Origin of the sequence: Draconibacterium sp. IB214405 (assembly GCF_033963885.1) — a bacterium.
GTDB lineage: Bacteria > Bacteroidota > Bacteroidia > Bacteroidales > Prolixibacteraceae > Draconibacterium.
This window is the reverse complement of the sequence record NZ_JAXBMA010000004.1, coordinates 403,700-461,370: the sequence shown is the minus strand read 5'-3', so window position 1 is coordinate 461,370 and position 57,671 is coordinate 403,700. Positions and strand designations below refer to the sequence as shown.

The 57,671-nt window shown below is 41.9% G+C and carries 50 protein-coding genes (1 of these 50 cut by a window edge); 12 read left to right on the top strand and 38 right to left on the bottom strand.

All coding sequences use genetic code 11. The annotated features are described in order from the left end of the window. Nucleotides 1–418: the start of a dicarboxylate/amino acid:cation symporter gene (locus tag SLH46_RS14460; RefSeq protein WP_320281918.1), read on the bottom strand. Its footprint begins 809 nt before the window's first position; 418 of the gene's 1,227 nt are visible here — the first part of the coding sequence; the start codon lies at nt 416–418; its stop codon lies off the left edge, out of view. A gap of 377 nt (nt 419–795) precedes the next feature. Here SLH46_RS14460 and aqpZ point away from each other — a divergent pair, with 377 nt between their 5' ends. After that, nucleotides 796–1,485 (top strand): aquaporin Z, encoded by a 690-nt coding sequence (aqpZ, locus tag SLH46_RS14455; protein WP_320281917.1) that lies wholly within the window; start codon nt 796–798, stop codon nt 1,483–1,485. Between the two features lie 81 nt (nt 1,486–1,566). Here the strand turns inward: aqpZ and ilvA are convergent, their stop codons facing one another. From ilvA to SLH46_RS14430, 5 genes are all read right to left on the bottom strand, one after another. Next, entirely contained in the window at nt 1,567–2,826 is a 1,260-nt protein-coding gene (ilvA, locus tag SLH46_RS14450; RefSeq protein ID WP_320281916.1) for a threonine ammonia-lyase, read from the bottom strand. A gap of 70 nt (nt 2,827–2,896) precedes the next feature. Further along, nucleotides 2,897–3,247: a diacylglycerol kinase family protein gene (locus SLH46_RS14445; RefSeq protein WP_320281915.1), complete on the bottom strand. Its 351-nt coding sequence runs from the start codon at nt 3,245–3,247 to the stop codon at nt 2,897–2,899. 56 nt (nt 3,248–3,303) lie between these two features. After that, complete coding sequence (gene creD / locus SLH46_RS14440; protein WP_320281914.1) at nt 3,304–4,644, bottom strand: cell envelope integrity protein CreD; 1,341 nt, start codon at nt 4,642–4,644, stop codon at nt 3,304–3,306. A gap of 53 nt (nt 4,645–4,697) precedes the next feature. Next, the gene (locus SLH46_RS14435; protein WP_297093168.1) at nt 4,698–5,009 is read right to left on the bottom strand and encodes a winged helix-turn-helix domain-containing protein; all 312 of its coding nucleotides are present in this window, start codon (nt 5,007–5,009) and stop codon (nt 4,698–4,700) included. A 2-nt stretch (nt 5,010–5,011) separates the two neighbouring features. Next, on the bottom strand, nt 5,012–5,629 hold the full coding sequence (locus tag SLH46_RS14430) for a hypothetical protein (RefSeq protein WP_320281913.1): 618 nt from the start codon (nt 5,627–5,629) through the stop codon (nt 5,012–5,014). Nucleotides 5,630–5,819: 190 nt separating this feature from the next. On the opposite strand from SLH46_RS14430, the gene SLH46_RS14425 reads away from it, so the two are divergent. Beyond that, nucleotides 5,820–6,764, top strand: coding sequence for a CPBP family intramembrane glutamic endopeptidase (locus SLH46_RS14425; protein WP_320281912.1), 945 nt, complete (start codon nt 5,820–5,822; stop codon nt 6,762–6,764). A gap of 61 nt (nt 6,765–6,825) precedes the next feature. Here SLH46_RS14425 and leuB read toward each other — a convergent pair whose 3' ends face one another. The 11 genes from leuB to guaB form a co-directional block, all read right to left on the bottom strand. Then, entirely contained in the window at nt 6,826–7,890 is a 1,065-nt protein-coding gene (gene leuB, locus SLH46_RS14420) for a 3-isopropylmalate dehydrogenase (protein WP_320281911.1), read from the bottom strand. A gap of 48 nt (nt 7,891–7,938) precedes the next feature. Further along, nucleotides 7,939–9,522: an alpha-isopropylmalate synthase regulatory domain-containing protein gene (locus SLH46_RS14415; RefSeq protein ID WP_320281910.1), complete on the bottom strand. Its 1,584-nt coding sequence runs from the start codon at nt 9,520–9,522 to the stop codon at nt 7,939–7,941. Between the two features lie 57 nt (nt 9,523–9,579). Further along, nucleotides 9,580–10,167, bottom strand: a complete 588-nt coding sequence (gene leuD, locus SLH46_RS14410; protein WP_320281909.1) for a 3-isopropylmalate dehydratase small subunit — start codon at nt 10,165–10,167, stop codon at nt 9,580–9,582. An 84-nt stretch (nt 10,168–10,251) separates the two neighbouring features. Beyond that, nucleotides 10,252–11,652 carry a 3-isopropylmalate dehydratase large subunit gene (leuC, locus tag SLH46_RS14405; RefSeq protein WP_320281908.1) on the bottom strand — a complete coding sequence of 467 codons (1,401 nt, stop codon included), beginning with the start codon at nt 11,650–11,652 and terminating at the stop codon, nt 10,252–10,254. Between the two features lie 135 nt (nt 11,653–11,787). Continuing rightward, entirely contained in the window at nt 11,788–13,293 is a 1,506-nt protein-coding gene (locus SLH46_RS14400; RefSeq protein WP_320281907.1) for a 2-isopropylmalate synthase, read from the bottom strand. Nucleotides 13,294–13,807: 514 nt separating this feature from the next. Further along, nucleotides 13,808–15,277, bottom strand: coding sequence for an OstA-like protein (locus tag SLH46_RS14395; RefSeq protein WP_320281906.1), 1,470 nt, complete (start codon nt 15,275–15,277; stop codon nt 13,808–13,810). A gap of 113 nt (nt 15,278–15,390) precedes the next feature. Continuing rightward, nucleotides 15,391–16,353 carry an AAA family ATPase gene (locus SLH46_RS14390; RefSeq protein WP_320281905.1) on the bottom strand — a complete coding sequence of 321 codons (963 nt, stop codon included), beginning with the start codon at nt 16,351–16,353 and terminating at the stop codon, nt 15,391–15,393. Nucleotides 16,354–16,369: 16 nt separating this feature from the next. Continuing rightward, the gene (locus SLH46_RS14385; protein WP_320281904.1) at nt 16,370–17,713 is read right to left on the bottom strand and encodes a peptidylprolyl isomerase; all 1,344 of its coding nucleotides are present in this window, start codon (nt 17,711–17,713) and stop codon (nt 16,370–16,372) included. Between the two features lie 10 nt (nt 17,714–17,723). Next, nucleotides 17,724–18,587, bottom strand: coding sequence for a hypothetical protein (locus SLH46_RS14380; protein ID WP_320281903.1), 864 nt, complete (start codon nt 18,585–18,587; stop codon nt 17,724–17,726). Further along, nucleotides 18,580–20,478 (bottom strand): foldase protein PrsA, encoded by a 1,899-nt coding sequence (locus tag SLH46_RS14375; RefSeq protein WP_320281902.1) that lies wholly within the window; start codon nt 20,476–20,478, stop codon nt 18,580–18,582. Before SLH46_RS14375 ends, SLH46_RS14380 begins: the two co-directional genes overlap by 8 nt. Nucleotides 20,479–20,561: 83 nt before the next feature. Beyond that, entirely contained in the window at nt 20,562–22,037 is a 1,476-nt protein-coding gene (gene guaB / locus SLH46_RS14370; protein WP_320281901.1) for an IMP dehydrogenase, read from the bottom strand. Nucleotides 22,038–22,173: 136 nt separating this feature from the next. Between guaB and SLH46_RS14365 the strand changes: the two genes are divergently transcribed. The 5 genes from SLH46_RS14365 to SLH46_RS14345 all read left to right on the top strand — a co-directional run bounded on the left by SLH46_RS14365 (nt 22,174) and on the right by SLH46_RS14345 (nt 27,523). Next, complete coding sequence (locus SLH46_RS14365) at nt 22,174–24,075, top strand: RecQ family ATP-dependent DNA helicase (RefSeq protein ID WP_320281900.1); 1,902 nt, start codon at nt 22,174–22,176, stop codon at nt 24,073–24,075. A 232-nt stretch (nt 24,076–24,307) separates the two neighbouring features. Next, a complete protein-coding gene (locus SLH46_RS14360; RefSeq protein ID WP_320281899.1) occupies nt 24,308–24,913 on the top strand; it encodes a DUF5063 domain-containing protein in 606 nt (201 codons plus the stop codon). Beyond that, nucleotides 24,914–25,486 carry a 3'-5' exonuclease gene (locus tag SLH46_RS14355; RefSeq protein ID WP_320281898.1) on the top strand — a complete coding sequence of 191 codons (573 nt, stop codon included), beginning with the start codon at nt 24,914–24,916 and terminating at the stop codon, nt 25,484–25,486. It begins immediately after the preceding gene. Nucleotides 25,487–25,488: 2 nt separating this feature from the next. Next, entirely contained in the window at nt 25,489–26,679 is a 1,191-nt protein-coding gene (locus SLH46_RS14350) for a class I SAM-dependent rRNA methyltransferase (RefSeq protein ID WP_320281897.1), read from the top strand. Between the two features lie 136 nt (nt 26,680–26,815). Beyond that, nucleotides 26,816–27,523: a phosphoadenylyl-sulfate reductase gene (locus tag SLH46_RS14345; protein WP_320281896.1), complete on the top strand. Its 708-nt coding sequence runs from the start codon at nt 26,816–26,818 to the stop codon at nt 27,521–27,523. An 84-nt stretch (nt 27,524–27,607) separates the two neighbouring features. Here the strand turns inward: SLH46_RS14345 and SLH46_RS14340 are convergent, their stop codons facing one another. Continuing rightward, nucleotides 27,608–28,387, bottom strand: coding sequence for a response regulator transcription factor (locus SLH46_RS14340; RefSeq protein WP_320281895.1), 780 nt, complete (start codon nt 28,385–28,387; stop codon nt 27,608–27,610). Between the two features lie 133 nt (nt 28,388–28,520). Here SLH46_RS14340 and SLH46_RS14335 point away from each other — a divergent pair, with 133 nt between their 5' ends. Then, the gene (locus SLH46_RS14335) at nt 28,521–30,032 is read left to right on the top strand and encodes a nitrilase-related carbon-nitrogen hydrolase (RefSeq protein WP_320281894.1); all 1,512 of its coding nucleotides are present in this window, start codon (nt 28,521–28,523) and stop codon (nt 30,030–30,032) included. An 86-nt stretch (nt 30,033–30,118) separates the two neighbouring features. Here the strand turns inward: SLH46_RS14335 and SLH46_RS14330 are convergent, their stop codons facing one another. Together SLH46_RS14330 and SLH46_RS14325 are read right to left on the bottom strand one after the other, a co-directional pair. Continuing rightward, the gene (locus tag SLH46_RS14330; protein WP_320281893.1) at nt 30,119–30,679 is read right to left on the bottom strand and encodes an FMN-binding protein; all 561 of its coding nucleotides are present in this window, start codon (nt 30,677–30,679) and stop codon (nt 30,119–30,121) included. Between the two features lie 11 nt (nt 30,680–30,690). Continuing rightward, the gene (locus SLH46_RS14325) at nt 30,691–31,893 is read right to left on the bottom strand and encodes a hypothetical protein (protein WP_320281892.1); all 1,203 of its coding nucleotides are present in this window, start codon (nt 31,891–31,893) and stop codon (nt 30,691–30,693) included. A gap of 399 nt (nt 31,894–32,292) precedes the next feature. Between SLH46_RS14325 and SLH46_RS14320 the strand changes: the two genes are divergently transcribed. Continuing rightward, a complete protein-coding gene (locus SLH46_RS14320) occupies nt 32,293–34,377 on the top strand; it encodes a xanthine dehydrogenase family protein molybdopterin-binding subunit (RefSeq protein ID WP_320281891.1) in 2,085 nt (694 codons plus the stop codon). A 309-nt stretch (nt 34,378–34,686) separates the two neighbouring features. On the opposite strand, the gene SLH46_RS14315 is transcribed toward SLH46_RS14320, so the two are convergent. Next, nucleotides 34,687–35,919, bottom strand: a complete 1,233-nt coding sequence (locus tag SLH46_RS14315; protein WP_320281890.1) for an MliC family protein — start codon at nt 35,917–35,919, stop codon at nt 34,687–34,689. Between the two features lie 255 nt (nt 35,920–36,174). Here SLH46_RS14315 and SLH46_RS14310 point away from each other — a divergent pair, with 255 nt between their 5' ends. Beyond that, entirely contained in the window at nt 36,175–37,080 is a 906-nt protein-coding gene (locus SLH46_RS14310) for a phospholipase A (RefSeq protein ID WP_320281889.1), read from the top strand. 253 nt (nt 37,081–37,333) lie between these two features. Here the strand turns inward: SLH46_RS14310 and SLH46_RS14305 are convergent, their stop codons facing one another. The 16 genes from SLH46_RS14305 to mnmH form a co-directional block, all read right to left on the bottom strand. Beyond that, a complete protein-coding gene (locus SLH46_RS14305) occupies nt 37,334–37,945 on the bottom strand; it encodes a trimeric intracellular cation channel family protein (protein ID WP_320281888.1) in 612 nt (203 codons plus the stop codon). 23 nt (nt 37,946–37,968) lie between these two features. Beyond that, entirely contained in the window at nt 37,969–38,535 is a 567-nt protein-coding gene (locus SLH46_RS14300; protein ID WP_320281887.1) for a pentapeptide repeat-containing protein, read from the bottom strand. A gap of 288 nt (nt 38,536–38,823) precedes the next feature. Next, nucleotides 38,824–39,885: a glycoside hydrolase family 53 protein gene (locus tag SLH46_RS14295; protein ID WP_320281886.1), complete on the bottom strand. Its 1,062-nt coding sequence runs from the start codon at nt 39,883–39,885 to the stop codon at nt 38,824–38,826. Nucleotides 39,886–39,956: 71 nt separating this feature from the next. Further along, the gene (locus SLH46_RS14290; protein WP_320281885.1) at nt 39,957–40,403 is read right to left on the bottom strand and encodes a hypothetical protein; all 447 of its coding nucleotides are present in this window, start codon (nt 40,401–40,403) and stop codon (nt 39,957–39,959) included. Between the two features lie 84 nt (nt 40,404–40,487). Continuing rightward, nucleotides 40,488–41,621 carry a sensor histidine kinase gene (locus SLH46_RS14285; protein WP_320281884.1) on the bottom strand — a complete coding sequence of 378 codons (1,134 nt, stop codon included), beginning with the start codon at nt 41,619–41,621 and terminating at the stop codon, nt 40,488–40,490. Nucleotides 41,622–41,829: 208 nt separating this feature from the next. After that, entirely contained in the window at nt 41,830–42,402 is a 573-nt protein-coding gene (locus SLH46_RS14280; protein ID WP_320281883.1) for an acetate uptake transporter, read from the bottom strand. Between the two features lie 273 nt (nt 42,403–42,675). Next, complete coding sequence (locus SLH46_RS14275; RefSeq protein WP_320281882.1) at nt 42,676–43,146, bottom strand: T9SS type A sorting domain-containing protein; 471 nt, start codon at nt 43,144–43,146, stop codon at nt 42,676–42,678. A gap of 21 nt (nt 43,147–43,167) precedes the next feature. After that, a complete protein-coding gene (locus SLH46_RS14270; RefSeq protein WP_320281881.1) occupies nt 43,168–45,582 on the bottom strand; it encodes a hypothetical protein in 2,415 nt (804 codons plus the stop codon). Between the two features lie 181 nt (nt 45,583–45,763). Beyond that, a complete protein-coding gene (locus tag SLH46_RS14265; RefSeq protein ID WP_320281880.1) occupies nt 45,764–47,446 on the bottom strand; it encodes a 7TM diverse intracellular signaling domain-containing protein in 1,683 nt (560 codons plus the stop codon). 238 nt (nt 47,447–47,684) lie between these two features. After that, nucleotides 47,685–49,097: an NAD(P)(+) transhydrogenase (Re/Si-specific) subunit beta gene (locus SLH46_RS14260; RefSeq protein WP_320281879.1), complete on the bottom strand. Its 1,413-nt coding sequence runs from the start codon at nt 49,095–49,097 to the stop codon at nt 47,685–47,687. An 11-nt stretch (nt 49,098–49,108) separates the two neighbouring features. Then, the gene (locus tag SLH46_RS14255) at nt 49,109–49,414 is read right to left on the bottom strand and encodes an NAD(P) transhydrogenase subunit alpha (protein WP_319481643.1); all 306 of its coding nucleotides are present in this window, start codon (nt 49,412–49,414) and stop codon (nt 49,109–49,111) included. An 11-nt stretch (nt 49,415–49,425) separates the two neighbouring features. Next, nucleotides 49,426–50,556, bottom strand: a complete 1,131-nt coding sequence (locus SLH46_RS14250; protein ID WP_320281878.1) for a Re/Si-specific NAD(P)(+) transhydrogenase subunit alpha — start codon at nt 50,554–50,556, stop codon at nt 49,426–49,428. 173 nt (nt 50,557–50,729) lie between these two features. After that, a complete protein-coding gene (locus SLH46_RS14245) occupies nt 50,730–51,374 on the bottom strand; it encodes a DUF4395 domain-containing protein (RefSeq protein ID WP_320281877.1) in 645 nt (214 codons plus the stop codon). A 160-nt stretch (nt 51,375–51,534) separates the two neighbouring features. Further along, entirely contained in the window at nt 51,535–51,780 is a 246-nt protein-coding gene (locus SLH46_RS14240) for a VF530 family protein (protein WP_320281876.1), read from the bottom strand. Nucleotide 51,781: 1 nt separating this feature from the next. Next, nucleotides 51,782–52,828: a selenide, water dikinase SelD gene (gene selD / locus SLH46_RS14235; RefSeq protein ID WP_320281875.1), complete on the bottom strand. Its 1,047-nt coding sequence runs from the start codon at nt 52,826–52,828 to the stop codon at nt 51,782–51,784. Then, the gene (gene mnmH / locus SLH46_RS14230; RefSeq protein WP_320281874.1) at nt 52,785–53,843 is read right to left on the bottom strand and encodes a tRNA 2-selenouridine(34) synthase MnmH; all 1,059 of its coding nucleotides are present in this window, start codon (nt 53,841–53,843) and stop codon (nt 52,785–52,787) included. The genes selD and mnmH overlap by 44 nt, the downstream gene beginning before the upstream one ends. A gap of 143 nt (nt 53,844–53,986) precedes the next feature. Here mnmH and SLH46_RS14225 point away from each other — a divergent pair, with 143 nt between their 5' ends. Continuing rightward, nucleotides 53,987–55,210, top strand: coding sequence for a transaldolase family protein (locus SLH46_RS14225; RefSeq protein WP_320281873.1), 1,224 nt, complete (start codon nt 53,987–53,989; stop codon nt 55,208–55,210). On the opposite strand, the gene SLH46_RS14220 is transcribed toward SLH46_RS14225, so the two are convergent. After that, complete coding sequence (locus SLH46_RS14220) at nt 55,211–56,257, bottom strand: M20 family metallo-hydrolase (protein WP_320281872.1); 1,047 nt, start codon at nt 56,255–56,257, stop codon at nt 55,211–55,213. A gap of 164 nt (nt 56,258–56,421) precedes the next feature. Here SLH46_RS14220 and SLH46_RS14215 point away from each other — a divergent pair, with 164 nt between their 5' ends. Then, the gene (locus SLH46_RS14215) at nt 56,422–57,669 is read left to right on the top strand and encodes an Lcl C-terminal domain-containing protein (protein ID WP_320281871.1); all 1,248 of its coding nucleotides are present in this window, start codon (nt 56,422–56,424) and stop codon (nt 57,667–57,669) included. Nucleotides 57,670–57,671: the final 2 nt, after the last annotated feature.

Below are 57,671 nucleotides of genomic sequence, written 5' to 3'. Positions count from 1 at the left end.
TCGCCATGGCACTAAAAATATTGGGAGGAACAATTCGCATCAGAATTTCATTGATCGAACCAACATTGTCAGTTAAACCCTCAACCGATTGGGTTAATCCCATTTCGATGCCAACACCGGGACGGATGATGTTTACAAGTAATAATCCTGTAAGAATTGCCAATGTACTGGTTGATAGGTAATAAAGCATTGTTTTGCCACCTAGGCGTCCAAGACTTTTTCCGCCTCCCATACTGGTAACCCCTGAAATTATTGAACTTAAAATCAATGGTACAATAACCATTTTCAGTGCGGTTAAAAAGATATCGCCCATCCAGGCTGTGTATTTTATTCCCGAAGGAACATAATAACCAAAAAGAACAGCCAGTGCCAGAGCAATTAGAATTTGCCAGTGTAATTTAATCTTCAGAATCTTCATACCTTCTTTGCCAGTTTTTAGGATCAGGCCAAACCATCGTTGATTTGGCAATTTATTTTAGTGACAGTTTATTTCTTTTGTCGGTTTTATTTAGGAGTCGCTAATTTATCCTTTTTCAATGATGTTGCAAATTAATCTTGTCACTTCCTGCAATTGAAAGAAAAAAATATATAAAATTTTGAGTTTTGCAGCAATTTGATCAAATAAGGAACTGATATAAAAATCAGATTATTATTCTACCATTCGTAATTGCCTTCCTGTTTAAACATTTGTTTTTTTCTTTCAATAGCCATAACTTACAGTGAATAAAACAAATAGATCGAGTATGTATTTGTTGTTCGTAAATCTAAATGTAATTCCAAATAAAAATTAAACGTATGAAAAAATTAGTTGCTGAATTTTTCGGAACCATGTGGTTGGTTCTCGGAGGTTGTGGAAGCGCTGTGCTTGCAGCTGCTTTTCCTGAGTTGGGAATTGGTTTTGCGGGTGTGGCACTGGCATTTGGTTTAACCGTTTTAACCATGGTGTATGCAATCGGGCATATCTCCGGATGTCATTTAAATCCTGCTGTTTCAGTAGGTTTGTGGATTGGCGGCCGTTTCGATGCCAAAGAGCTTATACCTTACATTGTGGCTCAGGTACTTGGTGCTCTTGCCGGTGCCGGCGTAATTTACATTATAGCAACAGGTAAGGCAGGTACTGAAATCGGAACCTTTGCATCAAACGGTTACGGGGAATATTCTCCGGGAGGATACGGAATGGTTGCAGCCCTGGTTTGCGAAGTGGTGCTTACATTTTTCTTTTTGATCGTCATTTTGGGAGCAACACATTCAAAAGCACCAAAATATCTGGCAGGTGTTGCCATTGGTTTGTGTTTAACTTTAATTCACCTCATAAGTATTCCGGTTACCAACACTTCGGTAAATCCGGCACGTAGTACCAGCCAGGCACTTTTTACCGGTAACGGCGAGTTGATCGGACAATTGTGGCTGTTCTGGGTAGCCCCGATAATCGGTGCGATTTTGGCAGGTATCGTTTACAAATACCTTGCTCCAGAAGAAGAATAATCTCGTAGATATATAAGAAAGGAGCCATCCGTCAACTGACGGATGGCTCCTTTTTATACTGGTGATTAGTATTTGACTGAATCAGATTAGAAACTGAAAGAGATCCGGATTTTCATTCAGGTACTCGTATATAAAACCATTTTCATCCATACGTTTTACCAGACCATTAAAATCTTCTTTTTTCTGTACCTCAATTCCGATAACAGCCGGGCCTTTTTCCCTGTTTGTTTTTTTCGAGTATTCAAAATGAGTAACATCGTCGGTGGGGCCAAGTACTACATCAACAAAAGTACGCAGGGCACCTGCACGCTGTGGAAAGCGCACTATAAAATAATGTTTCAATCCTTCGTAAAGTAAGGAGCGTTCTTTTATCTCTTCGGTGCGGGTGATGTCGTTGTTACTTCCACTGACAATACACACCACATTTTTCCCTTTAATTTCCTCGCGGTAAAAATCGAGAGCAGCAATCGACAAAGCTCCGGCCGGTTCAATAACAATAGCATCGCGGTTGTACAGTTCCAGAATTTTAGTACAAATTTTTCCTTCCGGAACCGATTGGTATTCGTCAACCACCGTTTTGCATATTTCGAAAGTAATATCACCAACACGCTGAACAGCGGCGCCGTCAACAAACTTATCTATTTTTTCCAGCTTAATTACCTGGTCGGCTTCCAACGATTTTTGCATCGATGGTGCTCCGGCTGGTTCTACACCAATAATTTTTGTGTTCGGGCTGATTTGTTTAACACATGCCCCAACTCCGGCCGCCAAACCACCACCGCCGATAGGGATAAACAAGTAGTCGATGGTTTCTGTGGAATCCTGCAAAATCTCCAACCCAACTGTTGCTTGTCCTTCAATAATTTGCGGATCGTCGAAAGGATGTATAAATGACATACCCGTTTTCTGACAATCTTCCAAAGCCGCACGGTGGGCATCGTCGTAGGTATCACCGGTAATAATCACCTCAACATGTGTTTTCCCAAACATTTTAACCTGCTTGATTTTTTGCTTCGGCGTTGTTGTGGGCATATAAATTTTGCCTTCAATTCCTAACAAACGGCACGAGTAGGCAACACCTTGCGCATGGTTTCCGGCACTGGCGCAAACCACTCCTTTTTCGCGTTCGGCATCCGAAAGTTGTGCTATTTTATTGTAAGCTCCACGTATTTTGTAGGAACGTACGATCTGCAGATCTTCGCGTTTTAAAAATACATTGGCATTGAATTCTTCCGAAAGATTCAGGTTTTTCTGAAGCGGTGTGTGAAGCACTATTTCACACAGGTTGTGCTTTGCTGTGGTTATATCTTTTAATTGGGGAAAATATTTCGAGTCGCTCATTGTGCAGTTTTTTTGCAAAGATATATTGGACGCCGCTAAAAGCAAGCTTGCAAAATAGATTTTATGACTTTTAACAGAAGATAAATGCACCAATGATTGCAGTCCTAACAGAAACGATTAAAACTGCCGCTGCAGAAATATCTTTTATGATTTTGATCTGTGTATTTTTCTCCGGAGAAACAAAATTACATATGCGCTCAATTGCTGAATTGAAAACCTCGGCAGCTAATACAATTCCTACACAAATAAAAATCAGTAACCATTTGGTTCTGGTAATTTCGACGAGCGCTGCCAACGCAATCACGATAGTACTCGTTAAAATGTGAATTCGAAAATTTATTTCATTTTTCCACAAATGCCTAATGCCGTTAAATGCATGTTTAAAACTGAGCAATCTCTTTTCTATAAAAACATTTTTCATGGCTCATAATTTTATAAATATCCTCCCGGCATGTACCGGAAGGATATTGTAGATTCTTACTCTTTATACCAGTTTACTTTACGGGTAGAATACATTAGTGCTGCCAGAAGAACAAATAATCCGATGCTTCCTGCCAGCAATGCAAACGATTCAAGTTGTAACAGGATAAAAATAAAGAGGTAACAGCCTGCTAATCCTAAGCAGGTACCCAGTTGATTTTTGAATTCCGACATAAAACTACGTGTGTAAAAGAATACGAGTATAATTACTGCTAGAGCTGCAACCAGGTACGCCAGGTTAAAACCGAGATGTTCGGAAATGGATAACAGCAGTAAATAGAAAATGCTGATTGCCGATCCAACCATAATGTACTGAAACGGGTGAATGCGTTGCTTCGATAACACCTCGAACATAAAGAATACCACAAAAGTGATGATAATAATAAGTATGGCGTATTTGGCACTTCGTATATTCTTTTGGTAATGGTCGGCAAGACTTACCATTTCAACACCGAATTTTGAGTTTTCAATATCGTTTTGGTTAAGCGAGTTGTTGGTGCTTACCCATTGTTGCGGATAGTTGCGGTTAAAATGCAACACGCTCCAGTCGGCCTGAAATCCTTTGTCGTCCACATTGCGATCTGCGGGCAGGTAGTTACCTGTAAAACCGGGATCGTTCCAGGTCGATTCCAGATGAACAGTGGTTTGTTCGCCCAGTGGCGTGAACATCAGGTTTTGACTGCCTTTTAGTTGTAGCTTAATCGAAAATGCCCCGTTCAGGTCGTTTGCATATAGCTCTTTCAACGGAATGGAAACGCCACTGTGTCCGATCGGGGATGAGACTTTTCCTGGAGAAAATGTGTGGGGTTTATCGTTCCAATTCAATTCCAAACCTTTATTGATTCCTCTTAGGTCGCTAATCGAAAGTTGTAGTTGTGCATCGTCCCAGATGATATCTGCAGGTTCGATGTTTAGTTTTCCGAGGTCGATGTCCGCAAAATTCCCGGCAATGGTTAATTCTGCTTCGTAAACATCAACATTGTAAATGCTGCGTTTTAATTCTTTAGGTTGCAGTGTTCCGTTAACCGACAATTCTTTAGGCAGAAAAGTAGCGTAACGTGTCACTTCGTTGTAATTTTCTTCCTCCTCGTTGTAAATTTTCTTTTTAAACGGTACAAATAGGACTGGGCCACTGATGAGTTGTTCGTTCGACCATTTGCTCATCACTTCGTTTACAACCTGCACCGAGCTGATCTGGCGTTCGCCAATCAGGTCGAGTATCATTACTTTAGGTATCAGCAGAATAATAATTAGCATCCCGATCACTAAAAGTTTAAATGATAGAGTTCTGTGGAAACTGATTCCCAGGCGGTCTAAAATGGTTTCTTGTTTTTCCATGATTTAATTGTTTTAAAAGTACTTTGAAATACAAAGTAAGTAGATAAAAAAATTTATTTATTCAGTATATTCTGATTGTTTATTAAATCTTCCAATGCTTTTAAATGCTGCTCAAAAGCCTTGCTGCCACTTGTGGTAACAGCGTAAGTAGTGTTGGGTTTTTTGCCTACAAAGGTTTTATTCACCGAGATGAATTTTTCCTTTTCCAAGGCTTTAATGTGGCTGGCCAGGTTGCCATCGGTTAATTCTAACAAATCTTTTAATTCGTTAAAACTCAGACGCGAATTCACCATTAAGGCCGCCATAACCCCCAGTCTCACTTTGTTTTCAAAGGCCTTATTCAGATTTTGAATCGGATTCTTCACGCTTATGAATTTTTGTTTTCACGATTTAAAAACATGAACCCGTATATAATGTGAACGATTCCAAAACCGATAGCCCAAAAGTAGAGTCCGTAACCCGGAAATATTGCCGCAAACAGTCCTAAAACAATTTCAACCAATCCGAGGCTTAAAATTTCGGGGCGGGTATATTTTGCTGCATTTACCAAAGCGAGTCCGTAAAAAATGAGGAAACATGGACTTATTACACCGTAATAACCACGCAAAGCAAGAACTGTGGTTAGTATTCCGCCGGTTGCCAATGGGATAAGCAAGTTGATCAGTAGCAGTTTTGAGCCCGGTCCCCAAATGGGTTTTTGCTCCTTTTTAGCCTGCTTAACCGTTAAAACATAAATGGTGAAAAGCGACAGAACCAATACGGTAATCCCGATAACAAAAATGGAGGTGAGTACTTCGTTCAAGTTTTCCTGTGGTATGGTGTAGGGAAACTGATGTACGATTCGGTTGGCAAAAAATGCACCAATAAGCGCGTAGATGCCCACCAAAATTCCGGATAATCCGCTCAGTGAAAGGAAACGGCTTGAGCGCTCCATGATGTTGCGGATGTCTTTTAATTCGTTTAACAGCTTTTCTGAGTCATTCATTTTAAAAGTACTTTGAAATACAAAGTAAATAAATGTTTTCTTTAAATGAAAGTGTTTAATGAAATATTTATAGTGTGGGTCATTTTTTTCATACACTATTTAAACCAAAAATGTATTTAAAATTATGTTTGCCGGTTACGGCATATATTTTAATTTCGTTTTTTCTAAATCCTTCGATTAAACAAAACAAATGAAACATTTAACACGGGCCTTCGACGGCCAAAATCAGTGGTGGAAATTTTTGGTGGTTATCGCTATTGCATTGGTGGTTGGGCAAATTGTTGGTGCCATTCCGCTTATTGTTGTAATGGCAGTATCTATTGCTAAAAATGGGGGACAGGTGCCTGCACCGGATAATGCAATGGACCTATCTTCTTACGGAATTGATCCGAACCTAGGGCTGGCACTTATGATTCTGCCATTTATTTTAACCTTGGTTTTAGGAATTGTATTGATCAAATCGTTTCATGAGCGAACAGCAAAAGATCTTGTAAACGGAGGACAAGCTTTCAGATGGAAGCGGTTTTGGCTGGGAGTTGGCGTTTGGGGATTGATAATGTTGGTATTATTTTTCGCACAGTTGTTGATTAGTCCCGACGAACTCGAGTTTCGTTTTCAGCCGGAATTGTTTATCCCCCTGGTTTTTGTTGCAGTACTTTTAATTCCCATTCAATCGGGTACCGAAGAATTTATCTTTAGAGGTTACCTGGCACAGGGAGTTGCAGGATGGACCAAACGTGTGTGGGCGGCTATTCTTATTCCTTCGGTTTTGTTTGCGCTGATGCATGCCGCCAACCCGGAAGTAAAGGAACATGGATTTTGGATGATGATGCCATCGTATTTTGTTTTTGGTTTGGCCTTCGCAATAACAGCCGTGCTTGATGACGGTATTGAACTGGCAATTGGCATTCACGCTATTAATAATACTTTGGGGGCAATATTGGTCACCAGTAAAGAATCAGCGCTTCAAACTCCCTCATTATTTTTTCAGCAAGAAACTGATCCTGTGAGTGAATCCATTGTTTTGGTTCTTTCCTCGGTAATCATGCTGATAATATTTAAACTGATTTTGAAATGGGATTTTTCGATTATCTGGAAGAAGATAGAACCGCCTGCAACGATTGATGAGGTGTAATAAATAAAAAAACCTTCAGGAGTTTTCCTGAAGGTTTTTTTATGTCGTAATGTATAACTGCTTAGTTCTTTGCAATCCACTCAGCGACCCAGTCGCCAACTGCCGATGTACTTTGTGCTGGTCCTTCGGCAATGTCTTCGGTTACAAATCCTTCAGCCATTGATGCAGCAACTGCTTCGCGAATCAATTTACCTTCTACTTTCAGGTCGAAAGCATATTCGAACATCATTGCAGCCGAAAGGATTGTAGCAATCGGGTTAGCAATGTTTTTACCTGCTGCCTGCGGGTACGAACCATGAATTGGCTCAAATACCGAAGTATGTATACCAACTGATGCAGAAGGTAACAATCCAAGCGATCCGGTGATTACACTGGCTTCGTCGGTAAGGATATCGCCAAACATATTTTCGGTAACCATAACATCGAAGTTCTTTGGCCACTGAATAATTTGCATCGCAGCATTATCAACAAACATATATTCTGTTTTGATGTCAGGATAATTCGGAGCCATTTCCTGCGCTACTTCACGCCACAAACGAGAGCTTTCCAATACGTTGGCTTTGTCAACCACAGTAAGCTTCTTGTTGCGTTTGGCAGCAAATTCGTATCCCAGTTTTAAAATACGCTCAACTTCTTCACGTGTGTAAATACACGTATCATATGCAGTATTTCCATCGTCTTTGCGGCCTTTGTCGCCAAAGTACATTCCTCCGGTTAACTCACGGATACAAACAAAATCAGCACCTTCAACCAACTCGCGGCGAAGTGGCGATTTGTGCAACAGTGATTCAAAAGTTTCTACCGGGCGAATGTTGGCATACAATCCCAGTTTTTTACGCATGGCCAGCAAACCCTGCTCAGGACGAACCGGAGCTTTTGGATTGTTGTCGAATTTTGGGTCGCCAATAGCGCCAAAAAGTACGGCATCCGATTTCATACACAGTTCGTGTGTCTCTTCCGGATACGGATCTCCAACAGTGTCGATGGCAATAGCACCTGTCAGTGCTTCGGTGTATTCTAATTCGTGATTAAATTTAGTTGCAACAGCTTTCACTGCTTTCATAGCCTGATCAACAATCTCAGGTCCGATCCCGTCACCGGGCAATAATGCAATGTTCAGTTTCATTTTTTTATTAATTATCGGACATATACAAGTGTACGTCCGAGGTCGTTTTTATTTTTCGTTTTTTAATTCTTCCAGTTTTGCGGCATCAAACTCATTTTCCAGCACATTCAACATCCTTGTAGTGGCCAAAATTGCGGCTGCATTTTGGTCGGGATGTAAACCTTTGGTTTTAAATTCGTGATCGTTGTTGCGCCAGGTAATAACCGTTTCAACCAGGGCATTGGTGTTTCCGCCCGGAGGAATGGTTACCACATAGTCGACTAATATCGGGAATGTTTTGTCGAGGCGTTTATAAATTTTTCCTAATGACTTTACAAAAGCATCGTATTGTCCGTCACCGTCGCTGTATTCTTCGTAAACTTTTCCATCAATTTCCAACGAAACATTGGCCATCGGACGCAATCCCATAGTGTAACTGATGGAGTAATTTACCACTTTTACCCGTTGCTCAAAAAGTTCGTTTTCCAACACATCGGCAACAATATATGGAAGTTCGTCACTGGTGATGGTCTCTTTCTGGTCGGCCAGTTCGATAACCTTGTCTGTCACCTTTTTCAGTGACTCTTTGTCTAACTCAATACCAAGGTCTTCAAGGTTCTTTTTGATATTGGCTTTGCCCGAAGTTTTCCCCAGAGCGTACTGGCGTGTACGGCCAAAACGTTCAGGAAGTAAGTCGTTAAAATAAAGGTTGTTTTTGCTGTCGCCATCAGCATGAATTCCACTACACTGTGTAAATACAAATTCGCCGATCAACGGTTTGTTGGTTGGAATACGAATTCCTGAAAATGACTCTACCAGTTTCGAAACCTTGTTTAACTGGGCTTCGTTCACCCGGGTTTTCATTTGCAGGTGATCTTTAATCGTGGCAATTACACTCGAGAGTGGTGCATTCCCGGCACGTTCTCCCAAACCATTAACGGTTGTGTGTACACAACGGATTCCGGCTTTCATCGCATGAAAAACGTTGGCAATGGCCAAATCGTAGTCGTTGTGTGCATGAAAATCGAATTCAACATCTGGAAAGCTTTCGATCATTTCGTGACAGAAATCGTAAGTCTCGTCCGGATCAAGGATTCCCAGCGTATCGGGAAGCATAAAACGCTCCACCTTTTCGTCTTTCAGGCTCGATATCATAAAGTGCACGTAGTCTTTCGAACTGCGCATGCCGTTCGACCAGTCTTCAAGGTAAATGTTCACCCTGATCCCCATTTCGTCGGCATAGTTCAGCACCTGCTTAATGTCGGTCACGTGTTGTTCCGGCGTTTTTCGTAACTGCTCGGTAACGTGTTTGTACGATCCTTTGCACAAGAGGTTAATTACTTTTCCTCCGGCTTTGGCAATCCATTCCAGCGAAATTTTTCCATCAACAAATCCAAGGACCTCAACTTTATCGAGGTGCCCTTTTTGTGCCGCCCAATTCATCACCTTCTGAGTACCTTTGAATTCTCCTTCAGATACCCGTGCAGAGGCTATTTCAATGCGGTCTACCATCACATCCTCAAGCAACACCTTGGCCACACTTAGTTTTTCCCCGTCGCTGAACGACACCCCGGAGGTTTGTTCGCCATCGCGCAGGGTAGTATCCATAATGGTCAGGAGTTTTCCTGAAATTTCTACTGCTTTGCCTGTCATTTTTGTCTGTCTGTTTATGTAGAGAGGGTCCCACTTCCGGTGAAACCCTCCATATAATTACGCCTGTTCAAATTCTGCTATTTGCTCCTTCATTTCAACCAGGTAGTCGATATCATCCAATCCGTTTTGCAAACAATGTTTTTTGTACGGATTAATCTCGAAATCAGAAGATTCTCCAGTAGCAGTTATGGTGAATTTCTGATTGGAAAGATCGACTTCGAAAGTTGAATCTGCATCTTTTTCAATCTGAGCAAAGATTTGCTCAAGGAACTCTGGTGAAACAACAACCGGTAGGAGGCCGTTGTTCAACGCATTTCCTTTAAAAATGTCGGCGAAAAAGCTTGAAACAACTACACGGAAACCATAATCGTAGATGGCCCATGCAGCGTGTTCGCGGCTCGATCCACTACCAAAGTTTTTGCCGCCAACCAGGATTTTACCGGAATAGGTGCTGTTGTTCAACGGGAAATCAGCTTTTGGACTTCCATCGTTTTCATAGCGCCAGTCGCGGAAAAGGTTGTCGCCAAATCCTTTACGTTCTACAGCTTTCAGGAAACGAGCTGGAATAATCTGGTCGGTATCTACATTTTCGATTGGCAGTGGTACTGCCGAAGTATTTATTATTGAAAATTTATCGTATGCCATTTTTTACAATTTTTGCAGAGTGCTAAGAGCAGAGTGCTTAGCGATTTTTCTCGCTTCGCTCTGTGCGCTTTGCGCTGTGCGGTTCTACATCATTTCTCTAGGATCTGTAATAACTCCTGAAACTGCGGCAGCGGCTGCTGTAAGCGGGCTGGCAAGCAAGGTGCGAGCACCCGGTCCCTGGCGACCTTCAAAGTTTCTGTTCGAAGTTGAAACAGAATATTTACCAGTTGGAATTTTGTCGTCGTTCATTGCTAAACATGCCGAACATCCCGGTTGACGCAATTGGAAACCTGCTTCCTCTAAAATTGGAACAAGTCCTTCAGCTTCAATCTGGTTTTGTACCTGTTTTGATCCCGGTACCAACCAGGCAGTTACGTTGTCGGCTTTTTTCTTTCCTTTTACAAAAGAGGCAAATTCGCGGAAATCTTCAATACGGCCGTTGGTACAGCTTCCAAGAAATACAAAATCAACCGGCTTGCCTTTCATGGCATCGCCTTCGTTGTATCCCATGTATTGCAACGATTTCTGGTAAGTTGTTTTGTCCGTTCCTTCCATTCCTTCTGAAGTTGGAATAGTCTGCGAAACGCCAATTCCCATTCCCGGGTTTGTTCCGTAAGTGATCATCGGTTCAATGTCGGCAGCATCAAATGTGTATTCAGTATCGAAAACAGCATCTTCGTCAGATTTTAACTCCGCCCATTTTTCCATGGTTTTGTCCCACTCTTCACCTTTTGGAGCGAACTGACGACCTTTTACATAGTTGAAAGTTGTTTCGTCCGGAGCGATCATACCACCACGGGCACCACTTTCAATACTCAGGTTACAAAGTGTCATGCGTCCTTCCATCGACAGGCTGGTGATTGCCGAACCTGCATACTCGATAAAGTGACCCGTACCACCACTGGTTGAAATTTTAGAGATGATGTACAATGCGATATCTTTTGCAGTTACACCTTTATCTAAAGTTCCGTTAACGGTGATGCGCATTTTCTTTGGTTTAGGCTGCATAATACACTGGCTGGCCAAAACCATTTCCACCTCGCTGGTACCAATACCAAAAGCAATGGCTCCAAAAGCTCCGTGCGTAGACGTGTGGCTGTCGCCACAAACGATGGTCATTCCCGGCTGGGTTAAACCCATTTCAGGGCCGATAATGTGCACCACGCCGTGTCCTTCAGTTCCCAATCCGTGATAAACGATACCGTTCTCATCGCAGTTCTTTTTCAGCATGTCAACCTGGTTGCGCGAAAGCTCGTCTTTAATCGACATGTGCTGGTTGATTGTTGGAACGTTATGGTCGGGAGTAGCAGTGGTCTGATCCGGACGATATACTTTTAATCCGCGGTTTTTCAATCCTAAGAAGGCAACCGGACTCGTTACTTCGTGAATAAAGTGACGGTCGATATATAATACATTTGGGCCGCCTTCAACTTGCTTCACCACGTGTGCATCCCAAATTTTATCAAATAATGTTTTTGCTGTCATGATTTCTTTCCATTTAGTATATGGATTCAACTTTTATTCTCTTTAACACTCATCCCCCTGCTCCTTCGTCGCCTTCCCCCTTCGAAGGGGGATAGAGGGGGATGAACTGTCTTTATCATTTGTTCTTAGTCTAATTTATTCTCCTACAGGCAATTTATTTATTGCATCAAGGAAAGCTTCAACTGCCGCAGTAATAATGTCGGTGTGTGCACCAAATCCGTGGTAGATTGATTGATCGTACTCTACCTGCATATGTACTTTTCCAATATCGTCGCTTCCTCGGGTAATGGCCTGTACAAGAAACTCCTCGATGATTACCTGGCGGTGGATGATTTTTTTCACCGCTTTAATCGCTGCATCAACCGGTCCGTTTCCGGAAGTTGTTGCATCGAATTTTTCTCCTGCAATATTCAATCGAACCGAAGCCATCGGTTTTAATCCTTTTCCGGTAACTACCTGCAGGTAGTCCAATTTAATTCGGTGCTCTTTGCGTGTTGCATCGCCAACCAATAACGCGATATCGTCATCACGGATGTCTTTTTTCTTGTCGGCCAATTTCAAGAACTCTTCGTAAACCTCGTCCAGTTTTTCTTTATCCAACTCGAAACCTAACAATTCCAAACGGTGTTTCAGTGCGGCGCGTCCACTTCGTGCAGTCAATAAAATCGCCGATTCGTTGATACCCACTTCAACCGGATCCATGATCTCGTAATTCTCGCGGTTTTTCAATACACCATCCTGGTGAATTCCCGATGAGTGTGCAAACGCATTACGACCAACCACTGCTTTGTTTGGCTGAACAGGCATATTCATCAATGTTGAAACCAAGCGGCTGGTTCCGAAAATTTTCTTGGTATTTACACCGGTTTCAATTCCCAGCGATTTGTAATGTGTTTTTAATGTCATTACCACTTCCTCTAAAGAAGTGTTACCGGCACGTTCACCAATTCCGTTAATAGTAACCTCTGCCTGGCGAGCTCCATTCAGAATTCCTGAGATAGTGTTGGCAGTTGCCATTCCCAAATCGTTATGACAGTGTGTTGAAATGATCGCTTTGTGAATGTTTGGTACGTTGTCCATCAGGTATTTGATTTTTGCACCAAATTCGTGTGGTAAAGTGTAACCGGTAGTATCAGGAATATTTACGACTGTTGCACCGGCTTTAATTACTGCCTCTATTACGCGGGCCAGGTACTCGTTCTCGGTACGACCTGCATCTTCGGCATAAAACTCTACATCTTCAACGTATTTTTTTGCGTATTTCACTGCCTCAACACCACGCTCGATAATTGCATCGGGATTAGAGTTGAGTTTGTGGTAAATATGAAAATCAGATGTTCCTATTCCGGTGTGGATACGACCTTTTTTGGCGTATTTGAGTGATTCGGCTGCAACATCAATATCTTTTTGTACTGCGCGGGTTAAGGCTGTAATTGTTGGCCATGTAACCGCTTTCGAAATCTCTACTACCGATTCAAAATCGCCGGGGCTCGAAATAGGGAATCCTGCTTCAATAACATCAACTCCCAATTCCTGCAATGCTTTGGCAACTTCAATCTTTTCTACCGTGTTCAACTGGCAACCCGGGACCTGTTCTCCGTCTCTCAAAGTTGTGTCGAAAATGTAAAGTCTGTCGCTCATGATCTATTTGTTTTTCAATTTTTATTTTGCTGTCTAATCAAGTTTCTTTTTCAAATCATAAAGCTCAGTTTCGAGCTTTCTTGTACTAAAAAAGCCATCCTCAAATTGAGAATGGCTTCTTTAATCCAATATCGTTAATCAACACACCATTCTCATTTCTTTCTTGTTAGAAGAAGAATACCAATAATGAGGCTAAGAAGAGAAATGTTGATATTTTTTGTCATTTGCTTATGATTTCCTGCAAATATGAAAATATTATTTTAAAATGAAAATGAAATGGGGCTTTTTTATTAAAAAAAGAAGAATAATACTGAAATGTCTGTAATGCGTTAACATTGAAGTAACTTTATTTGAAGGCAAAAGGAAAAAGTAGAAAGGTAAAAGTGAAAGGCAAAAGTTGGTGTCATCTCGATCCGTCAGTGGACGGAGAGAGATCTGTTACTGGATACTGGATGTTGGATTTAGTACAGTCTCAATAAACAGTATCGAATATCTAATACCTAATGACCAATGACTATTGACCAGTTACTTTTTCTTCTTCTTCAGTCACCTCTTTCTTTTCAGGTCGCCAGAAAATATCGTCTTTGGAGAGAGGACGTAGTTTGATTTTCCATTCGAATCCGGGTAGCGTTTTTTCGCTTTCATCCAGTTTCAAAATTGGTTTTAACTGTCCTTCGGGTTGTTTTTGAAAAGCGATCGCATCAATTTTTCCTTCTTTAAAACGGATACCAATATTGCTGCTTTCTGCTCTGTTCAATCCAATAACGGCTTCTTTGTCGCGGGCATAATACAGGGTTTGCCCGTTACCGTCAACATCAATATTTCGTAGTTTGCCATTAACGATGTAACCGGTCATGTTTTTGCCTTTTATCTGATCGTACCGCCCCGAATCCTGCTTCGAAATAATAAAACTATTTTTTTTCAGGTGCATTTCGTTGGGAGCAGTGGTGTGCTGAATCATTTCGATGTAGTCGGCACTAAGCTGGTGTTGTTCGCTCCAGATAACCGGATTACGGTGCAGTTGAACCAACGAATCTTTAGTGAAATACATCAGCGAATCGCAGAGCCCCTGTATGTCGTTTCTGAAAAAACGTACTCCGTAGTAGGCCATCACCAGGTTTTCTCCATCAATGGTGTCGGGAATACTTTTTAATGTGTCGGCATGTAAAAAGAGGCTGTCGGTTTCGTTGTATGTAATAAATACAGCCGAGTCGGTGGCAATCGCCGTTTCCTTTTCTTCGTTATAAATAACCTTGTTTCCCTGAATTATAGTGCGATTTTCAAAGTCTTCGATAAACACATCTCCTATAGCCAAGCCATCGCCATTTTCTTTGTTGTAACTTATTTGTTTGGCTTTTATCGACTGGGTGTCGTTATAAACCATTGGATGCAGATTAAGATCGGCCTCGCCGGTTTGTGTGTTGTACCAGCCATCTTCGGCATAAAGTGTATTTACCGAGTCGCGAATTGTAGTTGGCCCCTTAAAAAAGATCACTTCGGTTTGTGTGTTGTAACGAAGATCTTCACTGTCGATAGTGTACTTGTCGGAAAAACCTACTACACTGTCGGTGAAATGTGCTTCATTATCGTCGAGGAAGTACTGTCCCACTTTACTTGTAAGTGTGTTGGTGCTGTCAACGATCTTTCCGCCACAATCATAGTAACCAACGTTTAAGTTCATGTCGTAATCCAGCGTGTCGGTGTAAAGAGTAATTTCCGGATTTACCAGCTTTACATTCTTTATGGCCTGCGCGAAACTGCGGTCGCCATCGTAATAAACTTTGCGGGCATACAGATGTAGCGTGTCGCCCTGATTAATATGTACATTGCCAAAAGCATCCACCCGGTTCGAGCCTTCGTAAGTATAGGCACTGTCGCAATACATCATTATTCCTTCGTGCTTGATAATAACATCGTTTACAAGGCGCTGCGCATTGGCAATACTCTGGCTTTGTACAAGTGATTCGGCCTGTATAATTTCCACCTGTTTCTTCTCTTGGGCTGCAGCTTTTTCTGTTGTAAGAAAAAGAACAGATAGAAGAAGGAGCGAGGTTAAAATGCGCAATCGAGCGCTAGTATTAAAACGATAAAAAGACATTAAAGCAATTTGTCGATGATTTCGTCGATTGAAATATTTTCAGCTTCGGCTTTGTAGTTTTTGATAATCCGGTGTCTCAGAATTGATGGTGCAACGGCTTTTACATCCTCAATGTCGGGCGAGTACTTACCATGCAACGCTGCATGAGTTTTAGCTCCCAACACAAGGTATTGAGATGCACGTGGCCCGGCACCCCATTTCAGGTACTGGTTCGAAATCTCTGCCGCATTTTCATTCTCCGGACGGGTTTTAGCCGCCAATGTAACTGCATAACGCAATACGTTGTCGTTTACCGGAATTTTACGAATCAGGTCCTGATAGTACAGGATTTCCTTACCCGAAATTACCGGCTTTAACTCGGTATTTTGTATGGTGGTTGTATTTTTTACAATCGTAATTTCGTCTTCCAGTTTTGGATAATCGAGCCACACCGAAAACATAAAACGGTCGAGCTGCGCTTCGGGCAGAGGATAAGTTCCTTCCTGCTCAATCGGGTTTTGCGTAGCCAGTACAAAAAACGGTTTGTCCAGCTCAAAATGCTGACCAGAAGCAGTAACTGATTGTTCCTGCATAGCTTCCAACAGCGCCGATTGAGTTTTTGGCGGTGTACGGTTAATCTCGTCGGCCAGAATAATGTTGGCAAACAAAGGTCCTTGTATGAATTTGAAGTTACGTTCGTTGTCGAGAATTTCAGTACCGATAATATCTGATGGCATCAGGTCGGGAGTAAACTGAATACGGTTGTATTTTAATCCCAGAATTTTGGCAATGGTAGTTACCAGCAAGGTTTTTGCCAGTCCGGGTACACCGATCAGCAAAACATGCCCACGGCTGAACAGCGAGATCAGAACCTGAGTTACAATCTCATCCTGCCCATAAATTACGGTGGTTATCTCTTTCTTCAGGTCTTCGTATTTGGCCCGAAGTGCATCTAAGGCTTCAACGTCGTTCTTAAAATTCATAAATAAAATTTGTGGGTTATTTTATCCAGTTGTCAAAATCGAAGTTACAGTTGGCGTAAGTTCTGTCGATACGGATATAGGTTTGCGACTGACGTTCAGCAATCCACTCCTTCAATACCGTTTCTTTCTTTTTGGCCAGGTACATATCGGAAAGTGTTTGGTAGTCGTCCTGAAGATTGGCTTTATGTGAATCGATTTTTTTCAGCAGCTTAATAATTTTGTAAATCTCCTGCTGGTTTTCCGCATCGATGGTCTCGAAAGGCCTTGAAATTTCATTCAGGTTCATTGCGGTAATTACTTTACTTACATCGGCATCAACTTCTTCAATTGAAAATTTCGACGACATGGTGTTTCCGTTGATTGCAATACCACCATTGTTCCTGGTATTTTTATCGTACGAGAACATTTGTGCTGCCTGGTCGAATGCAATTTCATCCTTACGAATCAGGTTGGCCAAACTGTCCAATCGTTCGTAAGCTTCTTCTTTTGCTTCTACCGAAACTTTTGGTTTCATCAGAATATGACGTGTGTTTACTTTTCCTCCTTGTTTGTCAACCAACTGAATGATGTGGTATCCAAACGCACTTTTTACCACGTTCGAAACCTTGTCGCCTTTCAGGTTGAACGCTGCGGCTGCATAAGCCGGATCAAGTTGTGCGCGGCCTGAGTAACCGATAACACCACCATCTTTTGCTGATGGGCCTTCAGAGTAAATTACTGCCATTGCAGCGAAGCTCGAACCGTTCTCGATACGTTTTTTAATCTCACGTAATTTGGCTTTTACACGGTTTTCTTCCTCAAGGTCGATCTGTGGCTGAACAGTAATTTGTGCATACTCGTATTGTGTAGGAATGGTAGGTATTTCTTCGGGAGCAAGGTTACGGTAATTGTAACGCACCTCGGATGGAGTTACCGTTACATTCTCTACAATTTTTGAGCGCATTTGCTGACTTAACAACTGCTCGCGAATAGCTTCCTGCATATCGGCTTTAATACTTGCAATAGGTTTGTTGAAATAGGTTTCAACGGCTTTTTCGTTACCAAAATGTTGCAGGTACATCTGCAGCTGGGCATCCATTTGCTGGTTTACCTGGCTTGGTGTAACTGTAATTAAGGTATCCAGCTCGGCCTCTGCAACCAATAGTTTGTTGATTAGAAAATCTTCCAGTATCTCGCACTTCATATCGCCTTCAGAGGTAATTCCCTGAGCCTGATTATTGATGTGCATGGTTTCGATATCGGATTTCAAGATAATGTTACCACCAACCACGGCTACGATTTGGTCGATAACTTTATCCTGAGCATTTGCTCCGGTAAGTACCGCCAGCAAAAGCATCAATGTTACAAAAGTTCTAGTCATCTTATTTTCGCTAATTTGTTTTCGAATCATATTTTCTGAATTTCTTTTTTCTTACACCTTCAGTGTAAATATTTTCCTCAATTTCTTTTAGGAACCTGATTTTTCGTTGATTGAGTATCAGGTTCTTTATGTTGTTTCGCACAAAATCGATCGGTGCAAGGTCGTTGGTTAATTTGTAATCATGAATGCTGACAAGATAATAATAATTTGAATCATTCATTTCATACAGGTCTTTTCGGCTCAGAAAAGTAGCATCGTCTTCCACCTCAACCGGGAAGTTATTTTTCAGGGCCTGGAAACTGATCCACTCATCGGCCGAGATATTAACCTTTTTTGCATACCGTCCGCAATAATCGCGTAGTTCGTCCAGTCCTTCGGGCGATGTGTCGGCAACCAGCCCTTTTACCAGTTCCGGATTTGCCAGATCGCCGGGAATCATTACAAATGTTGCTTTAACAATGCTGTAATTCAGGTTGAAATTTCCCTGGTTGTTGTTGTAATAAGTTTCAATCTGCTCTTCGGTAACAAGGGTATCCATTCGCTGTTTAATCAGCTCGTTTTTGTACTTGTAAATAATCAGCGAGTTACGGTATTCTTCCAGTTCTGCGGTTAAATCTTTTTGTTGGGCACTTAAGTTTTCGTCGGCTTTTTGTATCAGCAATTCCTGCTTAATCCATTTGTCGATGTAATCGTTGCTCATCGAAATGCTGTCTTCCGTGCTTATACCTTTTGGCAATATTTCCTGAACTTTCGATTGGTAAAGTACTTTCTCTCCAACGCTTGCAACCGGCTCATCGTTACTCTCCGACGAACATCCGGCAATTACAACTGCCAAAACAATGATAATACCATATGTGATTCGCTGTTTAAGCACCTTCGATGGTTTTTAGCAGTTTTTTATTCACTTTAACTTTGTGTTTCGATCGTAGCTCTTTGAGCCATTGTTCTTCCAAATAATTCTGATAGTCGGAGATAAATAATCCCCTAGCTTCATCGAGTGTTTTTGGTTCGGGATCAATTTTATCGCCACGAATAAATGTTGTAGCACTGTCAAAATTATCCGGGTCTTTGCCGTTCCAAACGTAATAATCAACAATAGGATTTTGGGCTTCTTCCCAGGCGCCGCTCTCAATCGAAATAAGTTCTTCGCCGTTGTTATTTATATGGGCCAGTACTTCATCAGCATTCATTCCGGCACCAAAAAGATCTTCAGCTTCCTCGCGAACCGACACATCGTTACAGCTAATTAAATAACCTTTAAAACGGTCGCCCCACATGTGCTTGTTCTTATCTTTTTCGTAGAACTTTTCCAATCCGGTTGTGTCTTGCGACGCATATTTCCAGATCTTTTCCTGCGAAATATTAAACAACAGAATTCCGTCGTGGTATTCGTTCATCAGGTAACGAAACTCAGGGTATTTCTCTTCCAGTTTCGAATCCTCGAGATTGGTAATCTCATCGCTTACCCAACGGTCGTAAACCGAAAGATAAGTGCCTGATTTTATTTTATTGTCCGCAACAAATGCTTCAAGCTCTTTTGGTCCAAATTCCTGATTGTCGATTGTAAATAAAGTAGTTGCAGGAAGATCGTTACTTTCAGTTATCTGAATATCGGCCAATTGAGCTTTTGCCGCTTCATCCTCCTGAAAGTTATATGCCGTTTTCAGTTTTTCGATAAATACCTTTTTACCGGATTCCAATCGTATTGGATCTTTTTTAATCTGGCTTTCGATGGTTGCCCGTGCTTCTTCAAACGGCGGAACCGGGCGTGCATTTAGGCGTTTTATAATGTGGTAACCAAAAGGAGTTTCAACCGGCTGAGTAAAATCGCCGTTGTTTTTTAACGTAAAGGCCGGATCCGAAAATTCGGCAACAATTCTTCCTGCTGCAAACCATGGCATTTCGCCGCCACGAACTGCAGAGCGACGGTCTTGCGATTCGTTTTTGGCCATTTCGGCAAAGTCGGCACCATCAAGCAACAGCTGGTAGATGGAGTCGATGGCTGCTTTTGCTTTGATTTTTTCAACCGCAGGAGCTTCGCGTGGAATATTTTTCATGATATGAGCCACCAGAATCTCACCTTTGTTCTGACGAACATCGTGAACTTTAATAATGTGGTAGCCAAAATCGGTTTTTACCGGATCGGAAATCTCTCCAACGGGTGTGTTAAAAGCGGCATCTTCAAAAGGAACTACCATTGTAAAAGCCGAAAAATATCCGAGTCGTCCTTTATTCGATTTTGCCGAAGGGTCTTCTGAATATTCGATAGCCGCTTCTTCGAATGATTTACCGGCGACTATCTCATTTCGAATCGCTCTTATTTTATCCAGTACCTCTTTTTTCTTTTGTTCCGAAGCATTGGCATCGACACGCAATAAAATATGGCTGGCATCAACTTCGAGCGTCATTCGCCGGTAGAGTTCTTCTACCTGATGTTCGCTATAATCTATATCGGTAAGATATGGGGCCGCAACTTCTTTCCGGTAACCAGCCAATTCGGTTATAAATGCCTGGCTGGTATCCATTTTTAAGGCTTCGGCCTCAACAACTTTAAGTTTAAAATTTATAAACAGGTCGAGGTATTCTTCCGGCGACTTTTTGTCTTCATTCGAATACAGGTTGCTGTTGTTTTTCTGGTAAATGTGTTCAAATTCATCTTTGCTTATTTCCTGGTTGCCAACTGTTAAGAGTACTTCCGACTGTTGGGCAAAAGCCGTCAGCGAAAAGACAACAAAAAGAACCAGCGAAAATAAAATCCTGTTCATTTTAAACTTTCGATTTAAGATTTGAACGAATATGCTTGTGTAGCTTTTAATCGTTTCTGCCGTTACTACAAGGCAGGCCGCTTTTATTGGCGGCTGCTGTAGTTCGGTGCTTCACGTGTAATGCTTACATCGTGCGGATGACTTTCCTGAACGCCGGCATTTGAAATTCGTGTGAATTTAGCTTCCTGTAAAAGTTTGATATTTCTTGCTCCACAGTAACCCATTCCGGCACGAATACCACCAAGTAATTGATAAAGCACTTCGTATAACGATCCTTTGTAAGGAACACGGGCAGCGATTCCTTCAGGAACCAGTTTTTTAATGTCTTCTTCCATGTCCTGGAAATAGCGGTCTTTCGAACCTTTTTGCATGGCTTCAACCGATCCCATTCCACGGTAAGCTTTAAATTTTCTTCCCTGGTAAAGGATGGTCTCACCCGGCGATTCTTCAACACCGGCAAATAATCCACCGGCCATCATCGAATCGGCACCGGCAGCCAAACCTTTTACAAAGTCGCCTGAGTAACGTAAACCACCATCGCCAATTACAGGAACACCTGCATCTTTAATGGCTTTTGAAACATTGTAAATAGCAGAAAGCTGAGGAACTCCAACACCGGCAATTACACGGGTGGTACAAATCGATCCGGGACCAATTCCAACTTTAACGGCGTCGGCACCGGCACTAACAAGTAGTTTTGCTGCTTCGGCAGTGGCAATGTTTCCGGCAACAACATCCTTCTCCGGATATTTTGCTTTAATACGTTTTAGCATGTCAACCACACCTTTGGTATGTCCGTGTGCAGTATCCAAAACAAGTGCATCAACCTGTGCTTTTACCAGTGCATCAACACGGTCTAGCGTGTCGCCGGCAATACCAACACCGGCAGCTACGCGCAAACGGCCTTTTTCATCTTTGCAAGCCAGCGGTTTATCTTTTGCTTTGGTAATATCTTTATAAGTTACCAGGCCAATAAGTTTGTTTTCCTTATCAACTACAGGTAGTTTTTCAATTTTATGACGCTGAAGAATTTCAGCAGCTTTGTGCAAGTCGGTTGATTCGGTTGTTGAAACCAGGTTTTCGCTGGTCATTACTTCCGAAATCGGACGGCTCATATTCAGTTCAAAACGCAAATCGCGGTTGGTAACAATACCTACCAGGTGTCCGTGTCCGTCAACAACAGGAATACCACCAATTTTGTATTTTGCCATAATATCAAGCGCATCTTTCACTTTTTTCTCAGGAGTGATGGTGATCGGATCGTAGATCATACCATTTTCGGCACGTTTTACAGTTGTAATCTGGTGTGCCTGCTCCTCGATCCCCATATTTTTATGAATTACACCGATACCACCTTCGCGTGCAATGGCAATCGCCATTTTGCTTTCGGTAACTGTGTCCATTGCTGCCGATAAAATTGGCGTGTTAATCACAATGTTTCTGGTAAATCTCGAAGATAGATCAACTTCGCGTGGTAATAACTCTGAATATGAGGGAATTAAAAGAACATCATCGAAGGTTAATCCTTCAAATTGAATTTTGTCTTCTAGAAACGACATGCCTAACTATTTTAATGTTTTTATTAAAGCGCAAAACTACAAAAAAATAGTGGACCAGAGCTGATTTATTTGCGCTGTGCCTACTTTTGAAGAATAAAAATTGTTAAAGGTTAAAATGATTTCTTAATTTGTATTAATGGAAGACTTCAGGCAGATACTTACCCGCTATTGGGGCTACCCCGATTTCAGACCGCTGCAGCTCGAAATTATCGAGTCTGTTGCAGCCGGTAACGACACGCTTGGATTAATGCCGACCGGCGGAGGAAAATCAATAACATTTCAGGTTTATTCGCTTTCGCAGGAAGGACTTTGTGTGGTGGTAACTCCATTAATTGCCTTAATGAAAGACCAGGTGGAAAGCCTGAATAAAAAAGGTATAAAAGCGCTGGCCGTACACAGTGGCATGTCGGCTCGCGAAATAAAACTCACGCTCGACAATGCGGTTTGGGGGAATTACAAGTTTTTGTATGTGTCGCCCGAACGATTGAATTCAGAACGGTTTCTGGAGCGCCTGGCGCAAATGAATATAAACTTGTTAACGGTTGACGAGGCACACTGTATTTCGCAATGGGGGTATGATTTTCGCCCGAGTTATTTGAGTATTATAAAAGTACGGGAGTTGCTGCCCAAGGTAAAAATACTGGCGCTTACAGCAACTGCAACACCAAAGGTGGCCGACGATATTCAGGACAAATTGGGTTTCAAAGAGAAGAATTTGTTAAAAATGTCGTTCCACCGCGAAAACCTGAGTTACTTGGTACGTCATGTTGAAAACAAAACGGGATATCTGCTTGATTCATTAAAAAAGGTAAAAGGTTCGGGAGTGGTTTATGTGCGCAGCCGGAAAGCCACGCGCGAAATTGCTGATGAGCTGAAACAGCAGGGAGTTTCTGCAAGTTATTACCATGCCGGTTTAAGCAATCTTATTCGTAGTTCAAGGCAAGACGACTGGCTTAGCGGAAGAACACGGGTGATTGTGGCCACCAATGCTTTTGGAATGGGGATTGACAAACCCAACGTTCGTTTTGTAATTCATATTGATTCGCCCGATTCGCTGGAAGCGTATTACCAGGAGGCGGGCAGGGCAGGCCGCGACGGGAAAAAATCGGCTGCGGTACTGTTATATAATAATGCCGATACCACAAAACTTAAAAAACACATCTCCGTTTCGTTTCCTGAAACCGATAATATAAAACGTATTTACGATTCACTTTGTAACTATTTTCAGGTTGCGGTGGGGCACGGAAAAGGGCAGGTGCACGAATTTAGTTTGCAGGGATTTGCGCAGGCTTATAAATTTCAGCAGGCGATGGTGTATAATAGCCTGAAAATTCTGCAACGTCAGGAATATCTCGAATTTACCGAGCAGGTTGATAGTCCGTCGCGGGTGTATTTCCCGATTTCGCGCGATGAATTATACAAATTCCAGGTTGCCAACGCAAAACTCGACGATTTTATAAAGCTGTTATTACGATCGTATACCGGATTATTTAGTGGTTATGTGGCCATCGATGAGGAGTTGCTCTCGAAACGTTCGGGGCTCAATCGCGAGCAGGTTTATAATTACCTCAAACATTTGCGCCAGTCGAAAGTACTCGATTATGTTCCAAGCAGTCAAACACCGTTTATCTATTTCACAAAAGAGCGGGTACATATCGATCGGATAAAAATATCGAAAGAGAATTACGATCTGCGTAAAAAGGATTACACCGAAAAAATAGAGTCGGTTATTCATTATGCAACCGATTCAACCACATGCAGAAGCCAGATTCTCTTGCAATATTTTGGTGAAACTGATGCTGCACCATGTGGCACTTGCGATATCTGCAAAGAAAAACAAACGCTGGCATTAAGCGATTACGAGTTCGAAACGGTAAGCAAAAAAGTAAAAAAACTTCTTGAGGATCCATGTACCTACGAAAATCTACTGTTTAAGTTAAAAGGTGAACAGCAAAAAATGCGCGAAGTGATTAAGTGGTTACTCGATAACAAAAAAATTATCTACCGCATTGATAATTTGTTGGAGTGGAAGGAGTAGCGGACTCAAGGCAAAAGTAGAAAGGCAAAAGGTAAAAAGGAAAAAGTTTCAAGTTTACTCATTTGCGCATAAACTCATTCACTTTCTTCCCTTACATTTTCTCAATCTCTTTCAATCTACCTCAATCTTTAATCCTTATCTCATAATTCTCCCGTTTCCATCTCTTTACTCTGTCTTAAAAATCTTTACTACTTTTGCAGCAGTTTTTTATTCGGAAAATTTAGATGCTCGTATGGATCAGATCGTATATTCAAAAAATGTTGTTGAATTTGTAACAGTGGCTAATGAGTACTGTTCTACCATCGAAAATGTGTCGCATCTAACTGCAGAAGAAAATCTTGCAAAGTTGCAAAAGTTACTGCCATTACTCTATTTGAAGGCTTCGGTTGTTGAGAAGATTGAAATGGTAATGGACGAGGAATTGGAGAAATTCGTAAACGAGCTCGACTATAATGTATTGCATCAGAAATGGTTGCAATTGTTGGGAGAGCACGATGGTTTTTACGAAGTTTTCGACCCGAATATTCAGTTTGGTGAAGAAACAGTTCGCGCCAGTATTTCTGAAAACCTGATGGACATTTATCAGGATTTGAAGGATTGTATCACAAATTACAGCATTGGTAACGAAGAAGTAATGAACGATACGATTTCGGAGTGTATCTACCATTTTGAGGAATTCTGGGGGCAGCAGCTGGTAAATGTTATGCGTGCAGTACACATGCTGGTATACAGCAGTGCCGATTTTTCGGAAAAAAGTAATAACGAAGAAGTGGTTCCGGGAAAAGGAAATCCGGCGTGGCTGGATAAATTCTGGGGAACCGATCAAGAGGAAGAATAAATGTTTAGAGAAAGTATATCAAACGACGAAATGTCGGGATTGCCGTTAAAACGGTTCGAAGGGCAGATTGTATTGGTCGACTCCTTACACCAGGTAAAACAGGCTATGAAGGAGTTGAATGGAGCAGATATTATTGGCTTTGATACCGAAACAAAACCTTCGTTTAAAAAGGGTGTGGTAAATAAAGTGGCCTTGTTGCAGTTATCAACGAAAGATAAGGCGTTTTTATTCCGCATTAACCGCATTGGTTTACCCCGCGAAATTGTGGAATTGCTGGCTAACGAAAGCATTATAAAACCGGGTGTTGCAATCCGCGACGACATTAAAGGGCTGCAGGAATTTGTGCCTTTTAAACCGGGTGGTTTTGTAGAGCTGCAGGATGAGGCCAAAGAAATGGGCATTCAGAATTTCAGCCTGAAAAAGCTGACAGCCATTGCCTGTGGTTTCCGCATTTCAAAAGGTCAGCAGCTTACCAACTGGGAAGCCGGTGAGCTAACAGAAGCACAACAATATTATGCAGCAACCGATGCGTGGGCTGCACTGGAAATTTTCGAGAACTTTTCAAAAAATTAGAGATGGCAAAAGAGTTTGTCAAAGTAGTATTAAAGTCGGGTAAAGACCAGTCATTACTGCGTTTTCACCCATGGGTATTCTCCGGAGCCATTAAAAAAATGTACGGAACGCCGGCCGAAGGCGAGCTGGTAAAAGTGTATTCAAATAAAGACCAGTTTTTAGGAATTGGGCACTACCAGGTGGGATCAATTGCCATTCGTATTGTGTCGTTCGAAGAGATTGAACCGGATTACGATTTCTGGAAAAGCAAAATAGAAAGTGCCTGGAATCTTCGGAAAAAACTGGGTTTTGAAAATAACCCCGAAACCAATGTTTTTCGTTTGATCCACGCTGAAGGAGACGGAATGCCGGGTCTGATCGTGGACTTCTACAACGGAACTGCGGTAATGCAAATGCACTCCATTGGAATGTATCTTATTCGCGAAGAACTGGTAAAAGCCCTGACGGAAGTGATGGGCGATCAACTAAAAGCGATCTATAATAAAAGTGAAAAAACCTTGCCGTTTAAAGCCGAAGTTAAATCGGAAGATGGTTACTTATTTGGCTCAGAATCGGAAACTGAAGTGAAGGAGTACGGCCTGCGTTTTAAAGTTGACTGGGAAAAAGGGCAGAAGACCGGATTCTTTGTCGACCAGCGCGAAAACCGAAAACTGGTACAGGATTATTCAAAAGACCGCGATGTGTTGAACATGTTTTGTTACACCGGTGGTTTTTCGTTTTATGCCATGAAGGGTGATGCCAAATCGGTGCACTCGGTTGATGCCTCGGCAAAAGCGATCGACCTTACTGATGAGAATGTGGAGCTTAACTTCCCGGGAGACAAACGTCATAAATCGACAGTGATCGATGGTTTTGAATACCTGAAAGACATTCAGGATAAATACGATTTGATTATTCTTGATCCGCCGGCATTTGCCAAACACCGAAATACGCTACCTCAGGCGTTAAAAGGGTACAAACGAATTAATACCCGCGCTTTCGAGCAGATTCGTAAAGGCGGAATTTTGTTTACTTTCTCCTGCTCGCAGGTGGTGTCGAAAGAGAAATTCAGGGAAGCAGTATTCTCTGCAGCAGCCATTGCCGGACGAAATGTTCGTATCCTGCACCAAATGAGCCAGCCAGTAGATCACCCGGTGAATATTTACCACCCCGAAAGTGAATACCTGAAGGGACTGGTTTTATATGTGGAGTAGGAGAGCAAGGCAAAATGAAAAAGTTAAAAGGCAAAAGAACCGATAAGTGATTGAGTTATTGAGCAAATGAGGACAAACTTTGTGTAACTCTGTGCTTCCTTTGTGAAACTTTGTGGTAAAATATAATTACAAAAAAATGCAAGAACTTACAGACAAGTATAACGCCCAACTGGCTGAAAAAACGATTGTAGAAAAATTACAATTCCTGGTTGAACAGCATCCGGGGAAAGTGGTATTTACAACAAGTTTTGGCTACGAAGATCAGGTGATCACCGATATCATTTTCAAAAACGATTTGCCCATAAATGTGGTTACTTTGGATACCGGGCGTTTATTCCCTGAAACATACAAAGTGTACCGCAGTACCCTCGAAAAATATAAGAAGCCGATTAAAGCCTATTTCCCGCCAACTGATGAGGTGGAAAAGTTATTGGAAGAAAAGGGACCTTTCAGTTTTTACGATTCGCTCGAAAACCGCAAAGAATGTTGTTACATCCGCAAGGTAATTCCGTTAAAACGTGCCTTGAAAGGAAACGAAATTTGGATTACCGGATTACGTGCCTCGCAGAGCGATAACCGCAGCGATATGAAATTTTTTGAGTACGATGCCGGTAACGATATTGTAAAATACAATCCGTTAATGGAGTGGAGCCTGGAAGAAACCATCGACTGGGTGAAGAAATACAACGTACCTTACAATGTGCTGCACGACAAAGGTTTTGTAAGTATTGGCTGCCAACCTTGTACACGTGCCATTCAGCCGGGCGAAGATTTCCGTGCCGGACGTTGGTGGTGGGAGCAGGGCTCCGGAAAAGAGTGTGGACTGCATTCGCTAAAGAAATAGATCTTAATTACAATCAGATATAAGGCACGGATTTTTCTGTGCCTTTTTTGTTGCGATTATTCTAGGACGAAGTCTAGCTTCCTGTTAAATAATCCCAAGTCGTTTGGCGTAAAGCAAGGCCTGTGTAGTATTCTCCGCTCTAGTTTTTCTGAGAATGTTTTGACGGTGGTTATTTACGGTGTTAACGCTGATAAATAATTTCTCAGAAATACTTTTACTATCGTAACCCAAAGCGATGAGTTCGAGCACTTGTCGTTCGCGTTTGGTAAGCAAATATTCTGTATTTGATTTTTCTTCGTCAGTTAGAAAGTGCAGTTTCCCGGTTTTTAAGTTGATCATTCGGCGCTGGCATTTTGAATTTGCAGCTTGTTCCGGTAACAGGTCGGATATAATCAGCGATAGCCACGAACGCCCGTTTTTGTCCTGTTCGAGAATAATCACCTGGTGCATGTAGCGCAGGTAATTTCCTTCCGTATTTCTAATCCTAAAATCGTAAACAAGTTTATAGTCCTTTTTCTCGTCAGCCGGTAACGATGCAAAAAAACGGTAGGTCAGGTTGTCGGTTTCCAAAACAAAAGAAAGATCATCCGGGTGAATGTTTTGGTAGATCAGATCTGCATCAAAATTTTTATGCTCATCCGATAATGCTTTGCCAAACAACTTTTGCTGCTCCGAACTTTTCAGCAGATAATTTCCTTTGTGCATATCGAAAATCGCATACATCGAACGTTCGGCTTCTGCCAAGCGTTGCAGCAACTCAATTTTAGGCCGAATCCGTTCGTAGTCGCTTTCGTCGACTGCACAATTGTGCGCCTCCATATTCTGCAACCGTGTTGTATTTAGCTGATCGGTACGATACGTCATAAAAATGATGAATAATCACTATTTCAATTTATAGTGGGCATAATAATTTTGTACTCAAAAATAACGAATTATTCAAGCCAAAGGAAATTGCAAATCGGATGTGAATTCGGAAAAGCTGATAAAAGACGAAAACATGAAAACAAAATCAACAATAATAAAAAGCCTTGTTTTACTTATTGGAGCAACAACAATAACATTGGCCGGTATTAACTGGGCAATTGCCTGGGCTGCCTGGTTGGCACCGGTATTTCTTTTGTATTATTTTCGGCGCGCCAGACGCTTCGATTTTGTATTTTTCTATCTACTTCTTTTTGTCTCGGGAATGCTTTCGCAAACCGGGAACAACCTTTTTCATCTTCCGGCAGTGGATGTTTTTAACGGTTTAAGCTTTTGCATTTTGTATAGTGTTGCTTACCTCGCCGATCGATTTTTATACAGCAAAGAAATGCCCTTTTATTATACACTTATTTTTCCTTCGGTTGCAGTGCTGGTAGAATTTGTTGCCAGTTTTGCCATTGGAACCTGGGGATCGGTTGCGCATACACAGTTTGATGTAAAACCCTTACTTCAGTTTAGTGCAATTGGTGGAATATTTGGTGTTTCGTTTTTGGTGCTTTGGTTTGCTCCGGTAGCTAACCGAATTATTGAAGACTACGATAACCGAAAAAAATGGCTCAGAGGAACACTTATTTATAGTGCAATAATTTGTGCGATTTTGGTGTATGGTAGTGTTCGCATGTTACTTCACAAACCTGAGGGTAATACGGTTAAAGTAGCTGCCATTTTAAGCGATACCGATATTCATGCTGTGGTGAAAAACGAAGAAGCAGCATTAAAAAAGCTGGTAGATGGATCAGGTTCTGAAATTCCAGCCGGATTGTTTTCTGATTCTGCAACTATTGAAATTATGATGACCAGAACACGTGAGGCAATTAATAAGGGGGCAAAAATTTTGTTGTGGAATGAGGCCGCTTTAATTCTCGGTCAGGAACAAAAGAAAGAGTTAGTAAATAAAGTGAGTAAATTTTGTACGGATGAAAATGTGTATATATTGATGGCTTTTCTTGAAAGCGGTATTAATTCAGAAGAGAAGCCATTTAATAATGTAGATCTACTGGTGGCGCCGGATGGTGAAATTGTATGGGAATATAAAAAGTCGTTTTTGCACCCTTATGCTGAAGCGCCAATTGTGAATAAAGGCGATTCAAAACTGCCCTATACCGATACTGAGTTTGGTCGCCTGGGTACGGTTATTTGTGCCGACCTGGATATGCCGCATTACCTGAAACAGGCGGGTGATGCAAATATTGATATCCTTTTGGTGCCGGCATTCGATTGGGAAGGAATTACACCTTTTCATGCCGAGATGGCTGTTGTACCGGGTATTCAGCATGGTTTCTCGGTTGTAAGGGCCAATGGAAAAGGTCTTACTACTTTCACCGATTATCTTGGAAATTCTCTGGCTTCTGCCAATAGTTTAACCGGTGGTGAAAAAATCGTTTATGCTGAAGTTCCGATACATTCCATCCGTACTATTTATTCGGTTTTAAACGACCTTGTAATCTATCTCGCGCTGCTTTACCTGATAGTTATTTTTCTGGGGCATCGGTTCTGGAAAAAGCAGAAATCCGTTTCAAAAATATGACTTTGCTAAATCAAAAAGCCCCGATCGATAATGGCATTATATCAACCGGGACTTTTAAAACGTATCAAATGTTAAACTAATTCAAATTAAAGTTGCAGCTTTTTCAGCAAGGCGGTTTTGTCTTGCACATCGGCGGTAATGGCATAAACCGAAATGGTTGCTCCCGATATGGAATCGATATCTTTGTCCACTTTCAGCGAGTCTTTTCCATCGTAACCGATAAACTGCTTTAGCCAACCTTTGGCGGTAATTTCCTGTCCGTGGGTGGCCTGGTAGTTAAATACTTTTACTTCCACAACATTTTTACCGGCGTCAAAAAGCATGTAATAATCGAAATACTCCGATTCTCCAATCGCCAAAACATCGTTAGGGCCTGAGCAACCACCGGCTCGGCAGCTGTGTACGCGTCCGACGTAAACGTATTTGTAACCGTTGTCGTTATTTTTATTTACCAGAAAATACTTTCCGTTTGAGGAAGAATAATCGGCCGAAAGAGCAAGCTCTTCAATACCCGAAAGTTCCTCAATACCCGATTTTTCGAGCGTTTTTACCAATGCCTTTGGTTGAAAATCTACCTCTTTTTGGGCAGAAACCAAACATGCACTTAGTAAAGCAACAAATAGTAATATTCCTGATTTGATCTTCATTAATTTACAGATTAAAACATTACACCAATTCCGGCACTAAACGTTTTTGCGTAGGTATCGGTGGCTGCGTTTTTAACAAACTGTACATCGGTTTTTACAACTGCTCCTTTTGTTAATGCCAGCGTAAGTCCGGTGGTAATTGCTGTTTTTTCGTAAGCCGCATTTTTTGAAATGTTCTCCTCAACCGAACTGTGCGTATTCAGAAACTCGTAACGAACAAACGGTACCAGTTGCAATTCGGTGTCTACCGAACGAAACACATTGTAAGCTGCTTCGGTGTAGTAACCGATCATTGCACTTCCCACGTCGTTCAGGCTGCCGTTGCTGCCAGTAAAAACATTGTATTCATCTGTATTTGACAATCCTGCATAATACAACTGACCACGCAATTGAAGTCCTTTTATGGTGTAGCGGGCATCAAGTCCCAGCATTGAAATACCTACAACCGATGAGTCGGCCACTGCGATGGCAGCGTCATTATCTTTATCGATGCCATCGTAAAGTTTACTCTGAGTTTTTCCGAGGTAAGCCGACAATCCGATATTTAGTCCGCGAATACCGTAATATTCTACTTTACCGGCAAAATTCGGAGAGCTTACAAACGATTCAGCGCCTTTTTGGCGGCCACTGCGCATTCCTTTTGCTCCACTTAATTTGGCAGAACCATCGTAGCCGTTAAAACCATTCATAACGTAAGCCTGGTATTTCAGAGAAGCCGGAAGAATTGTTCCGCTCAACCCAAAACCGATCTCACGCCAGGTTGTTGGCGTAATTGTATTATCCACCAAAGGGCGCTCAACTCCGTGAAAAGTTGTTGGCTCGTGGTACTCGTTAATAATTCCCATCGGCACCAGCATTAATCCTCCACGGAAATTAATGGCGTTGTTCAGCTTGTATTGCAAAAAGGCCTGTTCTACATAAACCTCCTTTACGTGCTCGTATTCAATTTCGGTGATAAACTGTGTTTTTTCGTTAAAGTTATAGCCCAAAAGCATCACCACACGGTGAACATCCAATTTTCCGTTGTTGTAGGTTGAACCCGATAAGGGCTGGTTGAAATGCACTTCACCGTAGCCTCCAATCAGCAGTTTGCTGTTTTGAGTTAAAAGGTTATCGGCAGAGTTGGTGTATTGATTGGTGGTATTTTCGGTCTCCTGAGCCCGGGTGATTAATCCGCCGGCCAGCAGCAGCGTAATCAGTAATAAACTTTTCATTTTTAGGTATTTCATTTCTTGTGATTTTGTCCTGCAAAATTACATTGGGGGCGTGAGGTGTGAAATCCCAAAAAATGGTGAATTTGTAAAATGCTACCTACTATTTGTGGTGATTGGGGATTAGATTACTTCGTTTCGCTGGTAATTATGAGGGAGAACCGGGGCAATCTTTCAACCCACGCGAAAGGATTCGCGCGGTAGCGGGGTAAACATAAGTCTAATTGTGGATAAGTTTCTGAAAAGGAGCAGATGAAAAGCGCTGTGCCTTTTCACAAACAAGCATGAACAAAGTGATAATTAGCATGTTGCTTGAAATAACAGCTTTTGTTTTGCATTCCGGCCGACCAGGTTCTCAACCGAAAGATGCTTCAGAATGCCAGACACATCAAACCAAATACTATGGAAGACACAGCTAAAAAAGGTATTTATAAAGTTAAACGCCGCGACTTTCTTAAAATCGGAGCGGTAAGTACCGGCGGTCTCTTACTGGGAGTTCCGTTGTCGTGTAACACCCGTAACCAGTATCTTACAGGAGATGCGGAGTCGGTATTTTCTCCCGGTGTATATATTCAGCTATTGGGTACGGGAGAAGTATCGTTATATGCACACCGCTCCGAAATGGGGACGGGTATTAAAACAACTTTGCCTTTAATAATTGCCGATGAACTGGAGGCCGACTGGGATAAAGTAAAAGTGGTACAGGCAACAGGCGATTATAAATACGGAGACCAGAATACCGATGGTTCGAACAGTATTCAGAAACATTTCGATTTATTACGAAAAGCAGGTGCAACAGCCCGCTTAATGTTAATAAAAGCGGCAGCATTGGAGTGGGGTGTTCCCGTTTCGGAATGTAAAGCTGAAAATCATACCGTTGTTCATCAATCGGGTAAGGTTTTTGGATACGGTTACCTGGCCGATAAAGCCTCGGCCCTAGAAATTCCTGATGATTCGGAAGTAAGCTTAAAAAGCGTAAAGGATTTTAACTACATATCAAAAAAATCATCGATTTATGATTTAAAGGATATTGTTAGCGGAAAAGCAGAATTTGGCATCGACGTTACTATTCCTGGGGCATTAATTGCTGTTATTGCACGAAATCCTGAAAATGGTGCAGGCATAAATTCGTTCAATGCCGAAAAGGCTTTGGCAGTTCCCGGTGTGGTAAGTGTATTTCAGCTGGAAACCACCGATTGGGCATTTGGTCTAGAGAAAGCACTGGGAGGTATTGCTGTTGTTGCCCAAAATACCTGGGCGGCTTTAAAAGCAAAAGACTTACTGGAAGTTGATTGGAAAAAGGGGGAACATGCCGCTTATGATTCAGAAGCGTATTGGGAACAGCAGCTACAAAATACAAAACGTAAGGGAATAGCAAAACGTAAGGAAGGAGACGTTGAAGCAGCTTTTAAAAATGCCAGTGAAATTGTTGAGGGATTCTACCAGGTACCGCATTACGCACATGCCACCATGGAACCACCTTGTGCAACGGTGCATTGCAAAACAGACGGAAGCATCGAAGTGTGGGCACCGGTTCAGTCGCCGCAATGGGCCCGTGGTGCTGTAGCACGCGCACTCAGTGTCGACGAAGAAAAAGTAAGGGTAAACGTTACCCTGCTGGGAGGTGGCTTTGGAAGAAAAGGCAAACCCGATTTTGTGGTGGAAGCAGCACTGGTTTCGAAAAAAATGAATAAACCGGTAAAATTGATCTGGACCCGGGAAGACGATATCCAACACGATTTTTACCATACCATAAGCTCGCAATATATCAAGGTGGGTATCGATGAAAATAATAAAGTAACAGCGTGGCTGCACAGGGCACTGTACCCAGGTATCGGCTGGGGGCCGAGTCAAACAATGCCGTCCATCGGTGAATTATGTCTGGGAATGCTTGATATGCCTTTCGATATAAAAAATGTACTGTGTGAAACCAATGATTCGGCAAAACACATTCGCTTGGGCTGGCTGCGGTCGGTGTCGAATATTCACCAGGCTTTTGCAATAAATTCAATGTTGGACCAGGTGGCCGAAAAACGTAAAACGGACCCGATTGAAAATGCACTGGAACTGATAGGCGAAGACCGGAATATTGATTTTGCCTCGAAAGTGGATGGATTTAGTAATTACCAGACAAATCCAGCGGAATACCCCCGAAGCACCAAACGTTTAAAAGATGTGATCCGAAAAGTACGTGAGCTGTCAAACTGGGGAGAAGCCCTGTCGGCCGGCCGGTTTCGCGGTTTTGCCGTTCATAGCAGCTTTTTAACTTATGTCGCTTGTGTGGTTGAAATTGAACTCGACAAATATAAGAATGTAAAGATCCCGAATGTATATTATGCTGTTGACTGCGGTATTCCGGTAAACCCTGACAGGATAAAAGCGCAGTTTGAAGGTGGTGCCGTTTTCGGAATTAGCCTGGCATTAAAAAGTGAGATTACCGTAAAAAACGGGCAGGTGGTTCAAAGTATTTCCATGACTATGAAGTAGCCCGAATGACCGATGCACCCGCTCAAACTCATGTACATATTATGGAAAGTGATGAAAAACCAACCGGTGTGGGAGAACCTCCGGTACCTCCCTTAATGCCGGCCTTATGTAATGCTTTGTACATGGCAACCGGAAGCCGAGTGACGAGGCTGCCCTTTCGGGGGTAAATCATAATTTTTGATTTTGGGTAGAACGATCACTTGTAAATGGTCGAGCGGTCCCGATGCAATCAGGAGCAATGAATAAGACACAAGTTTCAAGTTACAAGAAACGAGGTTCTAACCTCTAGCTACTATCTTCGCGCTTCCATCAGTATTCATTAACACTATCAACCTTTAACTGCCGCATGGCTTCACCTTCAGTAAGTTTGTAACTTATTTGTCGTGTGCCTCCTGTTGGGTTGGCGTTGGTGTCACCTTCATTATAAACCGGAAAATGTTGCACCAGCCGGTTCTCTACCACAGCAAATTCATCGTGTCCCATGTAACCTTTGTTCAATTCGCTGTTTTCTGCAATTGGCGGGAAATTCACCCTGCTCATCGACTTTAAATTATTTACTGAAAAAGCGAACGCATTGCCGTAACTCCCGCTGCCATCCGAGTGGGTATACACAAATAATTCGGGCGATCCGTCGGAATTCAGGTCTTCCACCTCGGCACCGGTTACCCGCGATCCTAAAATTTCAAAGGTTTCGTTATAGTCATGTGGCAAACCAAAGGTATTTACCGTAAAGGTGTTTTTATCGTTCTTCCCAATGGACGAAATAGTAAAACCAACGCCTTGTAAACGTAAAACCTTAATAAATGATGTTTGGTCCACCTGGTCGGCATCGAGCGGCTCTTTAATTTTTGTGTAGCTGCCTGCAAAAGTGGCACCTCCCGAGCAAAAGAAGTACAGCATGTTTTCGTCGGCCTCGTTTTTTGTGGAAATGGTAATAGCATTACCGGTAAATTGATAAACAATGGTTTTTCCGTCAATTACCGATTCATAGGTGTTTTCATCTGTTGGAAAGGCTTGCGCATCAAACGAGCAGGTAGGTTTTTTTATGTCGGCGCGCGAACGCACAGCCACCAAAATGGAATTGTCCGCACCTTGTTTTACCGTCACCGCCATCCAATCGTAACCCTCGTGACGTATAGAATACGTATCGTTTACATAATTGCCAAATATCGACTGTTCCGGCTTCTCAGCCAGCTGCCCTTGAGTGATGATTTTTTCGTCTTTATAAAAGGTAAAGTCCTTTCCTTTCGACCAGAAAACATAACCGTCGTCATCGGCATAACGTTCGCCGCTTGCAGCCCGGACACGATCCATCGTGTACTTTTTATTGTGGTCTACATCGCTTAAAATGATACCATTTCCGGTGTGTTGAAGCTCAAAGTTGTAGAAGTTATCTTCAGAAACAAATTTGAATATTTTTCCTTTTTGAGTTGGGTTTACAACTGTTGTGTTTTGCTGTTTTGGGTTATTACAACCAGTTATTAGCATCAGTGCAACGAGAGCAATCACGAGAGCGAAATCAACTTTCATAAATAGTTTCATTTTTAATCGTTTTGGCTTGTTGAAATTAAGGATTGTTTGGGTGGAATGAAAGTAATTTGGAAAGAAGTTGCTAGTTACAAGTAGTAGTCTATTCAATCTCGTAAAATCACGTATCCCCTCATTTACTCATCCCGTCATTCACTCATTCACCAAAATGTTCCTTCTTCAAAACTGTTAAAAGATGTTAGGCAAACTAGTATTGTATGGGGAAGTGCACAAGCTTATTGCCTATCTTAGTAATGTAAAAGCCCTATGATGAAAATAAAAATTACGATGCTGCTAATGGGATTGGTGTTTACGGTCCCGGCTGCGTTTGCGCAGGAATTATTTGGTGGTGAAGAAAATACCCTGGCCGATCACTGGGATTTGGGTGATCATGAACACGATGACAAAGATTTGTTTGTGATACGTACCTATAAACCGGTTTATGTGTTGGCGGCCAAAGTGTCGAACAATGTAAACCGCATGCCACACAGCGATAATCCTGATCGGAATGTTGATGAGCCCATCCCGCTGAATAAAACGGAACAGATGTTTCAGCTCAGTTTGAAAACGAAAGTTTTAAATGATGTTTTTGGCGGAGAACAAGGTGGTGATATTTGGGTGGGGTACACGCAGGCATCGTTTTGGCAGGTGTTTAATACCGACTTGTCGCGGCCATTTCGCGAAACCAATTACGAGCCCGAAGCGATGTTTATTTTCCCGGTTCGTTACCGGCTTTTCGGAATGAATGGAGTTTTTATGGGACTTGGTTTTAATCATCAGAGCAATGGTCGCGCCAATCCGCTGTCGCGCAGTTGGAACCGCGTTGTGGCACAAGTTGGGATGGAAGGCAAAAACACATCGGTGGTGTTTAAACCTTGGTGGCGATTACCTGAAAAGGAGGCCGACGACGATAATCCCGGAATTGAAAATTATCTCGGGCGCAGCGAATTGCTGGTGGCCTGGAAAAAAGGAATTCATTCGGTTAACTGCACTGCCCGACACAGTCTTCGTCTTGGCGATAACAACCGTGGCAATATCAGGTTGGCTTATTCCATAAATATTGTAGATAACCTGAAATTCCATGCCCAGGTATTTACCGGTTATGGCGAAAGTATGATCGATTATAACCACCGGCAAACAGTTGTTGGTTTTGGGTTGTCGTTGGTGGAGTGGTAGGGGGATTAAGGCAAAAGATTAAAGTTAAAAGTCAAAAGGCTAAAGTTGGGAACAGCTGTCATCTCGACGAAGTATGAGGAGAGATCTGTTGCATGGAGCTGGCTTCGAGCCAGTAATTTCAACCTGAGAATAGAAATCAAAACCTTATGTAATTTCAACGAACTATGAGGAGAAATATGCTATGATGAGTGAGATTTCTCGGTCGTTCCTTCATCGAAATGACAGCTTAATTGCATTTCTTCAGTCAATACTTCTATTCCTTATTAATTAAACGAGGCAGGGCAATGTTAAAACGAATGGCCAAAAGACGAATGGCAATAATGGAAGATACAGTTGCTGTTTCGCAGATTACTTCGGAAACGCCCAGTCGGCTGAGGAGAAGGTAAACCAAAGCTCCTGCAATACAGGCGGTGGCATAAATTTCGCGGTGAAAGATCAACGGTACTTCATTACAAAGAATATCCCGGATAACGCCACCCACCACTGCCGACGATAATCCCATCAGCACGGCCATCGACGGATCGATATTAAAAAGCAAAGCCTTTTTTAATCCCAATAAAGTAAAGGTGGCAATTCCAATGGTATCGAATAGAAAAAGTGTGCGTTTTAGTTTCATCACATGCCGGCGGAAAATAATGGTTACCACAACGGCGGCAATGATCATCCAGAAATAATTGTTGTTTTGCATCCATGCTACGGGTGTGTCGCCCAGCATCAGATCGCGCATAGTACCACCGCCAATAGCCGTTACAAAACCAATTACAGTGGCTCCAAAAAAGTCGAGACGTTTGTCGGCAGCCGTCAGCGTACCACTTATCGCAAATACAAATGTTCCGATGTAGTCAAACCAAAGAAGTAGATCCATACTGCAAAACAACAAAAAAATGATTAATCTACCTTAATGTTGTATTTGCCTAATAATCCGGGAAGCATATCCAGTGAAAAATGTGCTCCGGCCAGTTGATTTTGCTCCGGATCGAGCATCAGGTTGATCGAAGTTCGCAGGTCGGCTTTTTCCAATTTGCTAAAGCTAAAAATTGCACCGGCCAGATCGCATTCAGCAAAAACCGCTTTTGTAAGGTCGGTTTCGTTAAAATCAACCTCGTGCATGGTACAACGGTTAAAGCGGGTTCCTTTAATTTTAAGTTGGTAAAACGAAGCGTAATTCAGTATACAGCCGGTGAAATTGAATTCAAGCAAAAAAGGATTACACTCATCGAATTGCAAACCCATCAGTTTGCAGTTTTTAAAACTCACATTTTTAAAGGCGGTATTTGTAATTTTGGTGTTGCTGAAATCGCAGCCCTCGAAAGTGCATTCTTCAAAGCAGTAGTTACTTAGGTTGGTCCCCGAAAAAATACAGTTCGAAAAATTACAATTTTCGTAATCGGCCTCATTCAGCCCTTTTTCCGAGAAATCCTCGTTTTTAAAATCTTTATCGGTAATGTATGTCATTTATAATTTTTAAGGCAAAAGTAGAAATAGAAAGGCAAAAGTAAAAAAGCCACTAGCTATAAGTTTCGAGCCGCGAGTACGATTTAGCAATTTGTCAATAATGAAAAAATAACCACAAAGTTGCACTGAGGAACCACAAAGTTTCACAAAGAAGAAAGTTCAAGGATTTGAGTTCAAAGTGTAGTTTTTCAATTTCACAATTCAGCAATTTATCAGTTTATCAATTTCAGATAACTCGGCCTTTGGATTTATGCATTCAAGTATCAAGTCCTTCAGCTCATCAATCCCTCAATATCTTGTAAATCGGTCGAATACTTCAATTACAGGTTGAACGTTTCCGTCGGCATCAAAATAGGTGCGGTAGCCAAATCCTTTGTTTTCCACAGCCGGTTCCCACCAAAAAACGCCGGTACCCAAGCCATTTGGAACATTCAGTACCACACGGTTCACTTCTTCCAGAAACTGGCGTTGTCCTTCTGGCGATTCGGCAAAAGGTGCCGGTTTATCGATGTATTCGGCCGGTGCAAAATTGTAGGCGGCTTCCACCACAATAATTTCTTTTTGGTAGGCGCGTGCCATAAAGTTGAGTGTTTCACGCAGATCGAGTATTGAGCCGTGCCACCACGGATAATACGATTGTCCCATTACATCAAAATCCACTCCGTACGAAAGGAGCTTGTCGAACCAGTATTTGGTGAATTCCTTATCGCCGCCTTTGTCGATGTGGATCATAATCTGCGGACAGGGAGTATTCCCGCAGCTGGCATAAACGCCATTAATTCCGGCCTGAATCAGCTCTGCCAGGTTGTCCCAGTTATCGGGCAGTTTGCCGTCGGGCCAAAGCATGCCGTTACTTATTTCGTTACCCACCTGCACCATGTCGGGGAAAACACCGGCTTCGCGAAAAGCGATCATGGTTTGTCGGGTGTATTCGTAAACCGAGTCCACAAGCGTTTCGTGCGAAAGTCCTTCCCAGGCTTTTGGAATGAACTGTTTTGCGGGATCGGCCCAGGTATCGGAATAATGGTAATCGAGCAGAAATTTAAATCCATTCTCTTTAGCCATTTGAGCAGTGGCAATGGTATATTCTAAATTATTGGGTAGTTGTGTGGGAGTGTGGAACAAGCGCAGACGTATCCAGGTGTAGCCGTGGTCTTTGAAAATTTCTATGCCTTTTTTTGCTACTCCGTTTTCTTTAAACTCAAAACCGTTGTCTTCGGCTTGTTTTAAAAACGAGAGGTCGGCACCAACGGCATATTCCTGTGCTTTTGTTGAGAAATTGAATACAACAATTAAAAAAAGAACGGTAAGAAATATTCTTTTAATAAAGTATGGTTTTGATGATTGCATTGTAGTATATTTTGTTGGTTTTAGATGCTTAAAGTTAACCGATTTTTCGATTGAAAAACAATTGAATGACTTTAATCGATTGCAGCAATTTCAATGGTTTTACCCATAAAACTTACCTTGTCGCCAACGGTTTTGTTGTGCAAAGCTTTGCCAATGGGCGAAGCCAGCGAAATGCAAAAGCAGCTCGTTTCTTCTACGTCGATCTTGCCAAGGGCGGTAGAAATAAAATACAGAATATTGCCGTCGGAAACCAGGCTGCCAAATTCAACTTTATCAAATTTCTTCTTCAGGTTGATGTTTTCCAGCTCGGTTTTTAATTTTTCAGCTTTGTGCAGTTGAATACGGTTTTTTTCCACTTCCTGCTGCATCAGTGTTCGTCCGGTCTCGTATTTGTCGCCAACACTGCTTTTTGTTTCGTTATCGCGCGACTCTTTTGCCGCTGCAATTGCCACTTGCGCCAGTTCAATACGCTCGTTTATAAGCGTCATAATTTTGGTATAAATCTTTTCTTTGATCATTTTATTCAAAACGAACAAAGATACAAAGCTTAACTGTTTTCATGCAGCTTGCCAATAACTATTTAAGGTGCTAATTTTCCCGAACTAACTTACAGGAAATTGAATGTAGAATGTTGTCCCCGCTTCTTCAGAACTTGTAAAACCGACGTTGCCTTTCAGGTATTTTTCGCCAAACAATTTCATGCTGTAGGTACCCAAACCACGTGCTCCGCCTTTTGTCGAAAAGAAACGTTTAAAGATTTGGTCTTTATTTTCTTTGGGGATGATGCTATTGTTGTGAACCGAAAGTTCAATAACATTTTGTCGTTTTTTGCACATCAGCGTGATCATATCGTGAGGTACGTTCGTCTCGATGGCATTTTTTAACATATTTCCAAGAATGCGTCGTAGCAAAACAGGGTCGGTGGTCATCGTGCAATTAACCGACTCGGTGCTGATATGGATAGGTTTGCCGGCATTTAATTCATGTTTGGCATAAGTTTTTTGCAAATCAGTAAGAAAATTACTGCTGTTTATCTCCTTCATTTGCATATGAAGTTCGCCTCTTTCTGCGGCTCCCAATTCGCGCTGTATCTGAATTTCTTCGATAAGGCTTTGCGAAGCATCTTCAATCGTTGCGGCAATGTCTTTTATCATATCAGGGTCGTCAATCTCTTTTAAAATTGATGATAATCCGGAAATTGCACCTGCACTGTTTAGCAAGTCATGAATAAAAACCCTTTCCAACGAGATTCTTCGTTTTTGGGCGCTGATATCATTTACCGAAAAAATTGTCAGTTTCTCATCGTCCAGAATTAAAGGATTGGCTGTCACTTCAAGATCCAGCGCATCATTGTCCTTTGTTAAAATCTGACATTCTTGTGTAGAACGAATTCCTTTATGCGACTCGAGGATCGCATTAACTGCTCCGCACGATTTACAGGATTCAGAAGTTCCGCAACCTGCAGACGATTTAAAAGCATTGGCACAATTGAAGGTTTCTCCCGGGCGTTTTCCGATTATCGGATCGTGATTCAGATTCGCACAAAAATCCTTGTAGCTTTTGTTGGCGTACACAACCTGACGGTGCCTGTTTAAAATAAGCACCATTTGCGAAATCGATTCCACAAAATTGACAAGTTGTTTATTTTCAAGAATTGTTTTGAATTGACTTTCAAGCTGCCCGTTTGTATAACGCATGGCCGGAGCATAGCTCGTTAAGGTTTGTTCTTCAAGCATGAGTACGTCCTTTCAATAAATGGTTTGCACCGCAAATTTAATTAAAGTGTTGAAGAAATGAAACCTTTGGGGCTGATTATTAGGTAAATATTGCTGATTTTTAACTCAGCCCTACCAAGACTATTCGCATAAATTATTCGCGATGTAAAATAAAAAGGGCAGATCGTTTTCCGATCAGCCCTTGCATTATGCTAATGATAACTAAATCTTAGTTTGCTTTTTTTGCCCAGGCAGCGCCAAGTGGCAAAACTGTTTTCCCGGCAAGATCGTTGATAATGATGGCCGCCATCATGTACCAAGCCGAAAGTGCACAGAAAATTAATTCGTAACCGGCAATTACGTTAATTTTTGGAGAACCAAAGTGTCCAGCAATCAACAGAATAAACCCAATCTCCAATAAAATGAAGGTAACGGCCATCGCTTTGTGTACATAGAACGATGCTGCTAACATAATACAGGTATACAAGGCCCAGGCAACCAAATACCAACCCACATCGGTATGCGATGCTGCGTAAATGTTAAAATGGTTAAGTAACCAGATAATTCCCAGACCGATCCAAAACGAACCATAAGCAACAAAGGCACTGAAACCAAAGTTATTGCCCACTTTTTGTTCCATAAATCCGGCAATCATTTGTGCCAGTCCACCAAAAATAAAGCCCATGGCTAATACCGGGCCAATGCCCAACAGTCCGATGTTGTGAATTTGCAGTAAAAGGGTAGTTAATCCGAACCCGGCTAAACCTACAACTGCCGGATTTCCAATTTTTTGAGTACTCATTCTTAAATGTTTAAATAAATGAAATTTTTAGCCCGCGAAAATAGGTTTTCAGTTGTAAGAGCCTGCTTAATAATTATTATTAATTGACGGGTTTAATGTTTTATTGATTTTGCCTTGTGAGTTACTTCGAAATTTAACCGCTTTCTTTAAAATTTGAGGTTAACCAACAACAGGAATTCATGGCGCGATGACAAAAAAATACCACCTCAACTAAAAAAAATGTCAAGGTGGTAAATGTGTTGAAAAGTGGTACTAATTATAGGATTTTAAAATCTATTGTTTCTGAATTTTTACCATCCACTTTGTATCCGTATTTGCATTATAAAGTGTTAGTATATAAACCGCAGGTCGCAAGTGCGACAGGTTGATTTGTACAGACTGACCGGGAATTATTGTCTCCTCGGAATTGTAAAATTGTTGTCTGCCGCTAATGTCGGTAACAAGTAAGCGGTACACACCGGTTACATCTGTCTTTAGTTGCACATTTACTTCGTCTCTGAACGGATTTGGAAAGACTTTTAGCCGGGAATCGCCCCTTAGTTGATCATCCAAATCTGTTTCAGGAAGTGTGACAAGATAGATTTCTCCAATTCTCCATTTCGAAATGTTTACCGGAGAAGCTGTCATTTTTACTTCTGTTTTATTTCCTGCCGTGGCAACTATTGGGCTGTTAATCGTAATTTTTTGACCAATAGCGAGGTGAAAACAGAAGAGCGTAAAAAGTAACAATAAACTGTGTTTCATGTTAATTGTTTTTATCTTTCATTAATTCCCCGATGGTTCGGTTGGCATTAAGGCCATTAATTTATCCAAAACGCCCTGGTAGTGTTCAACCATTGCTTCGGCAGTTTCAAGAGTCGGATTTTCAAACATTTCAGCCAGGTAGGGGAAGCGGCTTAAATCGAGATTCGGATTATTGGCATAAGCATAATCTGATATCTGCTGAATGGCTTCTTCTACCGATTGTGCCTGCGCTGCACCACTCTTTTGCACCATCAGTGCATTGGCAGTAGGTGAGGTTGTAATGGTGTTTACCGCCTGACTACTATTTCCACTCATTGCATAAAGTTGAGGCGTGTAATTTGGATTAACTTCGGCGAGTGCCAACTGCATATCGTTTAACATGCCCTGCATATTTTCAATTACTCCAACCAGGTCGTTTGAGTTGATTCCAACCGCAGTATTTACGTAGGAGAAAAGTTCTTTCCCGTCCGACTCGCTCCAGGCAGTGCCAATTATACGTGCATAGTCGCCTACAGCCATATTTTGTGGCGAAACTGCTATTGCCATTCCATCCTGATTGCCCGATGGAAGTATATAATCGCCTTTTTTTGCTTCGCCGATCACTTTTACCGGAACCTGACCCATAAATGCAACTCTTTCATATTTTTTTGTATTCGTGCTGTCGGGCATTGCTCCAATTACGGTTGGATTATTGGTTATAACCATGTATTTTTCGGCTCGTTTAAACTCTTTCGAGATAACTCCTCCTTTAACTCCAACTACCTCGCCATAGGTTAAAAACTCGTTCACATCTTCTTTTTCGAGCCATTCGGCGTAGTCGGCCCCTCCGGATTCAAAGGCAACACCAAGTCCTACAGTATTAAATATTTCAAAAATTCCCCACTGAATTGATTCTGCAATAACATCAACACCTGACCATACAACGTCGTCAATATCTCCAAAGGCAGCAACACCGGCCAGTGCTCCAACACAGTTAACACCAAAAACAATAACTGATTTGGTAAAACTAACGCCAATGCCGTATAATTCAACAGCATATTCACTGGTGAAATCAATTCCATCGGCCTCTATATCTAGTGGTTGAGCTCCACTTTGATCACCCTGGGCATCAAGAGGCGTATCAGGAAAAGGTCCGGTGATGGAAAAAGGTTCCGGTTCTAAAATCCCGTAAATCACGCTTAAAGCCAGACCTACCAACCCAGAATTGCCTTCAATTCTCCCTTTTGCACTCCCCTGGTTATCAAAAAAAGTGATGAAATTGTCTTGTCGCGATGGAAGAAATTGGGTCGATTTTATTCCAATCCCGTGTTTACTTCCTTCAATGCGAAGTGCATAATCACTATATTTCTCCGCATCTCCAACAGGTTTGTCATAGTTGATAGTAATCTGGCCATTAGCAGCTAATGTGCTGTTAAGTGTTGTTTTCCCTGAAACACTCAACGTGCCGTCAACTGCAGTGTTTTTTAGTGTTGATTTGCCTGCTACATTAAGTTTACCATCTACATCCAGATCTCCGGTGAGATGAGTTTTACTCCCATTATTTACATTAAGTGGGTTATTTAAATTAGTTGTTCCACCTACAGTTAAGTTTCGGTTGAGCGTAGTATTGCCATCAACCAGTAAGTTATTATTGAGTGTGGATACTCCGTCAACTTCCAGCGTGTTTTTAAGCTGTGTGGCACCTTCCACGTCAAGTGCTCCGGTTAACAGAGTAGGACTGTAATTTGTAACAGTAAACGCACCGTTGTTTTGCGTTTCGCCGCTTTCGGTATTCAGATAAACGTTACGTTTCACCGTTAAATCTTCGCCAACTTCAAGGCTTTTTGTAAGGTTGATATCTCCGTTGCTCTGAATCCGCAGGCGTTCTTCATAATCGGTAATAAACACCAAATCAGTAGCATCACTGGTTCCCAAAAAATCCTTTTCAGGATCGGTATTCGAGTTGCCGAAAAGCGACCATGTTTGTGCGTTTACTCCCGGAATTTTTCCATTTTTCTCCATTGGCGTTACAAGTGCGCTGGCAGTTTTGGCATGCAGCGCATAAGGCACAGATAGAAATTGTGAGGTTCCCATGTCGAGCCAGTTGCCAGCTTCGTTTTCTTTAATCATTACATTCAGGTAATGCGATTGACTTTCCCAATGAATGTCTTCAAAAGCATTGCCCGAGAGGTTCGTTCCGGTGCCAATTACAAGTACAAACATCCCGTAATCGTTGGTTACCACATCGTGGGCAGCTTCCCAAACAATACTGCCGTTTGCTGAACCTTCAAGGATTGTAATTTTGATTTCCAGCGTTTCGTTCGAAAGAATTTCGCCATTGCTGTTTCGCGCTTCCGCCTGGTAAATTATACCTTCGGGAGCCTGCGCGAATCCATAGTTCGCTGATAGAAGAATTATAACTGCTATAATTCCAAGTGAAGTAAAGACCCTTTTCATTTTTTATCGGTTTTTAGGTTTTAGAATTTGTGTTGAGTGTTGTTGAAAACACCATCAACAATATTATGATTTATAGCCCTAAAACGTCGAAATTTTGGAGTGACAAAATATGTACAAAAGAGAAAAAACTGGTATTTTGAACGGCTATGAGATAGTAACTCAGAAAAGAAGAGGAGTGTGTTTAACCAATATTTGCAATGATAGTTGAAATGTTTTCCGAAGAATTCAGTTTCATTTTTTTTCGTAAGCGAGCACGGGCAACATTAATCGTATTTATACTTTTTCCGGTAATCTGACTGATTTCTTTTGTTGAAAGATTAAGTTTTATAAACGCACAAACCTTTCGTTCGTTGGCTGTTAGATCGGGATATTTTTCGTTTAACGATTCGTAAAACCGGGGATGGACATTTTTAAAATGAAGTTCAAATTCAGGCCAGTTGTTGTTATGGTGATTGGTTCGGAGGCTCGAAAGCATCCTGTCGATATCCGGTTTTGCAGCTTCGCCTGATTTTAACTGCTGAAGTTCGTCAATCAGTTTTTCAATTAGTTGTTCCTTCTCTGAAACAAGAATGGCTTTGCTTACCAGGTTCCTGTTTTTCTGATCTATTGTTGAGTTCAGCTCATTAATTTCAATTGTTTTACGCAGATATTCCGTTTCAATTTGTGCATTTTTTAACAGTGCTTTTGTTTTGGTGAGTTTGTTTTTGTGATGCATATAATTTACCGAAATTGTAAAGAAAATCAGTTCCAGAGAAAAACCTGCCTGGTAATAAAAAACATGAAACGGACTGTATTTTATAAAGTCGGTGACAATGCTTGCAAACCCGCCAATAACAATAAATTGTGTACCGATAAAAACAACTTTAGCCGTTGTTGATACCTTGCGAAAGAATACGAAAAAGAAGCCAATCAGTAAGAAAATGTTCACAAAAAGGAAGAGGTCGTTTAGCTTCGCGCTTAGCAGGTAGTTGTTGCGCGATATCACATAAATTATGCAGGCACAAACGAAAGTAACAAGTGCAAACTTTTTTAGGAAACCCCGTGCATTAGGAACATTTTCCTCCCTTAGTAATTCATTAAGGAACAGCGCATAAATGGGGATATGAAAAGCAAGGTTAAAGATGAGGTATAGATCAAACTTTGGGTAATTCGATAACACCGAACGCTCTAAAATTTGGGCATAACTCAGGAAGAAAATTGTCATGATGGCCAGGTAGGTAATATACCAGAAATAAAGCCGCTCGTGCGAAAGAATAAATAGAATCAGGTTTAAAAGGAAAACGATAAAAATGGCACCGGCGAAAATACTTTGCACATCGGTATTGAATGAAATGAACCGGTTAAAAGTATCGTCGGAGAGGATGGAAACATTTAGATCGTCAATAAGCTCCATTTCTTTGTCGGCCTTGATAAAAAGTGTCGTTGTGCTGTTTCCCGACATCCTGAATGGTAGTATGTCCTTAAAAAGTCCCTTTACCGCTCTTTCTTTTGCAGGTACCAAAGTGCCACTTTTTGCGCTTACTACTGTGCTGTCCGGGTCAAGTTGGAAAACTTCCGCCCGCGAAAAGTAATTGTAAAAGTGAATATACGATTGATCGGATTCTAATTCAGAATTAAGAATCTCAACTTTAAACCAGTATGTTTTATTCAGATGAAGTTTTTCGCCCTCATAATCGGAAAATTTTTCAGGACTTATTTTTTGTATTTCCGAAAACTCCAGACCGGAACTGTCATTTAAAATTAAGAATTCAGCGATCGGGTCGGGTAAAAGTGGGGGATTGTTTTTATCCGCGAGGGCCGTAACCGAAATCAACAGAAGACTGAATATAATAATAGAATAAGATCGTACTGTTCGTAAAAACATCTGGTTTGCGCTGAATGTTATTTGCTAAAAACGCCTTGGTTAGCGGCTGTAATTTGATGTAATTTACTAATATTAAGTTTGATAGGGAAGTTTTAAGTAAGAATTATAATAAATATATAATTAATCTAAATTGGCGGAAGGAAACATGAGAGAAGGTGGATTCTCATTTTATTCATGCAAAAAAATGCCACCTCCCAAAAAAGGAGATGGCATTTCGTTTTATTGTAACAGTTGTTTTTTACATGCTCTTAATTTCGCTCACCAAACTGGTAATCGATTTTTTAGCATCGCCAAACAACATGCGTGTTTTGTCGTTAAAGAACAGGAAGTTTTCGATACCTGCATAACCTTTACCCATTCCACGTTTCATGATAATGATGTTTTTGGCCAGGTGTGCATCGATAATTGGCATTCCGTAAATCGGGCTGCTCGGATCGTCGTAGGCAGCCGGGTTTACCACGTCGTTGGCACCAATCACAATTGCCACGTCAACATTTGGCATATCAGGATTAATGTCGTCCATTTCTACCAGTTGTTCGTATGGTACGTCGGCTTCTGCCAATAAAACGTTCATGTGGCCAGGCATACGACCTGCAACCGGGTGAATGGCGTATTTTACTTCAACACCCTTACTTTCCAGTAACGAATCCAACTCGTGTGCAATGTGCTGAGCCTGAGCTACCGCCAAACCGTATCCCGGAATTACAACTACTTTTTGCGAGTAGCTTAAAAGAACAGCAGCGTCGCTTAAGGTAATTTCTTTGATACTTCCCTGTTCGCGGTCGGCAGCAGCGCCACCTCCACCAAATGCACCAATAATTACGTTAATCAGCGAGCGGTTCATTGCACGACACATCTGAATGGTTAGGATTGTACCGGCAGCTCCAACCAAAATTCCACCCAAAATCATGGCTTCATTCTGATAGATAAAACCGGCCATAGCCGCTGCAATACCTGTTAACGAGTTCAGTAATGAAATAACTACAGGCATATCGGCACCTCCAATTGGCATTACAAAACTAACTCCATAAATAATGCTTAATACCAGCAGACCGTAAACAAGGTAAGAAATCGTGGTTTGATCGAATCCTCCAAACAGAACCAGTAGAATGATGGCTACAATAAGCAACATAAAGAACAGGTTCAGGTAGGTCATAAATTTGGCAAAAATATCGCCCACTTTACCATCCAGTTTACCATAGGCAACCATACTACCACTAAAGGCAATACTACCTACAACCAAACCGAGCAAAGTAACCAAAAGTGCCTGGTTTGGGTTTTTTGTAAACTCGATTAAAGCCACAGCCGCTGATGCCGCACCTCCGGTAGCATTAAAGAAAGATACCATTTGAGGCATGGCCGTCATTTTTACTTTTCGGGCCATAACGGTTCCAACAACTGCACCGGCTGCAATAATCAGGATCACCGCACCGGCATTGGCCAAAGAAATTCCTTCGCCGGCAGCATCTTTATTTAATAGTAGCGTGGTGATCATTGGAAGGATCATACCAGAGGCAGCCCAGAAATTACCTTTTCGGGCGGTGGCAGGATTACTCTCAAGTTTCAGCCCGATAACAAACATAATGGCTGAAAGAAGATAACTGTATTCCAGAACAACTTGTCCCGGCATTAATGTATTTAGTAATATCATAGCGTTCATCGTTATTTTTTCTTCTTTTTAAACATTTCGAGCATGCGGTCTGTAACAACAAATCCTCCTGCCACGTTAAGTGTAGCCATAAACAGGGCAATTGCACCCAGTATCCACTCGAAAGTAGATGACGCGTGACCAACAAGGATAATTCCTCCGATAATAATTACACCGCTAATTGCATTGGCTCCCGACATTAGGGGAGTGTGCAATACCGATGGAACGTTAGAAATTACCTCGAATCCAAGAAATATCGATAACACTATAATGAATATCGTATCTTTATTTTCGGTTAAAAAAGTTAATATACTTTCCATAATTTATTCATTTATTTTGTTTCGATAACTGATTTAACACGTTCGTTGTAAATCTCTTTTGCATGCGTAATGCAGGTTCCTTTTACAATATCGTCTTCAAAATTCAGGTTTAATTCACCTTCTTCTCCAATCATCAGTTTCATAAAGTTCAACACGTTTTTGCCAAACATACGGCTTGCATCAATTGGTTTTTGTGCCGGATAATTTGATTGTCCGATAATGGAAACTCCGTTGTGAACTACAACTTCGTCGTTTTTGGTGAGTTCGCAGTTTCCGCCTGTAGATGCTGCAAGGTCGATAATTACCGATCCCGGTTTCATTGCATCAACAGCTACTTTCGGAATTAAAAGCGGAGCCTTACGTCCCGGAATTTGCGCGGTACAAATAACCACATTCGATTTTGATGCAACTTCGTTGATCTTTTCCTGCTGTTTCTTTTTGAACTCTTCGGTTTGTTCAACTGCATAACCTCCGGCAGCTTTGTCTTCGGTGGCACCTTCCACTTCAACAAACTTACCGCCCAAACTCATTACCTCTTCTTTTACTGCCGAACGCACATCGAAAACCTGTACCTGTGCACCCAGTTTTCGCGAGGTTGCAATGGCTTGCAATCCTGCAACACCGGCACCCAGAATAAGTACGTTGGCCGGACGAATGGTACCCGCGGCTGTCATAAACATTGGGAAGAATGTTGGTAGTTTTGTTGCTGCCTCCAATACTGCCATGTAACCCGAAACGGTTGCCATCGACGATAAAATATCCATGGCTTGAGCACGTGTGGTACGTGGAATCAGATCGAGGCTAAATGTTGTAATTCCCTTGTCGAGGAATGTTTTTACCAGCGCGGTATCCCAAAGCGGGTTAAACGCACTAATCCAAACCTGAGAATCTTTAATTCTCCCGGTGTCACCGTCAGCAGGTGGCTGAATTTGCAGCAGAACTTCGGCTTTGGCAAACACATCATCGCGCGAAACTGTTTTTGCACCAACGGCTTCATAATCAGCATCAGTGGCGTAGGCTGTTTCTCCGGCTCCCTTTTCAACCAATACCTCAACTTTCAGATCGGTAAAAGTTTTTACAGTTTCCGGAAGTAAAGCGACACGTGTTTCCTTACCGTGTTCCTTTAATAATCCAAGAATCATAAAATTTGATTTAGATATTTAATTTGAAAACAAATCTATAAAATAATATTTACCGTGTTCGTACACGGAAATGGGTATTCTTATGATTTATAACAGTTTCTTTTATAACACAGGTCACTGACGAGAAATGTTTAGCACGTTTCATCGCCACCGAATTGATTTTATGCTGTTTGTTATGCGTTTAATCCGAACAAATCGAATGGTGGTTTTACGAACTGCTCGTTAAACAAAAAGTAGGTGAGTACGATAAAAGCTGCAAAACCAACAACAATGAATAAATGTGACCAGTTGGTTTTCTGAATGTCGTGTCGTGATTTAATATCGCAAACTTCGCCCGGACAATACTGAACTTTGTCTTTAAAAAATAAAGGATAAAATTTACATCCGAGGCAAATTCCAAACACGGCTTCGAAAAACAAAAATACCAGGCAGACCATACAGATAAGACCGGTTATGGGACTGTACGAATTTACAATTACGGCCAAAACCAACATGGTAGTAGCCAGTGCAATTCCAATTTTCCATGCAAATTTCTTTTGACGTGCCCCAACATATTCTGGCGTTTGGTTACGTACGATCCACCGTCCTAGAATGAGTGTTGGTGAATATTTTGGGTTGATCAACACACGAATTAACATGTCGGTAAGGAAAACGATAATAGCATATTTTAAGGGCGTAAAATTTCCTTGTGTGGCTTGTTGAATAGAAATAAACATCAACATAAAAAGCATACCTGCTGCGGCACGAATTTCTCTTTCGTTTAAAACCGGGATGGTGTAACCCTCAACGTTTTCTCCAAATTGAACGATCTTACTCATTGCGTTTTAATTAATTGGTTAATAGTTGTTTTCAATTTTTTTTGTGGCATATTTTGAACCACAGCCAATATAACAAAACGATTTTTAATTGGTTTAACGGAAGGAGTACGTTAACATTCTATTGACCTCCGCCGAGAGGATAATGTAACTAAAAGAAGAATTAAGCTTTCCGAACTGTATCAACATAGAGTTTTTCCACCTTTTCGCGTGCCCACGGAGTTTTGCGTAGAAACTTGAGACTGGATTTTAAGCTGGGATTATTCCGGAATGAATTGATATGTATGATATCACCCAATTCCTCCCAACCATAGTAGCTTACCAGGAACACTAAAATCGCCTCAAGAGTTTTTCCGTGCAGCGGATTGTTGGGTTGTTTCTCAGGCTCTTTGTGTGCGTTTCGTTCCATATTAAACTACCGTAATTAATTGTTCTTCTTTTTCAATCAGTTGCCCGAATGGCGTTGCCTGAATGTTGAACTTCGCAAGACAAGCTTCCACTTTCGAAAGTGCTTCCGGTTCAACAGCCAGTAATAAACCTCCACTGGTTTGCGGATCGCATAAAATGTTTTTGTAGCTGTCTTTTTTCATCGAAACATGATGACCGTAACTGTCCCAGTTGCGCAGGGTACCGCCCGGAATACAATTTTGTTCCAGATAAGGTTGAAGCATTGGCAGTGTTGGAATTTTATCGTGTTCAATGTGTGCCGAAAGCTTGCTGCCTTCGCACATTTCGGTGAGGTGCCCTAATAATCCAAAACCTGTTACATCGGTCATGGCTTTTAAGCCTTCTATTTTAGCCAGTTCAAAACCGGGAGTATTTAACTGGCACATCAATTCGGGTGCTGTTTGTTCGTGCTCACTTGCCAGAACACCTTTTTTCTGAGCTGTGGTTAAAATGCCAACTCCCAGTGGTTTGGTTAATAACAGTTGACAACCTTTGGTAGCGGTGTCGTTTTGTTTTATGTTTTTTAAATCAACCTGTCCGGTAACTGCCAAGCCAAAAATCGGCTCAGGACTGTCGATACTGTGTCCGCCGGCCAAACTTATTCCCACTTCTTTACAAACCTGACGGCCGCCTTCAACGACTTCGCGGGCAATTTCAGGCGCCAGTTTATTTATTGGCCAGCCCAAAATGGCAATGGCCAAAATTGGTTTTCCGCCCATGGCAAAAACATCGCTAATGGCGTTGGTGGCGGCAATCCGTCCAAAAGTAAACGGATCGTCAACAATGGGCATAAAAAAGTCGGTGGTGCTGATTATGGCAGTGCCGTTGCCCAAATCCAATACGGCTGCATCGTCGCGGCTATCGTTGCCAACCAACAAATTGGGTTGAATTCCCATGTCGAGTTTAGTCTCAAGAATAGTACTTAAAACTTTAGGAGAAATCTTGCAGCCACAACCGGCTCCGTGGCTATACTGGGTGAGCTTTATATTTTTTATTTCTGATGGATTCATAAAATTCAACAATTGATTTACTAATTACTTTGGGAGAAATGGAGTCCCACATTAGGGTGAAAACCTCCTGATGATCTCGGTTGCGTAAGCCTCTCAGGTAATATTTGTCGTAATAAATCAGGCAGATCATTGCTACTTCGTAAAGTTCATTTCTTTCGAGGTGTTCCAGTGCCTTTTGGGTATTTAATCCTCCCAATCGTTTTTTTATGCGAAGAATGGAATCTTTCAGCATGGCTTTATCTGCAGCCGAATAATCACGAACTAAAAATTCTGCTCTTTCTTCCAGAGCAATATCAAGGAAAATAACCGGTTGACTGCGCATATTCTCAAAAAAGTTCATGGGGATATTTACCAAACCAATACGATGACTTTCGTCTTCAATCCAAATGGTTCTGCCGTAATCCAGATCTTTCCATTCCCAAAACAGGTCATTTTCAAACTGCTCGATGGTAGGCTGTTTACCGTCTCCGATTCGTCCGAAAGCCGAACCTTTGTGATTGGCCAGTCCTTCCAAATCGATAATTTGTTCGCCCAGCTCTTTTAACGCATATAAAATATGTGTTTTCCCACTGCCGGTATAACCTCCCAGAATACAAATTTTGGCTTCGGTTTTAAACGATTCCAGGGCATAATTTCTAAAAGCTTTGTAGCCACCGGTAATCACATAAACTTTTGAAAAACCGTTGTCGGAAAGGTGTTGGGCAAACGACCGCGAGCGCATTCCTCCGCGCCAGCAATGCACTGCAATAACACCATCGGGAGCCAGTTTACGCGATTCTGAAATGAACCATTCCAGCTTTGGCGTAACGTATTTGTAACCCAACTCAATGGCTTCCTCTTTTGATTGCTGAACATACACGGTTCCCACTGCTGCTCGTTCATCATTCGAGAACAAGGGAATGCTAAATGCGCCCGGTATGTGTCCTTTTTCGTACTCGCCCGGCGAGCGAACATCAACAAGCGGAACTTTAGTGGCTAATTGTATATAATCTGAAACACTGATTTCCTGTAACATGGGGACAAAGTTATTGATTCGGGCAATATTTCGGGAATAGAATGTGTATAATGTTAAAAAGTAGTTAGTAAGTATTGATTTGGCGGGTATAACCCAAAAGTTAAATTAACGTAATGATGGTATAATTACAAAGCTAAACCATTATGAATGAAACGTTAAAAGAGAAGATCAAACAATTTGTTTTACAAGATGTAAATGAATCAAAGGTGGTTGCCGTTTCCGATTCCTTCTGGCAGGGATTAAAAAATACGGGCACCGAACTTTGGCTCGACACCGGCGACATGGAGGAAGCCGAAAAAAACTGGTCGGCCGAAATGACCGCTTTAACCACCAACAACACACTCGTAAACAACGAAATTCAGAAAGGAATTTACGACGATTTTGTTGAGCAGGCCGTTGAAATCGTAAAAGACCTGCCGATAGAAGAACAAATTGTTGAGATCGCGTTTATTCTGAATGCCCGACACGGTATCCGGCTGGCTAAAAAGTTTGGAGGCTTTGTCAGTGTTGAACTCCACACCAACACAGCGTACGATTTTGATGCGATTGTTGATTATGGATTGCGCTATTTTTCCATTTGCCCCGATCAGTTTATAGTAAAGGTTCCGTACACCGCAACCGGTTTATTGGGCGCTCGAAAACTTCGTGAACTTGGCGTGAAGATCAATTTTACGCTTGAGTTTTCGGCCCGGCAAAATGCAATGGTGGCAGCTATAACCAAACCCAATTATTGCAATGTATTTCTTGGTAGAATAGGAGCGTACATAAAAGATAATGAATTGGGAAGTGGCAGTGGCGCCGGCGAGCGGACAGTTATCTCAACAGAGCATATTGTTACTGAATTAACCAAAAACAATGAAACACCAACCAAATTAATCGCAGCCAGTTTACGTCATTATTCACAGTTGGATTCTTTGGCCGGTACCGATGTGTATACCATGCCAACAAAGGTTGCTGCCGAAGGAAAAACAAATATGGATGGTAACTTTCAATCGAAATTGAACGAGGTTTACCCGGTTGATTTAACCGACGATGCTGCCAGGTATTTTCCTGAAAAATTGTGGGAGGTGAGCGAAAAAGAACTGGAACTGGCCAAAAGTCTGGATGCCAATCTTCCAAAAAATGAAAATGAGTTGATCGACCGGGTACACGAGGCGGGTTGCGGCGATTTGTTTCCATACCTCAGCGAAAAGGACTATAAATTTATTGCCGACGATGGTAAAATACCGAATCATCAGCGTTGGGCCGATCGAATTGCAAGTGGAGAACTGGCAATTGATACACTATTAAACCTGGCTGGACTGGCAAGTTTTACTGCCGATCAGGCTGCTTTGGACGACCGTATCAGAAGAATAATTGGCGGCTAATTATAGTTTTAGTTCTTCCAGCAATTCAATATAACGTTCAATCCCGGCAATAATTTCGCTTTTGTGAATGTACTCATCCGCAGTGTGCGAACGCGCCGAATCGCCAGGTCCCATTTTTACTGATAAGAATGGAATAATCGCCTGATCCGAAGTGGTTGGCGAACCGTAAATATTAATGCCTTTTTGTTTCACCAACAATGCAAAAGGGTGATGCGCCGAAATACCCGATGAGTTTAAACGAACAGAACGTGGTTTTACTTCCGATTCGATGTGTTGGCTGATAATTTCAGCGGCCTCTTTGTTGGTGTAATGTTCGTTGGTGCGCACATCAACCACAAAATGGCAAACATCCGGAACAACGTTGTGTTGTGTCCCGGCCTCAATCTGGGTAACCGAAAGTTTAACTTTTCCGAGCACTTCTGAAACTTTATCGAATTCGAAATTGCGAAGCTTGTCAATGTCGTCCATTGCTTTGTATAAGGCGTTTTCTCCTTCTTCGCGTGCGGCATGTCCCGATTTTCCATGGGTATAACAATCCAACACCAATAAACCTTTCTCGGCAATGGCCAGCTCCATTTTGGTGGGCTCGCCAATTATGGCAAATGTAATCGGAGAAACCTCCGGGATAACGATTTCCATTCCACGTCGGCCTGAAATTTCTTCTTCGGCAGTTGCAGCATAAACCAGGTTGTAAGGTAAATCTTCGCGTTCGTAAAAATGCACAAACGTTGCCAAAAGCGAAACAAGCGGACCGCCGGCATCGTTACTTCCCAATCCGAAGAGTTTATCTCCCTCTTCGATGGGTGCAAACGGATCTTTGGTGTAGCCTTTTGCCGGACGAACTGTATCGATATGCGAGTCGAGTAAAATTGTAGGCTTTTCTTCCGAATAGTATTTATTGTAAGCCCAGGTGTTGTTCTCCTTTGTATTAAACGCAATCCCTTCTTTTTCAAGAAAAGCACGCATAACCGCGGCAGCATTTTCCTCCTCTTTACTAAACGACTGCGTGGCAATCAGTGTTTTTAACAGCTCGATGTATTTTTCCATAGTTTATCTGTTGCAACGATGCAAAAGTGGTAAAAATTATCATATCGCAAATATGATTTCATTGATTTACTGAAACGTTGAGAGAATTTACCGGTTCGTTGAATATTTTTTTATTCGACTTTGCATCTGCTTTTCTTTGTTGTAAGCAATTAAAACAGAACACAATGAAAACGAGAATTATTATTGCAATTATGCTGTCCGTTTCGTTTTTGGGCGCTTGCCAGGAAAACGAACCGGAAGTTGTTGCACAGTTAAATCAATTGCCTGATATATCAGGCTACCCCATTGTTGGGACCAATCAATCTACCTCTTTCGATAATTTTTCAACCATTGATAAACCCGGGCCGGGCGAGCTTTTTTACGGGCAGAATTCCAATTATCCGGGGAATTCGCCAGCGTATACCGACAACGGCGATGGAACAGTAACGGACAATATTACCGGGTTAATGTGGCAGCAGTCGTTCGATCATAACAAAGACGGATCGATAGATTACAGCGACAAACTTACCTACGAAGAGATTCTTGATCTTGTTGATGAAGGTGCTTCTTTTGCGGGCTATGACGATTGGCGTTTGCCTTCAATAAAAGAGATGTATTCCCTCATTCTTTTTAGTGGAAGAGATATTAGTCCCCAAAGCACCTCAACGGGAAATTTGGTTCCGTTTATCGATAACGCAACCTTTGCCTTCGATTACGGCGACCTTAATGCAGGAGAGCGCCTTATTGATATGCAGTGTGCAACAACAACGGTTTATGATAGTGATGAGGTGAACTACATGCTGTTCGGAGTAAATTTTGCCGATGGCCGTATTAAAGCTTATGGAACTGAATTTCCGGGAGGTGATAAAAAAGCTTTCAACTACCTTTTGGTGCGTGGAAATACTTCGTATGGCAAGAATCAGTTTCAAGACAATGGAGATGGAACAATTTCTGATTTGGCAACCGGATTGATGTGGCAACAAAACGATAACGGAGAGGGAATACTTTGGCAGGATGCACTGACTTATGCCGAAGGGACGGACTTTGCCGGTTATTCCGACTGGCGCTTACCCGATGCCAAAGAATTACAAAGTATTGTGGACTACGAACGTTCGCCTGCAGCCACGGGATCAGCAGCAATAAATCCAATGTTTAGCTGCTCCGAAATTGTTAACGAAGCCGGACAGGATGATTTTCCATGGTACTGGAGCAGTACAACACATGCCAGTCAGCTGAGTGGCAGTGCTGCAGCTTATGTGGCATTTGGTCGCAGCCTGGGAAATATGTGGGGATGGATTGATATTCACGGAGCAGGTTCGCAACGCAGCGATCCAAAAGTTGGAAATCCGGAGGAATATGCCAATGGACGTGGACCGCAGGGAGATGCAATACGAATCTACAATTATGTGAGACTGGTAAGAAACATAAAATAGGT

Coding starts and splice junctions, on each gene's coding strand:
- SLH46_RS14430 (WP_320281913.1), bottom strand. CDS start 5,629: ATGAATGACTCAGAAAAGCTGTTAAACGAATTAAAAGACATCCGCAAC.
- SLH46_RS14215 (WP_320281871.1), top strand. CDS start 56,422: ATGAAAACGAGAATTATTATTGCAATTATGCTGTCCGTTTCGTTTTTG.
- SLH46_RS14355 (WP_320281898.1), top strand. CDS start 24,914: ATGTTTAGAGAAAGTATATCAAACGACGAAATGTCGGGATTGCCGTTA.
- SLH46_RS14240 (WP_320281876.1), bottom strand. CDS start 51,780: ATGGAACGAAACGCACACAAAGAGCCTGAGAAACAACCCAACAATCCG.
- SLH46_RS14365 (WP_320281900.1), top strand. CDS start 22,174: ATGGAAGACTTCAGGCAGATACTTACCCGCTATTGGGGCTACCCCGAT.
- SLH46_RS14315 (WP_320281890.1), bottom strand. CDS start 35,919: ATGAAACTATTTATGAAAGTTGATTTCGCTCTCGTGATTGCTCTCGTT.
- SLH46_RS14270 (WP_320281881.1), bottom strand. CDS start 45,582: ATGAAAAGGGTCTTTACTTCACTTGGAATTATAGCAGTTATAATTCTT.
- SLH46_RS14400 (WP_320281907.1), bottom strand. CDS start 13,293: ATGAGCGACAGACTTTACATTTTCGACACAACTTTGAGAGACGGAGAA.
- leuB (WP_320281911.1), bottom strand. CDS start 7,890: ATGAAACTGAACATTGCATTATTGCCCGGTGACGGGATCGGACCTGAG.
- aqpZ (WP_320281917.1), top strand. CDS start 796: ATGAAAAAATTAGTTGCTGAATTTTTCGGAACCATGTGGTTGGTTCTC.
- leuC (WP_320281908.1), bottom strand. CDS start 11,652: ATGACAGCAAAAACATTATTTGATAAAATTTGGGATGCACACGTGGTG.
- SLH46_RS14295 (WP_320281886.1), bottom strand. CDS start 39,885: ATGCAATCATCAAAACCATACTTTATTAAAAGAATATTTCTTACCGTT.
- SLH46_RS14300 (WP_320281887.1), bottom strand. CDS start 38,535: ATGACATACATTACCGATAAAGATTTTAAAAACGAGGATTTCTCGGAA.
- SLH46_RS14245 (WP_320281877.1), bottom strand. CDS start 51,374: ATGAGTAAGATCGTTCAATTTGGAGAAAACGTTGAGGGTTACACCATC.
- SLH46_RS14265 (WP_320281880.1), bottom strand. CDS start 47,446: ATGTTTTTACGAACAGTACGATCTTATTCTATTATTATATTCAGTCTT.
- SLH46_RS14320 (WP_320281891.1), top strand. CDS start 32,293: ATGGAAGACACAGCTAAAAAAGGTATTTATAAAGTTAAACGCCGCGAC.
- SLH46_RS14220 (WP_320281872.1), bottom strand. CDS start 56,257: ATGGAAAAATACATCGAGCTGTTAAAAACACTGATTGCCACGCAGTCG.
- SLH46_RS14350 (WP_320281897.1), top strand. CDS start 25,489: ATGGCAAAAGAGTTTGTCAAAGTAGTATTAAAGTCGGGTAAAGACCAG.
- selD (WP_320281875.1), bottom strand. CDS start 52,828: ATGAATCCATCAGAAATAAAAAATATAAAGCTCACCCAGTATAGCCAC.
- SLH46_RS14425 (WP_320281912.1), top strand. CDS start 5,820: ATGAAACATTTAACACGGGCCTTCGACGGCCAAAATCAGTGGTGGAAA.
- SLH46_RS14275 (WP_320281882.1), bottom strand. CDS start 43,146: ATGAAACACAGTTTATTGTTACTTTTTACGCTCTTCTGTTTTCACCTC.
- SLH46_RS14415 (WP_320281910.1), bottom strand. CDS start 9,522: ATGACAGGCAAAGCAGTAGAAATTTCAGGAAAACTCCTGACCATTATG.
- SLH46_RS14225 (WP_320281873.1), top strand. CDS start 53,987: ATGAATGAAACGTTAAAAGAGAAGATCAAACAATTTGTTTTACAAGAT.
- creD (WP_320281914.1), bottom strand. CDS start 4,644: ATGGAAAAACAAGAAACCATTTTAGACCGCCTGGGAATCAGTTTCCAC.
- SLH46_RS14385 (WP_320281904.1), bottom strand. CDS start 17,713: ATGACTAGAACTTTTGTAACATTGATGCTTTTGCTGGCGGTACTTACC.
- SLH46_RS14375 (WP_320281902.1), bottom strand. CDS start 20,478: ATGAACAGGATTTTATTTTCGCTGGTTCTTTTTGTTGTCTTTTCGCTG.
- SLH46_RS14285 (WP_320281884.1), bottom strand. CDS start 41,621: ATGCTTGAAGAACAAACCTTAACGAGCTATGCTCCGGCCATGCGTTAT.
- ilvA (WP_320281916.1), bottom strand. CDS start 2,826: ATGAGCGACTCGAAATATTTTCCCCAATTAAAAGATATAACCACAGCA.
- SLH46_RS14325 (WP_320281892.1), bottom strand. CDS start 31,893: ATGAAAAGTTTATTACTGATTACGCTGCTGCTGGCCGGCGGATTAATC.
- SLH46_RS14335 (WP_320281894.1), top strand. CDS start 28,521: ATGAAAACAAAATCAACAATAATAAAAAGCCTTGTTTTACTTATTGGA.
- guaB (WP_320281901.1), bottom strand. CDS start 22,037: ATGTCGTTTCTAGAAGACAAAATTCAATTTGAAGGATTAACCTTCGAT.
- SLH46_RS14390 (WP_320281905.1), bottom strand. CDS start 16,353: ATGAATTTTAAGAACGACGTTGAAGCCTTAGATGCACTTCGGGCCAAA.
- SLH46_RS14260 (WP_320281879.1), bottom strand. CDS start 49,097: ATGATATTACTAAATACATTAATGCCGGGACAAGTTGTTCTGGAATAC.
- SLH46_RS14290 (WP_320281885.1), bottom strand. CDS start 40,403: ATGATCAAAGAAAAGATTTATACCAAAATTATGACGCTTATAAACGAG.
- SLH46_RS14345 (WP_320281896.1), top strand. CDS start 26,816: ATGCAAGAACTTACAGACAAGTATAACGCCCAACTGGCTGAAAAAACG.
- SLH46_RS14305 (WP_320281888.1), bottom strand. CDS start 37,945: ATGGATCTACTTCTTTGGTTTGACTACATCGGAACATTTGTATTTGCG.
- mnmH (WP_320281874.1), bottom strand. CDS start 53,843: ATGTTACAGGAAATCAGTGTTTCAGATTATATACAATTAGCCACTAAA.
- leuD (WP_320281909.1), bottom strand. CDS start 10,167: ATGGCATACGATAAATTTTCAATAATAAATACTTCGGCAGTACCACTG.
- SLH46_RS14360 (WP_320281899.1), top strand. CDS start 24,308: ATGGATCAGATCGTATATTCAAAAAATGTTGTTGAATTTGTAACAGTG.
- SLH46_RS14255 (WP_319481643.1), bottom strand. CDS start 49,414: ATGGAAAGTATATTAACTTTTTTAACCGAAAATAAAGATACGATATTC.
- SLH46_RS14310 (WP_320281889.1), top strand. CDS start 36,175: ATGAAAATAAAAATTACGATGCTGCTAATGGGATTGGTGTTTACGGTC.
- SLH46_RS14250 (WP_320281878.1), bottom strand. CDS start 50,556: ATGATTCTTGGATTATTAAAGGAACACGGTAAGGAAACACGTGTCGCT.
- SLH46_RS14280 (WP_320281883.1), bottom strand. CDS start 42,402: ATGAGTACTCAAAAAATTGGAAATCCGGCAGTTGTAGGTTTAGCCGGG.
- SLH46_RS14340 (WP_320281895.1), bottom strand. CDS start 28,387: ATGACGTATCGTACCGATCAGCTAAATACAACACGGTTGCAGAATATG.
- SLH46_RS14445 (WP_320281915.1), bottom strand. CDS start 3,247: ATGAAAAATGTTTTTATAGAAAAGAGATTGCTCAGTTTTAAACATGCA.
- SLH46_RS14330 (WP_320281893.1), bottom strand. CDS start 30,679: ATGAAGATCAAATCAGGAATATTACTATTTGTTGCTTTACTAAGTGCA.